Origin of the sequence: Janthinobacterium paucivorans, assembly GCF_051380805.1 — a bacterium.
In the GTDB taxonomy this organism is placed as follows: Bacteria; Pseudomonadota; Gammaproteobacteria; order Burkholderiales; family Burkholderiaceae_D; genus Janthinobacterium; species Janthinobacterium lividum_D.
On sequence record NZ_JBNYXR010000010.1, the window covers coordinates 56,191 to 111,787 of the forward strand.

General features: G+C 62.7%; 52 protein-coding genes. 25 read left to right on the forward strand and 27 right to left on the reverse strand.

Going from position 1 to position 55,597, the window contains the following annotated elements; genetic code table 11:
* Positions 1 to 317: 317 nt before the first annotated feature.
* Genes ACQ4V8_RS13670 through ACQ4V8_RS13680 form a run of 3 tightly spaced genes read right to left on the reverse strand, consistent with a single transcriptional unit; the run spans position 318 to position 3,788 of the window.
* Complete coding sequence (locus ACQ4V8_RS13670; protein WP_010397107.1) at positions 318 to 1,709, reverse strand: LLM class flavin-dependent oxidoreductase; 1,392 nt, start codon at positions 1,707 to 1,709, stop codon at positions 318 to 320.
* Positions 1,710 to 1,712: 3 nt separating this feature from the next.
* On the reverse strand, positions 1,713 to 2,552 hold the full coding sequence (locus tag ACQ4V8_RS13675; RefSeq protein WP_010397108.1) for a MetQ/NlpA family ABC transporter substrate-binding protein: 840 nt from the start codon (positions 2,550 to 2,552) through the stop codon (positions 1,713 to 1,715).
* Between the two features lie 21 nt (positions 2,553 to 2,573).
* Entirely contained in the window at positions 2,574 to 3,788 is a 1,215-nt protein-coding gene (locus tag ACQ4V8_RS13680; protein ID WP_010397111.1) for an acyl-CoA dehydrogenase family protein, read from the reverse strand.
* 254 nt (positions 3,789 to 4,042) lie between these two features.
* On the opposite strand from ACQ4V8_RS13680, the gene ssuE reads away from it, so the two are divergent.
* From ssuE to ACQ4V8_RS13720, 8 genes are all read left to right on the forward strand, one after another.
* Complete coding sequence (gene ssuE, locus ACQ4V8_RS13685; RefSeq protein WP_010397113.1) at positions 4,043 to 4,663, forward strand: NADPH-dependent FMN reductase; 621 nt, start codon at positions 4,043 to 4,045, stop codon at positions 4,661 to 4,663.
* A gap of 24 nt (positions 4,664 to 4,687) precedes the next feature.
* Positions 4,688 to 5,692 (forward strand): sulfonate ABC transporter substrate-binding protein, encoded by a 1,005-nt coding sequence (locus ACQ4V8_RS13690; RefSeq protein WP_070346965.1) that lies wholly within the window; start codon positions 4,688 to 4,690, stop codon positions 5,690 to 5,692.
* A 12-nt stretch (positions 5,693 to 5,704) separates the two neighbouring features.
* Positions 5,705 to 6,865, forward strand: coding sequence for an FMNH2-dependent alkanesulfonate monooxygenase (ssuD, locus tag ACQ4V8_RS13695; RefSeq protein WP_070346964.1), 1,161 nt, complete (start codon positions 5,705 to 5,707; stop codon positions 6,863 to 6,865).
* A gap of 1 nt (position 6,866) precedes the next feature.
* The gene (gene ssuC / locus ACQ4V8_RS13700; RefSeq protein ID WP_010397119.1) at positions 6,867 to 7,667 is read left to right on the forward strand and encodes an aliphatic sulfonate ABC transporter permease SsuC; all 801 of its coding nucleotides are present in this window, start codon (positions 6,867 to 6,869) and stop codon (positions 7,665 to 7,667) included.
* A 107-nt stretch (positions 7,668 to 7,774) separates the two neighbouring features.
* Positions 7,775 to 8,518: an ATP-binding cassette domain-containing protein gene (locus ACQ4V8_RS13705; RefSeq protein WP_436571699.1), complete on the forward strand. Its 744-nt coding sequence runs from the start codon at positions 7,775 to 7,777 to the stop codon at positions 8,516 to 8,518.
* Positions 8,519 to 8,934: 416 nt separating this feature from the next.
* A complete protein-coding gene (locus ACQ4V8_RS13710) occupies positions 8,935 to 10,647 on the forward strand; it encodes an OmpA family protein (RefSeq protein ID WP_157998718.1) in 1,713 nt (570 codons plus the stop codon).
* A gap of 15 nt (positions 10,648 to 10,662) precedes the next feature.
* Positions 10,663 to 12,186 carry a hypothetical protein gene (locus tag ACQ4V8_RS13715; RefSeq protein WP_010397126.1) on the forward strand — a complete coding sequence of 508 codons (1,524 nt, stop codon included), beginning with the start codon at positions 10,663 to 10,665 and terminating at the stop codon, positions 12,184 to 12,186.
* Positions 12,183 to 13,016, forward strand: coding sequence for a hypothetical protein (locus tag ACQ4V8_RS13720; RefSeq protein WP_436571661.1), 834 nt, complete (start codon positions 12,183 to 12,185; stop codon positions 13,014 to 13,016). Before ACQ4V8_RS13715 ends, ACQ4V8_RS13720 begins: the two co-directional genes overlap by 4 nt.
* Before the next feature lie 22 nt (positions 13,017 to 13,038).
* On the opposite strand, the gene ACQ4V8_RS13725 is transcribed toward ACQ4V8_RS13720, so the two are convergent.
* Positions 13,039 to 13,752 (reverse strand): HAD family hydrolase, encoded by a 714-nt coding sequence (locus ACQ4V8_RS13725; protein WP_010397130.1) that lies wholly within the window; start codon positions 13,750 to 13,752, stop codon positions 13,039 to 13,041.
* Positions 13,753 to 13,880: 128 nt separating this feature from the next.
* Between ACQ4V8_RS13725 and ACQ4V8_RS13730 the strand changes: the two genes are divergently transcribed.
* Positions 13,881 to 14,696 (forward strand): hypothetical protein, encoded by an 816-nt coding sequence (locus ACQ4V8_RS13730; protein ID WP_436571662.1) that lies wholly within the window; start codon positions 13,881 to 13,883, stop codon positions 14,694 to 14,696.
* A 116-nt stretch (positions 14,697 to 14,812) separates the two neighbouring features.
* Positions 14,813 to 15,352 carry a gamma carbonic anhydrase family protein gene (locus tag ACQ4V8_RS13735; protein WP_010397133.1) on the forward strand — a complete coding sequence of 180 codons (540 nt, stop codon included), beginning with the start codon at positions 14,813 to 14,815 and terminating at the stop codon, positions 15,350 to 15,352.
* A gap of 43 nt (positions 15,353 to 15,395) precedes the next feature.
* Here ACQ4V8_RS13735 and ACQ4V8_RS13740 read toward each other — a convergent pair whose 3' ends face one another.
* The 6 genes from ACQ4V8_RS13740 to ACQ4V8_RS13765 all read right to left on the reverse strand — a co-directional run bounded on the left by ACQ4V8_RS13740 (position 15,396) and on the right by ACQ4V8_RS13765 (position 20,517).
* On the reverse strand, positions 15,396 to 15,713 hold the full coding sequence (locus tag ACQ4V8_RS13740; RefSeq protein ID WP_196856025.1) for a DUF3144 domain-containing protein: 318 nt from the start codon (positions 15,711 to 15,713) through the stop codon (positions 15,396 to 15,398).
* A 71-nt stretch (positions 15,714 to 15,784) separates the two neighbouring features.
* A complete protein-coding gene (locus ACQ4V8_RS13745) occupies positions 15,785 to 16,255 on the reverse strand; it encodes a gluconokinase (RefSeq protein WP_043461394.1) in 471 nt (156 codons plus the stop codon).
* Positions 16,256 to 16,287: 32 nt separating this feature from the next.
* Entirely contained in the window at positions 16,288 to 16,791 is a 504-nt protein-coding gene (yfiB, locus tag ACQ4V8_RS13750; RefSeq protein ID WP_010397139.1) for an outer membrane lipoprotein YfiB, read from the reverse strand.
* A 17-nt stretch (positions 16,792 to 16,808) separates the two neighbouring features.
* Complete coding sequence (gene dgcN / locus ACQ4V8_RS13755; protein ID WP_010397141.1) at positions 16,809 to 18,080, reverse strand: diguanylate cyclase DgcN/YfiN; 1,272 nt, start codon at positions 18,078 to 18,080, stop codon at positions 16,809 to 16,811.
* Entirely contained in the window at positions 18,077 to 18,670 is a 594-nt protein-coding gene (gene yfiR / locus ACQ4V8_RS13760; protein WP_436571663.1) for a regulatory sequestration protein YfiR, read from the reverse strand. The genes dgcN and yfiR overlap by 4 nt, the downstream gene beginning before the upstream one ends.
* Positions 18,671 to 18,864: 194 nt before the next feature.
* Positions 18,865 to 20,517 carry a Na+/H+ antiporter gene (locus ACQ4V8_RS13765; RefSeq protein ID WP_070346957.1) on the reverse strand — a complete coding sequence of 551 codons (1,653 nt, stop codon included), beginning with the start codon at positions 20,515 to 20,517 and terminating at the stop codon, positions 18,865 to 18,867.
* 273 nt (positions 20,518 to 20,790) lie between these two features.
* Here ACQ4V8_RS13765 and ACQ4V8_RS13770 point away from each other — a divergent pair, with 273 nt between their 5' ends.
* The 3 genes from ACQ4V8_RS13770 (at position 20,791) to ACQ4V8_RS13780 (ending at position 24,921) form a co-directional block, all read left to right on the forward strand.
* On the forward strand, positions 20,791 to 22,074 hold the full coding sequence (locus tag ACQ4V8_RS13770) for a cytochrome c (RefSeq protein WP_436571664.1): 1,284 nt from the start codon (positions 20,791 to 20,793) through the stop codon (positions 22,072 to 22,074).
* Between the two features lie 68 nt (positions 22,075 to 22,142).
* Entirely contained in the window at positions 22,143 to 22,610 is a 468-nt protein-coding gene (locus ACQ4V8_RS13775) for a (2Fe-2S)-binding protein (RefSeq protein WP_010397152.1), read from the forward strand.
* Positions 22,603 to 24,921, forward strand: a complete 2,319-nt coding sequence (locus tag ACQ4V8_RS13780) for a xanthine dehydrogenase family protein molybdopterin-binding subunit (protein WP_436571665.1) — start codon at positions 22,603 to 22,605, stop codon at positions 24,919 to 24,921. The genes ACQ4V8_RS13775 and ACQ4V8_RS13780 overlap by 8 nt, the downstream gene beginning before the upstream one ends.
* Positions 24,922 to 24,998: 77 nt before the next feature.
* Here ACQ4V8_RS13780 and fghA read toward each other — a convergent pair whose 3' ends face one another.
* The 4 genes from fghA to ACQ4V8_RS13800 all read right to left on the reverse strand — a co-directional run bounded on the left by fghA (position 24,999) and on the right by ACQ4V8_RS13800 (position 27,973).
* Entirely contained in the window at positions 24,999 to 25,868 is an 870-nt protein-coding gene (fghA, locus tag ACQ4V8_RS13785) for an S-formylglutathione hydrolase (protein WP_280720857.1), read from the reverse strand.
* A 56-nt stretch (positions 25,869 to 25,924) separates the two neighbouring features.
* Complete coding sequence (locus tag ACQ4V8_RS13790; RefSeq protein ID WP_010397159.1) at positions 25,925 to 26,788, reverse strand: NAD-dependent protein deacetylase; 864 nt, start codon at positions 26,786 to 26,788, stop codon at positions 25,925 to 25,927.
* Entirely contained in the window at positions 26,745 to 27,509 is a 765-nt protein-coding gene (gene lepB / locus ACQ4V8_RS13795) for a signal peptidase I (RefSeq protein ID WP_436571666.1), read from the reverse strand. The genes ACQ4V8_RS13790 and lepB overlap by 44 nt, the downstream gene beginning before the upstream one ends.
* A 107-nt stretch (positions 27,510 to 27,616) precedes the next feature.
* Entirely contained in the window at positions 27,617 to 27,973 is a 357-nt protein-coding gene (locus tag ACQ4V8_RS13800; protein WP_436571667.1) for a hypothetical protein, read from the reverse strand.
* Between the two features lie 188 nt (positions 27,974 to 28,161).
* Between ACQ4V8_RS13800 and ACQ4V8_RS13805 the strand changes: the two genes are divergently transcribed.
* Positions 28,162 to 29,178: an HDOD domain-containing protein gene (locus tag ACQ4V8_RS13805; protein WP_010397162.1), complete on the forward strand. Its 1,017-nt coding sequence runs from the start codon at positions 28,162 to 28,164 to the stop codon at positions 29,176 to 29,178.
* A gap of 43 nt (positions 29,179 to 29,221) precedes the next feature.
* On the opposite strand, the gene ACQ4V8_RS13810 is transcribed toward ACQ4V8_RS13805, so the two are convergent.
* From ACQ4V8_RS13810 to ACQ4V8_RS13850, 9 genes are all read right to left on the reverse strand, one after another.
* Positions 29,222 to 29,923 carry an ABC transporter ATP-binding protein gene (locus ACQ4V8_RS13810; RefSeq protein ID WP_029496327.1) on the reverse strand — a complete coding sequence of 234 codons (702 nt, stop codon included), beginning with the start codon at positions 29,921 to 29,923 and terminating at the stop codon, positions 29,222 to 29,224.
* Between the two features lie 52 nt (positions 29,924 to 29,975).
* Positions 29,976 to 30,689, reverse strand: coding sequence for an ABC transporter ATP-binding protein (locus ACQ4V8_RS13815; protein WP_010397165.1), 714 nt, complete (start codon positions 30,687 to 30,689; stop codon positions 29,976 to 29,978).
* Complete coding sequence (locus tag ACQ4V8_RS13820; protein ID WP_010397167.1) at positions 30,682 to 31,665, reverse strand: branched-chain amino acid ABC transporter permease; 984 nt, start codon at positions 31,663 to 31,665, stop codon at positions 30,682 to 30,684. Before ACQ4V8_RS13820 ends, ACQ4V8_RS13815 begins: the two co-directional genes overlap by 8 nt.
* Positions 31,662 to 32,534: a branched-chain amino acid ABC transporter permease gene (locus ACQ4V8_RS13825; RefSeq protein WP_070346950.1), complete on the reverse strand. Its 873-nt coding sequence runs from the start codon at positions 32,532 to 32,534 to the stop codon at positions 31,662 to 31,664. The genes ACQ4V8_RS13820 and ACQ4V8_RS13825 overlap by 4 nt, the downstream gene beginning before the upstream one ends.
* Before the next feature lie 108 nt (positions 32,535 to 32,642).
* Positions 32,643 to 33,809, reverse strand: a complete 1,167-nt coding sequence (locus tag ACQ4V8_RS13830) for an ABC transporter substrate-binding protein (protein ID WP_010397173.1) — start codon at positions 33,807 to 33,809, stop codon at positions 32,643 to 32,645.
* Positions 33,810 to 33,921: 112 nt separating this feature from the next.
* A complete protein-coding gene (locus tag ACQ4V8_RS13835) occupies positions 33,922 to 35,460 on the reverse strand; it encodes a class I adenylate-forming enzyme family protein (RefSeq protein WP_436571668.1) in 1,539 nt (512 codons plus the stop codon).
* Positions 35,461 to 35,471: 11 nt separating this feature from the next.
* Positions 35,472 to 36,626 carry an acyl-CoA dehydrogenase family protein gene (locus tag ACQ4V8_RS13840; protein WP_436571669.1) on the reverse strand — a complete coding sequence of 385 codons (1,155 nt, stop codon included), beginning with the start codon at positions 36,624 to 36,626 and terminating at the stop codon, positions 35,472 to 35,474.
* Between the two features lie 39 nt (positions 36,627 to 36,665).
* Complete coding sequence (locus tag ACQ4V8_RS13845) at positions 36,666 to 37,490, reverse strand: IclR family transcriptional regulator (RefSeq protein ID WP_010397181.1); 825 nt, start codon at positions 37,488 to 37,490, stop codon at positions 36,666 to 36,668.
* A gap of 352 nt (positions 37,491 to 37,842) precedes the next feature.
* Entirely contained in the window at positions 37,843 to 38,214 is a 372-nt protein-coding gene (locus ACQ4V8_RS13850) for a flagellar basal body protein (RefSeq protein WP_196856013.1), read from the reverse strand.
* Between the two features lie 266 nt (positions 38,215 to 38,480).
* On the opposite strand from ACQ4V8_RS13850, the gene ACQ4V8_RS13855 reads away from it, so the two are divergent.
* From ACQ4V8_RS13855 to ACQ4V8_RS13870, 4 genes are all read left to right on the forward strand, one after another.
* Positions 38,481 to 39,995, forward strand: a complete 1,515-nt coding sequence (locus ACQ4V8_RS13855; protein WP_436571670.1) for an NYN domain-containing protein — start codon at positions 38,481 to 38,483, stop codon at positions 39,993 to 39,995.
* A gap of 135 nt (positions 39,996 to 40,130) precedes the next feature.
* Positions 40,131 to 40,748 (forward strand): PAQR family membrane homeostasis protein TrhA, encoded by a 618-nt coding sequence (gene trhA / locus ACQ4V8_RS13860; RefSeq protein WP_010397187.1) that lies wholly within the window; start codon positions 40,131 to 40,133, stop codon positions 40,746 to 40,748.
* A 92-nt stretch (positions 40,749 to 40,840) separates the two neighbouring features.
* Complete coding sequence (locus ACQ4V8_RS13865; protein ID WP_436571671.1) at positions 40,841 to 41,722, forward strand: LysR family transcriptional regulator; 882 nt, start codon at positions 40,841 to 40,843, stop codon at positions 41,720 to 41,722.
* A gap of 338 nt (positions 41,723 to 42,060) precedes the next feature.
* Positions 42,061 to 43,113, forward strand: coding sequence for a hypothetical protein (locus ACQ4V8_RS13870; protein ID WP_436571672.1), 1,053 nt, complete (start codon positions 42,061 to 42,063; stop codon positions 43,111 to 43,113).
* A 60-nt stretch (positions 43,114 to 43,173) separates the two neighbouring features.
* Here the strand turns inward: ACQ4V8_RS13870 and ACQ4V8_RS13875 are convergent, their stop codons facing one another.
* Positions 43,174 to 46,050 (reverse strand): bifunctional diguanylate cyclase/phosphodiesterase, encoded by a 2,877-nt coding sequence (locus ACQ4V8_RS13875; protein WP_436571673.1) that lies wholly within the window; start codon positions 46,048 to 46,050, stop codon positions 43,174 to 43,176.
* A 247-nt stretch (positions 46,051 to 46,297) separates the two neighbouring features.
* Positions 46,298 to 46,975, reverse strand: a complete 678-nt coding sequence (locus ACQ4V8_RS13880) for a spermine/spermidine synthase domain-containing protein (protein WP_436571674.1) — start codon at positions 46,973 to 46,975, stop codon at positions 46,298 to 46,300.
* Between the two features lie 217 nt (positions 46,976 to 47,192).
* Between ACQ4V8_RS13880 and ACQ4V8_RS13885 the strand changes: the two genes are divergently transcribed.
* Positions 47,193 to 47,468 (forward strand): hypothetical protein, encoded by a 276-nt coding sequence (locus tag ACQ4V8_RS13885; protein ID WP_010397197.1) that lies wholly within the window; start codon positions 47,193 to 47,195, stop codon positions 47,466 to 47,468.
* Between the two features lie 37 nt (positions 47,469 to 47,505).
* Positions 47,506 to 48,657 carry a GGDEF domain-containing protein gene (locus ACQ4V8_RS13890; RefSeq protein WP_436571675.1) on the forward strand — a complete coding sequence of 384 codons (1,152 nt, stop codon included), beginning with the start codon at positions 47,506 to 47,508 and terminating at the stop codon, positions 48,655 to 48,657.
* Between the two features lie 5 nt (positions 48,658 to 48,662).
* On the opposite strand, the gene ACQ4V8_RS13895 is transcribed toward ACQ4V8_RS13890, so the two are convergent.
* Complete coding sequence (locus ACQ4V8_RS13895; RefSeq protein ID WP_142303345.1) at positions 48,663 to 49,052, reverse strand: hypothetical protein; 390 nt, start codon at positions 49,050 to 49,052, stop codon at positions 48,663 to 48,665.
* Between the two features lie 310 nt (positions 49,053 to 49,362).
* Here ACQ4V8_RS13895 and ACQ4V8_RS13900 point away from each other — a divergent pair, with 310 nt between their 5' ends.
* The 5 genes from ACQ4V8_RS13900 (at position 49,363) to ACQ4V8_RS13920 (ending at position 54,689) form a co-directional block, all read left to right on the forward strand.
* The gene (locus ACQ4V8_RS13900; RefSeq protein ID WP_010397204.1) at positions 49,363 to 50,445 is read left to right on the forward strand and encodes a calcium:cation antiporter; all 1,083 of its coding nucleotides are present in this window, start codon (positions 49,363 to 49,365) and stop codon (positions 50,443 to 50,445) included.
* A 164-nt stretch (positions 50,446 to 50,609) separates the two neighbouring features.
* Complete coding sequence (locus ACQ4V8_RS13905; RefSeq protein WP_010397206.1) at positions 50,610 to 52,067, forward strand: Ppx/GppA phosphatase family protein; 1,458 nt, start codon at positions 50,610 to 50,612, stop codon at positions 52,065 to 52,067.
* Between the two features lie 93 nt (positions 52,068 to 52,160).
* Positions 52,161 to 52,802, forward strand: a complete 642-nt coding sequence (locus ACQ4V8_RS13910; protein WP_436571676.1) for a hypothetical protein — start codon at positions 52,161 to 52,163, stop codon at positions 52,800 to 52,802.
* 81 nt (positions 52,803 to 52,883) lie between these two features.
* A complete protein-coding gene (fdhD, locus tag ACQ4V8_RS13915; RefSeq protein ID WP_029496329.1) occupies positions 52,884 to 53,702 on the forward strand; it encodes a formate dehydrogenase accessory sulfurtransferase FdhD in 819 nt (272 codons plus the stop codon).
* A gap of 225 nt (positions 53,703 to 53,927) precedes the next feature.
* Entirely contained in the window at positions 53,928 to 54,689 is a 762-nt protein-coding gene (locus ACQ4V8_RS13920) for a GNAT family N-acetyltransferase (RefSeq protein ID WP_010397212.1), read from the forward strand.
* A 446-nt stretch (positions 54,690 to 55,135) separates the two neighbouring features.
* Here the strand turns inward: ACQ4V8_RS13920 and ACQ4V8_RS13925 are convergent, their stop codons facing one another.
* Complete coding sequence (locus ACQ4V8_RS13925) at positions 55,136 to 55,423, reverse strand: hypothetical protein (RefSeq protein ID WP_010397214.1); 288 nt, start codon at positions 55,421 to 55,423, stop codon at positions 55,136 to 55,138.
* Positions 55,424 to 55,597 lie beyond the last annotated feature (174 nt).

Sequence of the window (55,597 nt, forward strand, 5' to 3'; positions counted from 1 at the left end):
GTCGATCGCGGCGGCGCTGCATCGCTGCGCCTTGGCCTGCCAGCGTACGCTCTGCTGCGCCGTGCAGTGCCTGGCCCGGTACGTTGTTCAGGCACGCTCGCAATACGCGAGTACGCGTTTTACTGCGGCGGCAGCGCTTTTCCTGTTCCAGGCGGGCGTCGAGCCGGGTCTGCGCGGCCGCTACGTAAGCGCGGCACGCCTGCGGCTCGATAAAGGCATCGCTGCCGCGCGTGGCGCTCGCCTCCAGCCGCTGCCAAAGCTGCGACGCTTCCGGATGCGCCGAGATGAGCACGTCGCAGGGCAGTTTATCTGCTACGTCAGGCCGCTGCCAGAGCGGCGCTGTCGGAGGCGATGCTGACCTGGCGTCCCGCATGGCCTTCGGGCAGGCGCGGGCCTTGGCCGAAGACCTTGTGGCGCAAGCTGCCTTGCTTGTAATGGGTGCGATAGCGGCCGCGCCGCTGCAGTTCTGGCACGATGTATTGCACCACGTCGGCCATGCTGTCGTGCGCCACGGCGAAGGCCAGATTGAAGCCGTCGATGCCCGTCTCGGTTATCCAGCTTTCCAGCTGGTCGGCCACCTGACGCGCATCGCCGACGATCACGGGGCCGCGCCCGCCGAGGCCGATGTATTGGGCCGCTTCGCGCACCGTCCAGGTGCGATCCGGGTCGGCCTGGCTGAAGGAGGCCAGCGCCGAGCGGCCCGCCGGGGAATCGATGTAGTCGATGGTGGCGTCGAGCCGATAGCGGCTGAAATCGACGCCGGTCCAGCCCGACAACAGTACCAGCGCCGCCTCGATATTGATGTGCCGCAGATAATCGGCGTGTTTTGCGCGCGCTTCATCTTCGGTGGCGCCGGTGATGATAAGCGCCTGCGCATAGATCAGCAGCGCATCGCCATCGCGTCCCGCTAGCCGCACGGCGGCGCGCAAGTCGTCGGCGTAGTGCTTGACCACTGTTTTGCTGGGGCCACTGACAAAGGTCGCCTCCGCATGGCGCGCCGCGAAGCGCGTGCCGCGCGGCGAGGTACCGGCCTGGTACAGCAGCGGCGTGCGTTGCGGCGATGGTTCGCATAAATGGATGCCTGGCACCTGGTAATGGCGCCCCACGTGATTGATCGGGTGCACGCGGGCAGGGTCGGCGTAGATGCCGCGCACCTTGTCGTTGACGACGGCATCATCGTCCCAGCTCTTTTCCCACAGCTTGTAGACGACCTCCAGGTATTCGTCGGCCAAGTCGTAGCGTTCGTCGTGGCCCAGTTGCTGGTTTAGGCCCAGGTTGCGCGCCGCGCTATCGAGGTAGCCAGTGACGATATTCCAGCCGACGCGCCCGCCAGTGAGATGGTCCAGGGTGGACATGCGCCGCGCGAATGTGTACGGATGTTCATAGGTGAGGGCGCAGGTGACGCCGAAACCCAGGTGCGTGGTGGCTTGCGCCATGATGGGCACGAGGGCCAGCGGGTCGTTCAGCGGCACCTGCACGCCGTGTTCCAAGGCCGCATCAAGGCTGCCCCGATATACGTCATACACACCCAGCACGTCGGCCAGGAACACTGCATCGAACAGGCCCGCCTCCAGCAGCCGCGCCAGTTCCGTCCAGTGCTGCGGATCGGTATAGCGGTGGCTGCGGTCGCTCGCATGCGTCCATAGTCCCGGCGACTGGTGGCCGACGGCGTTCATCTGGAAGGCGTTGAAGCGTATCGTTTTGGCCATGGCTTATTTGCTCGCCGCGTTGGCAGCCGTCTGCACGCCTTGCTGGTAATCAGGTTTAGAGTAGCCGGCAAAGTGCTTGTTGGTGATGTCGAGAAATTCGCGCGAGCGGTAGGCTGCCGCCAGGTCTTTCGCAAACTGCTTGTCCTTGTCGGCCGTGCGCACGGCCACCAGGTTGATGTAGTTGGGCGAGATTTTCTCGGTCAGCAGCGCATCGCTCAGTTTCAGCCCGGAAGCCAATGCGTAATTGCCGTTGATGAAGGAGTAATCGGTATCGCTCAAGGAACGTGGCAGCTGCGCCGCCTCCAGCGGCAGCAGCTTGATTTTCCGCGTGTTGACGGCGATATCTTTTTCCGATGCGCGCACGGGGTCGAAGCTGGCGCGCAGCTTGATCCATCCCAGCTGATCGAGCAGCACCAGTGCGCGCGCCTGGTTGGTCGGATCGTTCGGCAAGCCCACCGTCGTGCCCTCCTTCACCTCGTCCAGGCTCTTGTGCTTCTTGCTGTAGATGGCAATTGGCGCCGTCGGTATCGTGATCAGGTCCGTCAGCGCCAGCTTGTGTTCGAGCGCGAATTTCTTCAGGTAGACGATATGCTGGAATACGTTGGCATCGAGCGACCCCTCGGCCAGTGCGAAATTGGGCTGGATATAGTCATTGAATTCCACCAGCCTGACCTTGTAGCCCTGTTTTTCCAGGATAGGCTTGATGCCCAGCTTGATCTGGTCCGCGTAGGGACCGGCGCTGGTGCCGATGGTGATGTCTTTCGGGTCCTTGGCGCAGACAAGGCTGCTGGCCAGGGCGAGGCTCAGGGTGGCAAGCAATACGTTGCGGCGGGCGATGGTCATGGTGTCTCCTTGGTGGGTAAGTTATGAGTACGCGGTTGGCTCGGGCAGCGTGCCAGTCAAGGCAAAGCGCCCCAGGTCGCGCAGCTTGTAGTCGATGGGGTCGTGCAGGGTATGCACGCGCACGTTGCGCCAGTAGCGGTCGAAGCCATATTGGGCAGAGGTGGAACGGGCGCCCGTCAGTTCGAACATCTGGCTGCTGATTTCCAGCCCAGCCTTGTGCGCCAGGCACTTTGCTTCGGCCACGGAGACGGCCAGCAAGCCCCGTTCGTGCGCCGTGACCAGCGATCCCTTGCGCAACACGGTTTCCAGTGCCTGCGCCGCCGCGTCGGCCAGCACTTGCGCGGGGCGCAGCAGCAGCCAAAGCTGGCCGTAGCGGTGCTGTATCAAAGGGTCGTCCGTGGCTTGTGCCACGCCCGCGGCAAACCAGGCTTTCGCCTGCTCGCGCGTATAGCGGCGTGCCGCCTCGAATGCGCCCTCGGCGATGCCCAGATAGAGATTCGCCATGATCAGTTGCGCGACCTGCGAGCGCACGCTCGCTTGCGGCGTAGCTGCCTGCGCGGGCGCCTGCAGCACCAGTTCCTGCGGCAATGCGACGCGATGAAAATGTACATTGCCGCTATCCGTCTGGCGCTGGCCGAAGGCATCCCAGTCCGCCTGCACGCTCACGCCATCCTGGCGCGTGGGCAGGGCGGCGATCAGCGCCGTTTGCGTGGGCGCGTGCCAGGCCGAAACCGTCAGCCAGTCGGACCCCACGGAGCCGGAAGAAAAGCTCTTGATGCCGTCGAGGAGGTAGCCGTCATCGCTGTCGATGGCCGTGACTCGCTTGTCGAGTGGATTCAAGGCATTGCCCCAGAAAAGGCGTTCATCGACGGTGAGGGCCAGCAAGCGGCGCTGCTGCTGCGCGCTGCCGTACAGCTGCAGGCCGGCCAGTTGCAAATGGTGGAAGCCGAAGATATGGGCCAGTGCGCTGTCGGCGCGCGCCAGGATGCGGATCACCTGGTACACCAGGGGCCAGGATGCGCCCTGGCCGCCGAATTCGACGGGAATCGACAAGGTCAGCAAGCCTGAGTCGCGCAACCACTCGCGTTCCTGGGCCGCATGGCCGCCGGCCTGGTCGCGGGCGTTCGCCGTTTCGGCCAGGCGCGCGGCGAGTGCAGTGGCAATGCTGATGGCGTCCTGCAGCAGCTCCTGTGCGGGGCGCTGGGGGCGGGTAGTGTGGAGGAAAGCGCTAGACATGGATGACATTCCAGAAAGACGATGCAGCCGATAGTGCACCGCCAGGCGTGCGCCGTACACGAAGAAAACCGCGCATGGATATGCGAAAAAAGGCGCACGGCCCCCGGCGCCTTCGCGTGCGGGGCGTCAAGCCCGGATAGTCAAAAAACGCATATCGAAGCGCGAAAGCATTCGTTTTGCCGGGCCGCTGATGGCGATAGGCGGCAAGCATCCGAGTAACTCCATCTTCGACAACCTGCAGGGACGGACATCACATGAGCATCTTGTTATTGGGCGGTAGCCCACAACTACCATCGAGTTCCAGCCGCTTGCTGCTGCATATCGGCGAACAACTGGCGCTACAGGGCCACAGCTACGCCAAGCTGCATGTGCGCGACCTGCCGGCGCGTGCCCTGCTGCTGGCCGAACATGACGACGTGACGATTGCCCGTGCCGTGCGCGCCGTGGCCGACGCCGATGCCATCGTGATCGCCACGCCGATCTACAAGGCGTCTTATACGGGTTTGCTGAAAGCCTTTCTCGACCTGCTGCCGCAGGATGGCCTGGCCGGCAAGCTGGTGCTGCCGCTGGCCACGGGCGGCGGCCACGCCCATACCCTGGCGCTGGATTATGCGCTGCGCCCCGTGCTGCAGGCGCTGGGCGCCAAGCAGGTGTTCACCAGCATTTACGCCCATGCGCAGCAGCTGGCATGGCACGCAGAGCAGGGCCTGAGCCTGGACGCGCAGATTGCCGAGCGCGTGCAAGCCGGCATCGAAGAACTCTCCAATGGCCTGTTCGTGCTGCAGGGGCAGCGCCCGCCAGCGGCGGCTGATGCTTCAATACCCGGCCGCTCGCTGAAAGACCAGCCCTATGCGCCGCAATGTCAAGCCGCCTGATTATTTACTGACCAAGGAACTGCCATGACACATCGCCATGCACAACGACTCTCGCGCCGTACCACTTTGGGCCTGCTGTTTGCCGCCGCTGCCGGCGTGATGGCGGCCGGCATGCCGGCTGCGGCGCTCGCGCAGCCCAAGGGGGAGGTGCAGGTGCGTATTGGTTACCAGAAGTATGGCACCCTGACCCTGCTCAAGGGGCGCGGCACGCTCGATAAACGCCTCGCCGAGCAGGGCGTGGGCGTGAAATGGACCGAGTTTCCGGCCGGCCCGGTGCTGCTCGAAGGGCTCAATGTGGGCAGTATCGACTTCGGCACCGTGGGCGAGGCACCGCCCATCTTTGCGCAGGCAGCCGGCGCCAACCTGGTGTATGTCGGCAATGAGCCGGCGTCGCCGGCCAGCGAAGCCATCGTCGTGCCCAAGGGCTCGGGCCTGCGCACGCTGGCAGACTTGAAGGGCAAGAAGGTTGCTCTGAACAAGGGCTCGAATGTGCATTACCTGCTGTTGAAAGCACTGGAAAAGGCCGGCGTCGCGTATGCCGACATCCAGCCTGTGTTCCTGCCGCCAGCCGATGCGCGCGCCGCCTTCGAGCGCGGTAGCGTGGACGCCTGGGCCATCTGGGACCCGTTCCTGGCGGCCGCCGAAAAGCAGCTGGGCGCGCGCGTGCTGGCCGATGGCAAAGGCCTGGTGGCGAACTATCAGTTTTACCTGGCGTCGCGCACCTATGCGGAAAAAAATCCCGAGATCTTGCGCATCGTGCTCGATGAAGTGGCCAAGGTCGATGAATGGGGTCGCAACAATCGGCACGAAGTGGCGACGATTTTGTCGGCGCAGACGGGCCTGAGCACGGAAGTGGTGGCGCTGGCCGCTTCGCGCTATGCCTACGGCGTCAAACCCGTGTCGGTCGACGTCATGGCTTCGCAGCAAAGGGTGGCCGATGCGTTTGCCAGCCTGAAGCTGATTCCAAAACCGATCAGCGTCAAGGATGCGCTGCTGCCGGCGCGCCAGCTGGCTACCAGCGCAAAATAAGGAATAAATACCATGTCATTCAATATCTTCTGGTTCATCCCGACCCACGGCGACAGCCGTTACCTGGGCACGTCGCAGGGAGCGCGCCCTGTCGATGCCGATTATTTGCGCCAGGTGGCTGTCGCCGCCGATACGCTGGGCTATGACGGCGTGCTGTTGCCCACGGGGCGCTCCTGCGAAGACGCGTGGGTGGTTGCCTCGTCCCTGATCAGCGTGACGCAAAAGCTGAAGTTCCTGGTCGCCGTGCGTCCCGGTCTGTCCACGCCCGGCCTGGCCGTGCGCATGGCGTCAACGTTTGACCGTCTGTCGAACGGGCGCCTCTTGATCAACGTCGTCACGGGCGGCGACCAGGGCGAGCTGGAAGCGGACGGCCTGTTTGCCGACCATGCCAAGCGCTATGAAATCTCCGATGAATTCATCAAGGTGTGGCGCGCCACGCTGGCGGGCGAGGGCGGCGAGGCCGGCTACGATTTCGAGGGCAAGCATATCCAGGTGAAGGGTGCGAAAACCCTGTATCCACCCGTGCAAAAGCCGTATCCGCCGCTGTATTTCGGCGGTTCGTCGGAGCCGGCGCATGCACTGGCCGCCGAGCAGATGGACGTCTACCTGACGTGGGGCGAGCCGCCCGCTGCCGTCGCCGAGAAAATCGCCGACATCCGCTCGCGTGCGGCAAAAATAGGCCGCACAGTCCGGTTTGGCATCCGATTGCATGTGATCGTGCGCGAAACCAACGAGGCGGCCTGGCGCGCGGCCGATGAACTGATCAGCCATCTGGATGACGACATCATCGCCAAGGCGCAGGCGGCTTTCGGCAAAATGGATTCCGTGGGCCAGCAGCGCATGGCGGCCCTGCATGGCGGGCGGCGCGACAAGCTCGAAGTGTCGCCGAATCTGTGGGCCGGCGTGGGCCTGGTGCGTGGTGGTGCCGGCACCGCCCTGGTCGGCGATGCGCCCACGGTGGTGGCGCGCATGCAGCAATACGCGGACCTGGGCATCGATACCTTTATTTTCTCGGGCTACCCGCATCTGGAAGAGTCGTACCGCTTCGCCGAACTGGTGTTCCCGCTGCTGGGCAAGGGCAAGGCTGCAGGTGAGCAGTCCTTGAGCGGCCCTTTCGGCGAAGTCATGGCCAGCAATATCGTGCCGGTCGTGCCGCAAAAAAAGGTGGCCTGAGATGGCTGCCGGCACCATAAAACGGGCCAGTAGCGCGCCGTGGCCTTCGCTACGTCACGCACTGGCGCCGTGGGCCTTGCCCGCGCTGCTGCTGCTGGCGTGGCAACTGGCCGCGCAATGGGGCTGGCTGTCGAGCCGCATCTTGCCCGAGCCATGGGCCGTGGCGAAGGCTTTCTGGCACTTGGCTGCATCGGGCGAACTGTGGCTGCACCTGAAAACGAGCTTGTGGCGCGCCACGCTCGGTTTTGGCATCGGCGCGGGACTCGGTTTGCTGCTGGGCCTAGTCACGGGCAGCTTCCGCCAGGCGGAAACCTTGCTCGACACGACATTGCAAATGGTGCGCAACATCCCGGCGCTGGCCCTGATCCCGCTGGTGATCCTGTGGTTTGGCATCGACGAGACGGCCAAGCTGTTTCTGCTGGCCGTCGGCGTGTTCTTTCCCGTCTATCTGAACACCTTCCATGGTATCCGCTCGGCTGACCAGGACTTGATCGAGATGGCGAAAAGCTACGGCCTGTCGGGCTGGCCGCTATACCGCGACGTGATACTGCCGGCCGCCATGCCTTCCATCCTGGTAGGCGTGCGCTTTTCGCTGGGACTCGTGTGGGTGCTGTTGATCGTCGCCGAAACCATTTCGGCGCAGGCCGGCATCGGCTACATGACCATGAATGCGCGCGAATTTCTGCAAACGGACGTGGTGCTGGTGGGGATCTTGCTGTACGCCTTGCTGGGCAAGCTGGCCGATTTGTTTTCTCGGGCGCTGGAACGCCACTGCCTGCGCTGGAATCGCGCCTACCAATAGTGACCAATAGTGACGCAATCAGGAAAGAAAATATCATGCTGCTCGCCCCTATCCAGATCGAAACAGATTTGTTGTCGCACTTCGTGCAATACGGCCCGGCGAGCCCGATGCCGCAGGCGAAGACGGTGCCGTGCGCTCCCTTGCAGCGCTGCGGCGTACCCTTGGCACTGACGAAGCTGACTAAGTCATATACCAGCCGTCGCGTGCTGGATAACGTCGACCTGCAGCTGGAAGCGGGCGAGTTCGTCGCCATCGTCGGGCGCAGCGGCTGTGGCAAGAGCACCCTGCTGCGCTCGATCGCGGGCCTGGAAAACATCGATGAGGGCAAGATCGCCATCGGCAGCGGCGTGGGCGCACCCGACATCCGCATCATGTTTCAGGAATCGCGCTTGCTGCCGTGGAAGACGGTGCTAGCTAACGTGGCGCTGGGTTTGCCGCGCTGCGTTGGCGCGGCGGCGGCCTCGCTGTGGACCGTGGGCCTGGCCGAGCGTGCCGACGACTGGCCGGCTTCCCTGTCGGGCGGGCAGAAACAGCGCGTGGCGCTGGCGCGCGCCCTCGTGCACGAGCCGCAATTGCTGCTGCTCGACGAGCCCCTGGGGGCGCTCGACGCGCTCACGCGCATCGAAATGCAGCAGTTGATCGAGTCGCTGTGGCTGGCGCGCGGTTTCACGGCCGTGCTGGTGACGCATGATGTGGCTGAAGCGGTGGCGCTGGCCGACCGCGTGCTGCTGATCGAGGATGGCCGCATCACATTCGATGTGCGCGTGGATTTGCCGCGCCCCAGGGCGCGGGGCAGTGCGCGCTTCGCCGCGCTGGAGCAGCAGATATTGGCGCGTGTGTTGTCACTTTAGAAGTGTTGCTGACGGGTAAACAAGAAAGCGGCCAAAATCACACGACGACCCGCTGCGTGAAAAAAGTCACTGCCGGCCCCCGCTCCTGCGCGCCGCTGGAAGGCGCGGCAGGCAAGCGTGGCTGCGCTGCAATGCGCATGGAAGCATGCTTTTGGCAATACCAACGACAATGTGGCAGCTTTTTGGAGGGCGCGAACGAGGCGCGCCGGCAGGAAAATTGCGGGTCTGAATACTTTCTATATAGAACTAAAAATTTCCAAAAAACGGTCGGAATATGAGAACATGCAGATATTGAGTGTTTAGTAAGTATTCATCTTGACGCATTATTGCGCGCCATGGGGGATATTCGTATCTGTTCCTGTCACGAGAAAGAGCCCGTTTTGATTCCATTTTCCTTGCAAGCGGGTGCCAAGCGCATGCCCTTACGTTTTGGGCTGAAAATCCTCACCGCTGCCATTTGCGCAAGCACCGTTTCTGGTTGCGCCACCGATCCCCGTACCGGCCAGCCCTCATTTAAAGAAACCTTTGCCAGCGAAGACCCTTGTTCGAATAATGCACGTAATGTCGGCATTGCCGTCGGTGCAATTGCGGGGTTGGTGATCGGTAATCAATTCAAACACTCGGATAAAAGTCGCTTGATTGGCGCCGTCTTGGGCGGAGCAGTTGGCGGCTTGATCGGCCATGATATGGATGCGCGTCGTTGCGCCCTGGCGAAAATTGCCAAGCAATATGACCTGGATATGAAGATATCGACTGTGGGCGCCAATGGCAGCGTACTTGACGATGCCGCCCTCAATGCGAACGCGAATGGCGCCGATATCCGCAAGAGCGCAGTCGGTTCGGTGGTGGAAGTGCGTGGGCAGGGCGTCAATGGCGGCCATTTTGAATTGAATTCCGATCAGTTGACGGAACGCGCGCAAAACTATTTCTCCGCGATTGCCGATTCCTATAATGCGCGTACCATGACGGCCGATATCCAGGATCCGAAAAAGAAGGCGGAATTCCTGGCGCAGATAGCCGCGCGCAAGATTCTGTTGATTGGCCATACGGACGATACGGGCAATTCGCGCCTGAATGCCGATTTATCCGAGCGCCGCGCGCGGGCTGTTTCGGCGTATATGGAAAAGCGCGGCATTCCGAAGCATTCGCTGTATTTCCAGGGCGCCGGCGAGGCCTATCCTGTGGCCGACAATGCCACCGAGGCGGGCCGCGAACTGAATCGCCGCGTGGAAATCGTGGAATTGGCCAACCAGGCCAGTTTCGACACCTATTTGACGGCGCGCAAGCCCCGTTACGATCTGTACCGTAGTACGCCCATCGCGCCTGCCGCTGTCGTCGACGTGGCCGCACGCGGCACGCCGGCCGTTGCGGCGCGCAAGCCGGCCAAAACGAGCAAGGACAATGCCCGCGTCGCGGCCAATGCGCCGCCTGCAGTGGCGACAGCGGGCGCTGCAGCCAGTGCGGACACGGTGGCCAGCGCCCCTGCCGCTACCGCGCCGCGCGCCAGCAACACCAAGGGCGGCAAGGCGGACAGCGATGCGGGTCAGGCCATCGATTTTGGCGGCGTGCCGTATACCACCTCGGTCAACCTGGCCAATGTGGGCCAGGCTATGCCGAAGCGCCCGTCCTTCTCGCTGATCAGCACCGCCTATGCATCGGAACCGCTGGTCATGACCGATTGCCGCCGCGACCGTCCGCGTGCCTCGAATGCCGTCAAGGCCTTGGCTGATGGTAAGGTCTATTCGACCAGCGAATTCATGCCTGGCCTGTATGGCAAGACTTGGACGGACCAGGTCAATGGACACCAGATCGTCATTAACAAGGTCTCGGTATTGGCCGTCGATGGCGCGCTGGCCAATCCGCCGCAGTTCAAGGTCTATACCAATTACAATCCGGCCAAGCGCAACAGCGGGCAGGCGGAGATAAGCGTATCGCCGGAGGTAAATACCTATCTGGGCGAGAACGGTCTGCTGTATCGCATGTTCCTGAACGGACGTGCGGGCTTGGAATGCGTCGATATCGTGTTTGGCAAGGACGGCGCCAATGCCGCCAAGGCCGGCACGCTGGTCTATACGCGCGCGGAAAAAACCTATGCCGCCGATTTCAAACCAAGAATTTATCAAAAATAATACAGGGAACCTGAAATGAAAGAATTTATTGCAAGCTATCCACTGGCGGCGTGGAGTATTGTCAGCGTCTTGCTGGCGGCAGTGGCGATTACCGTCCTGTGGGAAAAGGTCAAATGGTGGTGGTTCAATACCTGGGTCAGTTTCCCCGTCGTGGGCCGCATTGCCGCCTTGTCGCGCGATGCGAATGAAGACAGCAGTTATCCGGGCTGGTTTTCCGGCGAGCGCACCTTGTGCCAGGAGTACAAGAATTTCGTTCATGTGCAGGACGAACACGATTTCAATGAGAAAGTTACGTACCTGACCAAGGCTGGCGATAATGGCCGCAAAAACACGCCGGGCTGGATTTGGCTGTTGACGGTATCGACGGTGTTTGTCGAGGCACTGGGTTTCTCGTATGTGTTGGCCGGCTATACGATTCCTGGCGCTAGCGAGAATCTCCAGCAAAACGGTGCCTATGGCATCGCCTTCCTCATTTCCGTGATCCTGGTGGCATTTACCCACTTTGCCGGACACGAACTGTATAAATCAGGCCGCATCAAGAATGCGCGCCGTGAATGGATCGAGGACAAGCGCCGCGAAAAGCTGTTTACGGGCACCATTCCGCTGGCGCGCGACCAGTCGCAGGATGATGGCATGCCGTCGTACACGCAGTTGTGCAACCGCGTGGGTGCGCATCCCGGCTATGTCGTCAGTATCGCTACCCTGGTGATCGTGCTGGTGATCGCCGGTTTCGCCACCTATGTGCGCGGCCAGGTGCTGGAAAAGGAATTGGCGCACCGCGTCAGCACCGTCAGCGCCGAGATCGACCACAACAGCCGCGCCGCCAGCGACAGCCTGGACATGCAGCAAGTGGCGCTGCCCGATGCGGATGCGGTTTCGAACAACGACGCCGACAAGAAAGTGGCGGCCGATGAAGCCAAGATCGACGGTCGTGGCGGCTGGGCTACTTTTATCATCCTTGCCGTGGTGTTTGTCTTCCTGCAATTGCTGGGCGTGATCTTTGGCTACCGCTGGGGCTTTGCGGGCGAAAACAGCGCGCAGGCGTTCGCCGCCATGGGTGGTGGCCGTTATGCCACGTATTCGGCCGTGCGCGAGCACTACCGCCGCATCGCCGATACGGCGCAAGCCAAATTGGCGGTCTTGCAGCAGCGCATCATGGCCAACAACAGCAATGTGGGCACCTCGGGCCAGCACCTGAGCAAGACCTTCCGCGACTATGTGCAGGAAGCGCGCACGGCCGACCATCGCGACCGCAACCACGAGCGCGAGCATGCCCGCGAGGAAGCGGCCCGTGCCGCCGCCAAGCCGGCTCCGGCGCCCGTCCCTGCGCCTGAGCCCGTCAAGGCTGTGGTGCAGGCGGACGCGCCGCAACTGGCCGACATCCTGCGCCAGCTCGATGCCCTCGGCGAGGACAAGGAAGCGAAGAAACAGTTGATCGGCGCCTTACCGATGCAGCTGCATGCGCAAGTGCTCGCCACCCTGAAACAGCAAAAGGAAGAGCGCAAATCGCGCGATGCTGAGCTGGAGGACCTGTTATGAAATGGTTGTTGCCTGTAGTTCAGCTGCTGCTGGCCGGTGCCGCCGTGGCCGGTCCCGGCGATGCCTTGCGCAGCTGCTATGACAGCAAGAATCTGCCTGCCGCCGGCAAGCCGACGACGCAGCTGTTCGTCGCCATCGACCAGACGACGCCGCTCGATACCAGCCTCAAGCAACTGGTGGCGGACAATGTCAAGCCATTCCTGGCCCCCGGCAATGCGTTTGCCGTGGTGACGTTTTCCGCCTACACGCAGGGCCGTTATACGGAAGTGATCGCTTCGGGCGCGCTCGACACGCTGCTGCAGCCGGGGCAACGCGACGATATTTCCAAGCCCATGCTGTCGAAGTTCGATCAATGCACGACGCGCCAGGCGCAGCAGGCCGCGCAACTGATGGGCAAGGCGCTGCGCAGTGCCTTTGATAACACCAGCAGCGATATCGCAAAGTCGGACGTGTTGGCCAGCATTAAGGCCATTTCGGCGATGGTGCAGCAATCGCCGACGCAAAACAAGGTCGTGCTGATCGTCTCGGACATGCTGGAAAATTCATCGGTGGCCAATTTCTATGCCGACCAGGGCAGGGCCGTGCGCAAGATCGATTCCATCAAGGAGATGCGCACGATCGAGGAAAACCAGATGCTGGCCGATTTCGGCGGCGCCCGCGTGTACGTGATCGGCGCCGGCCTGCTGGCCGCCGACGGGCAAAAGAGCAAGACCTACCGCGATCCGAAGACCATGCAGGCGCTGGCCGGTTTCTGGGCCAGCTATATGCAGAAATCCAAGGCACAACTGGTGGAGTTTGGACAGCCGGCGCTGCTGAACCGCATCCACTAGACCGCTACGCTACGCCACGCTGTCAGCCGGCGCCGGTCTTCCCCGGCGCCACGTCTTCAAGTACGATAAATCCTTCCTCATCGAGCCTTGCCGCGATGGCGGTATAGCTGGCGATACTGGCGTGCCGCGTAGCGAGCGGGTGTGCATGCGTGGCGGTGACGACGATGACTTTCGCGCCAGCCGCCTCGCCGGCCTCGATGCCGACGCACGCATCTTCGAACACCAGACAGTCGGAGGGCGCCACGCCCAGTTTTTGCGCCGCCAGCAGGTAGCAATCGGGTTGGGGTTTGCCCGCCTTGACGTCTTGCGCCGTCACCATGATGGCAGGAATCGGCATGCCAGCTGCCTTCAGGCGTGCCGTCGCCAGTGCGCGCGGCGCCGACGTGACGATGGCCCATTGCGCCGGCGGCAGCGATTGTAAAAAGCGCAGCGCGCCGGCAATTTCAATAATTCCTTCCACGTCGATGATTTCAGCATCCGTGATGCCTTGCGACTCGCGTTGCGCGTCGACGCCGGGCAGGCACAGCTTGGCGATGGTGTCGACCGAACGCGCGCCGTGGATGGTGGGCAGGAACGCTGCCACGTCGAGGCCCTGGCGCTGCGCCCAGGCGCCCCAGATGCGTTCGGCGGCGGCGATGGAGTTGATGACGGTGCCATCCATGTCAAACAGAAAAGCTCTGTAGCGGCCGGCGGCCGATGGCGGTGGCGCAGACAGCGGCGAGGGCAGTGCGGACATGGCTTCCTTTCAGGTGATGGGCTCGCTGCCATTGTAACCGTACGGTAGCAGCGATTCTTTCCATTTTGCCAGTCTTGGCATTACACTGATGCTTTCTGCTGTTTCAACCTTGATCGGGAGCCGGGCCGATGCTGCAAGCGCAAGTGCTGGATAATCGACTGGTCGCCACCAGTGCCGACGACGTGCTGGTCGACCGTATCGTGCCCGGCGCGCCGTTGGTCATCGCCTTCGGCTTCGTCTCGTGGACCACGCGCCCCGCCTTCGATTTTTATGGACGCTTGCGCAAGCTCGAACAGGCCAGCGGCCAGCCGCTGAACAAAATCCTCGTGCGCGATTCCGGCAATGCATGGTATCACCGCCGCATCGCCGGCCTGGGCAGCCATGTCGATGAAACGGCGCAAGCCCTGCGCGAGCTGGTGCGCCGCATCGCGCCAAGCCAGGTCGCGACCATCGGGCAGTCCATGGGCGCCTACGCGGCCGTGATGTTTGGCTTGCTGCTCGAGGCACAGCAGATCGTCGCCTTTGGCCCCTTGTCCTTTCTCGACGTGCAGCAGGCGCGCTTGTACCATGAGCTGCGCTGGCTGACCGTGATGGAGTCGCTGGCGCACGATGCGCCTGCCTCGGGCTACTACGACTTGGCGGCCCTGTGCCGTGCCAGGGCGACGCAGCAGACGCATTTGCACCTGCTGTTCGGCACGCGGCCGGACGCGGCCCGACCGAACGCGGCCAGCGCCGGAGGCAGTGCCAGCATCAGCGCCAGCGAATCGGTCAACCTCGACGCCATGCACGCGCAGCGCCTGGCAGCCTTCGGCCGCTGCACCCTGTACCCGTTTCCCGATGCAGGCCACACGGTGGTGCAGCACCTGATCGACACGCAGCGCATCAACGGCTTGCTGGCGGCATGCGTACTCGGCCTCACGCTGGCGCCCGAGTCGAGTTCCTAGGTCAGCGCCGTATGGAACAATGGATGCCAGCAGCGTCGCCGCCATGACGCCGCTGGTATCTTGCCGTGCCGGCTTGGTGTGAGATTTGTTGTTTAATGTGATGAAGAGAGAGATCAATGCCTGTCAGTTCCTACCTCAATACCCGCCCCGTACTGGGCGAACGCGTCTACCTGCATGATACGGCGCAAGTGATTGGCGATGTGCAGATCGGCGACGACTGTTCCATCTGGTGCAATAGCGTGCTGCGCGGCGACGTGAACCGCATCGTTATCGGCGAGGGTAGCAATATCCAGGACTTTTCCATGGGCCATGTGTCGCACAAGAATGCGGCCAAGCCCGACGGTTCGCCTTTGACCATAGGCAAGTACGTGACCATCGGCCACTCCGTGATCTTGCATGGCTGCAACATCGGCGATGAATGCCTGATCGGCATGGGCAGCATTGTCATGGATGACGTGGTGGTGGAAAAACACGTGATGCTGGGCGCGGGCAGCCTGGTGTCGCCGGGCAAGGTGCTCGAAAGCGGGCATCTGTACGTGGGCCGGCCCGCCGCCAAGGTACGCCCGTTAACGGAAGCGGAGATCGCCTACCTGCGTTATTCGGCCGAGCATTACGTACGCGTGAAAAATAATTATCTGGCGGGCCCGTCCAGTTGAAGGCGAACACGATGCCGGTGATGGCCCCGGCCGGCTGCTGACATCAACCCTTGGGGGCCGAAGATGGTTGCGTGTACTTGTCGAAATTGTTGATGTAGTCGTTGAAGTTATCGTTCAGCATGCGCTTGTACTGTTCCGTAAAGAAAGCTACGGCGCCTTCCTTCTCTTCCTGCATCTTGGCCACATCCTCGCTCTTGCTGGCGACGAGGAAGGCGTTGAAGCGTGCGGCCGCGTACAACAGCGAGGTGGCTACTTCATTGCCGCCGCTATGCATGCATTGTTCATTGGCCAGGGCGATGACCTGATCGGCGCGTTCCCAGAATTCCGGGCCCGGTGCTGGTTTGGTGGTAGGTGTGGTCATAAAAATTCCTCATGAAAGTACGCGCCAGTCTACACAGCGCTCTACGGGCTGTCCAGCCGCGTGGCTGCCGGTCAGGGCGCTCGCAGGATCTGTGCCAGCAAAACGGCTAGCGGCTGGCAGATATCGAGCACGATGCCGGTCTCGTCCGCTTGCAGTGGTTGCAGGGTGGCCAGCTGGCTATCGAGCAGGCTGGGCGGCATGAAATGGCCGGCTCGCTGCATGCGGCGCGACAGCACGTCGCGCGGGCCGTCCAGGTGGACAAAGCGCAGGGCCGGGTCGCCTACGCGCAGCACGTCGCGGTAGCTGCGTTTCAGGGCCGAGCACGATAGCACCAGGCCGCTGCCTTGCGCGCGGGCCGCGGCGATTTGCTCGCGCAGCGCGGCCAGCCAGCCGGCACGGTCGGCATCGTCGAGTGGCATGCCAGCAGCCATCTTGGCCACGTTTTCCGGCGCATGCAGGTCGTCGCCTTCCACGTAGGGTACGCCCAGCGCGCCGGCCAGCAGGCTGCCGACGGCGCTCTTGCCGCAGCCGGACACGCCCATCACGACCCAGCGCGCGAGGGGCACGCCTACGTTCACGGGGCCGAAATGATGACGGTGACGCGGCGGTTTTCGGCCTTGCCCGCCTTGCTGGCGTTCGAGGCTACCGGTTTGCTCATGCCCAGGCCCTTGACGATGATGTTGTCGCGTGCGATACCCGAAGCGCTCATGTCGTCGGCCACCACGTTGGCGCGCGCCAGCGATAGCTTGTTGTTATACGCTTCCGGGCCTTCGTTATCCGTATGGCCTTCCACGCGCATGTGTGTGATGCCCACTTTCAGCAAGGCGGCGCTGATTTTCTGGATGGCGCTGCGGCTCTGTGGCGTCAGCTTGGCGGCATCGAATTCGAACAGCAGCTTGTCGGTAAAGCTCAGTTCCCAGCCTTCGTCGGTCTGCTTAAAGCCTTGTTCTTGCAAGGTGGCGACTTGCTCGGCGTTGAAGATGGGCTTGCTAGCTGGCGTGCTCTGGCAGGCGGCCAGCAGGCCCAGCATGAACAGCCCGAGCAAGCCGAGGCCTAATTTTTTGTAAATGAATTGCATGGTATTGCTCCTTGTGGTCAGGGTTGAGTATGGGGTTGCGGCGAGCGTGCCACCTGGCGCGTGCCGCGCTGCGCCTGCTTGGCGCGGTACATGGCTGCATCCGCCGCAGCGACCAGCGAGGCAGCGTCGATGGCGTGATCAGGGAAGACGGCCACGCCGATGGTCAGCGAGCTGACGATGCTGTCGCCGGTAGGCAGCTCAATGGCTTGCGTCATGGCGGCGATGATGTTGTCGGCGATGTGCATGGCATCGCTGCTGCTGCGCAGCGGCTTGAGCACGATGGCGAATTCGTCGCCGCCCAGGCGCGCCACCAGGTCGCCCTCGCGCAACTGCTGCTTGATGCGTGTGGCGATCGTCACCAGCACATGGTCGCCCGAGGCATGGCCGAAGCTGTCGTTGATGTACTTGAAGCGGTCGCTGTCGAGGAACAGCACGGCCACTTTGCCAGTGCCGACGCGCGCTTCCAGGATGGCGCATTCCAGCGTCGCTTCCATGAAGGCGCGGTTCGACAGGCCCGTCAGGCTGTCGTGGTTGGCACGGTGCGACAGCGAGGCGTGCTCCTTTTGCAGATGGCTTTGCCACGCTTCCAGTTCGTCGAGCAGGGCGTTGAAGTCGTCATTGATCTGGTTCAGTTCGGCAATATTGGCCGGCGGCACGCGCAGTTCGAAGGAACGGTCGCGCCGTACGCGGTGCGCCGTTTCCGCTAGGTGGCGCAGCGGCGACGTGATTTCGGCTTCCATGCGACGCGACAGGCGTACGGCGACGGCCAGGCTGAGCACGAGGCAAGCTAACAGGCAGGAGAGACCGCTGAGCAAGAAAGGCAGCAGGCTGCGGCTGTGCGGCACCAGCCTGATGCTGCCGATGGCTTGGTCACTACGCACGATGGGAAACGTCAACGAATCGGGCAGAATCCAGCCCGTCAGCACGCGTTCGATGGCGTAGCGCGTGCCGTGCTGACCGCGTTCCCAGCGGGCCAGCACCTTGCCAGTCTTGTCGCTCACTTGCGCCTGGTCAATGTCTTCATTCACGCCGATCAAGGCCAGTGCTTCCCTGGCGGCCATGGAGTCGCCAAAGACGACGGCTCCTTCCACTGTGTAGCTCATCGAGCGGGCCACCAGGCGCAGGTTCTGGTCCGAATACACACGCAGGGCCAGCAGGGCCACGGCCGTCAGTGTCAGGCCCGCTGCCAGCACGGCGATGACCGATACGCTCAGGTGGGCGCGCCGCAGCACGCTGTCGAGCGTGGGGCGGGGCTTGCGTGTCAGCTTGGGAAGCATGCTGGCGCTCATGGCGGCGGTGCTTTGCGACGTGCAATTTGCAAGGCGTTCGGATGCACGCGCAGGCCGCTGCGGGCGATGGCGTCGAGATTGACGTCAAAACCGATCTGCGCCTCGGCCAGGCGCAGGCAGAACATGCAGCCGACGGAGCAGGTCGTGCCGGGTTCGGCGACCGACAAAACCGGTTTGCCGATGATCTGCGCCAGCAGACGCTCGCGCTCGCCCTCGGGCAGGCTGCCCAGGTATACGACGTCGCATTCGCTCGCTGCCGCTACCGTCGGCGCGACTTTCACGCGTATGCGCTGGCCCAGGCTGGAGGCGGGTGTGTCGACGATGGCCGCGCCGTAGCGGGGCGCGCCGAGCATGCAGACGCGTACTTCGGGGCGCGCTACGGGCCAGCGCACGTAACTGATGATGCCAAACAGGACCTGGGCTACTTCGGCCGGACGTTTCATGTCGGCGGCCGCACCCGTTTGCGCCCACGCCGCGCCCGGTGCCAGGGTGCTGCAGACGAACAGCGTGGCCAGCAGCGCGGCGGCCAACAGAGAGGCGAACAGTGCCGGCGGCGCGCTGCGCTGCCGGTGGCAAGGGGAAGAGGGCACGGCGTAGTGTGTCTTTATTCAGGTCCGGTGGCTATTTACAGCGCTACTCATGAGCACAGGCTTGAGAAGTCCATGCCGAAAGTACATCGCGACGCTATGCTATCGAGCCTTCAATTATAAAGACGAATGTCGAAACTTGCATTCTTTACCATGAGCATGCGCTCTCTACAATGCCGTTGCGCGCCAGAGTGTTGCTATTCTTCCAGTGTCGCTTCCAGCAAGTCGATTTCGCGCAGCAGGCGCAGATGAATAGTGTCGTCCAGTTCGCCCGAGATGCGGCGACGGAACAGTTCATCGCGTTCCGCATTGAGTGCTTCGAGGCGCAGCGCGCGCTCGGCCTTGGCCAGTTCCTGCAGCCGCATGGCTTCGTCGTTGCTACTTTCGCCGTACGCGAGCCGGCGCCGGTAGGCTTCGATCAGGCGGTTGGCCGCCTCGTTGACGATTTGCTGCTTGTCATTCTTGTCGATGCCCTCGCAGACTTTTTCCAGCCGCGCGATGGCCGCTTCGGCCGCTGCGGCGCGGGCATTGCGCTCTTCCGTCGAGCGGCGCGCGGGCGGCGCGAATACCAGGCCCTTGGTCAGCAGGGGCAAGGTCACGCTGGCCAGTATCAGCGACAGTAGAATCACGCCCATGGCGAGGAAGATGACCAGGTCGCGCGCGGGGAAGCGATTTCCGTCAGGCAAGAACAAGGGTAGCGTCAGAATGCCGGCCAGCGTCAGTGCGCCGCGCACGCCGGCAAACGACGCCACCAGCAGCAGGCGCAGGCTGGGGCGCGCCAGCAGCGCCGCGTCCTTCGGTTCACCGGCTTGTTTCTTGTGATGCTTGAACAGGGTGAGCTTCATGGAAATGAAGACCCAGATGAAGCGCATGAAGGTCAGCCCCACCGTGATGGCGATGACGAACAGCGGCAGTTTCCAGGCGCTGCCGGCGCCCACTTCCACGGAGGCGGCGGGCAAGCCGGCAACCGTGGTGGGCAGTTGCGCGCCCAGCATGACGAAGATCACGCCATTCAAGAGCAGTTGCACGGTATCCCACACGGCCTTGCGCTGGGTGCGCGTGGCGGCCAGCGGGCGCCCGATCAGGTCGGCATAATGCATGCACACGCCCGCCGTGGCAGCGGCCAGAATGCCCGAGCCGTGGATATGCTCGGCGCCCAGGTAGGCGGCAAACGGGATCAGGATGCTGATGAGGATTTGCAAGCCCGGTTCTTCACCGACTTTGCTCACCAGCCATTTATTTGTCAGGCCCACGCCCCACGCAATGGCCAGGCCGATGATGATGCCACCACCGGCTTCCTGCAGGAAACTCAGCGAGGCGGCGCCGATGGAAAAGCCGCCCGTCAGCATGGCCCCCACGGCAAACGTGAAGCAGACCAGACCCGACGCGTCGTTCAGCAAGGATTCGCCCTCGAGGATATGCATCAGGCGCGGCGGAATCGGGTTGCCAGCGACGATCGCCGACACGGCCACGGGGTCGGTCGGCGAGAGGATGGCCCCGAGCGCGAAGGCGACGGCCAGCGGCACGCTGGGGATCAGCCAGTCGATGAAGAAACCCATGCCCAGCACGGTAAACAGCACCAGGCCGATGGCCAGCATCAGGATCGAGCGCGCATCGGAAAAGAAGGCGCCTTTGGGGATGCGCCAGCCATCGAGAAATAGTAGCGGCGGAATGAAGAGCAAGAAGAAAATGTCGGGATCGAGTGGCACTTGCACGCCAAACAGGGCCAATCCCGTGCCGCCGGCGATCTGGATCAGGGGGAGCGGCAGCTTGACCCAGTGCGAGCGGGCGATGAAGCCGCATAGGACGACGCTCAAGACAAGGATGAGGATGATGGCAACGGTATGCATGGAGGAGCGAGGAGCGGCGGCGTGCTGAAATGCTGATTATATGCTGCAGAGCACGCGCGGCATTGCCTGCGTGTGATTGCGCACATACAAGCAGTCATAAGCGCGGTAAGATCGGGACAATTGGCCATGCCGCCGACACTCGCCGACACTCGCCGACACTCGGCGACATTCGGCGAAATTCACCGACACCCGCCAACACGCGCCAACCCCGTTTTTTCCCGGCTGGCCCGCGGTCTTTGACACTTACCGGTACCTGCTTTGCTGAAAAAAATCTTGACGGGCCTGCTACTGCTGTTGGCGCTGCTTATCATGGCGGCCCTGGCCACCTACCTATATTACTGGCGCCCCGCGCTGGCGCCCGTCAATCCGCCTGCCGCCACGGCCTTTTCGCCGCCAGCGGTCGAGCGCGGCCGCATCTTGGCCGGCATGGGTAATTGTGCCGCCTGCCATACGGCCAAGGGCGGCGCCGATTACGCGGGCGGCCACGGCTTGGCCACGCCGTTCGGTACGATCTACGCGACCAATATCACGCCCGACCCGCAAACGGGCATCGGCCGCTGGTCGCAAGCGGCCTTTCAGCGGGCCATGCGCGAAGGCGTGGGGCGCGATGGTGCGCACCTGTTTCCTGTCTTTCCTTACACCCATTTCAACCTCGTCTCGGACGCCGACCTGACGGCCTTGTACGCCTATTTCATGACGCGCCCACCCGTGTATGCGGTAGTGCCCGCCAATAGCGTGCCTTTCCCCTTGAATCTGCGCCCCTTGCAGGCGGGCTGGAAGCTGCTGTTTTTCAAACCGGCCAGCTATCAGCTCGATCCCGCACAAGGGCCGGACTGGAACCGTGGCCGCTACCTGGCCGAAGGCTTGGCGCACTGCGCCGCCTGCCACACGCCGCGCAATGCGCTGGGCGCCGAGCTGGCCGATTCACCGTATCTGGGGGCGGCCATCGACCATTGGTATGCGCCGGCCCTGAGCAGCGCCAATACTGCAGCGCTGCCGTGGACGCAGGAGGAGCTGTATGCCTTCTTGCGTACGGGAGCGACATCTTTGCATGGCGTCGCTGCCGGGCCCATGTCGGCCGTCGTGCACGAAGGCATGGGCGCATCGCCCGATAGCGATATCGGCGCGCTGGCGACCTATTTTGCCGATGTTTCCGGCGCTGCCGGGCGCAAGGTGGATGCGGATTCAGTGATCAAAACCGGCATCGCCCGTTCGCAGCGCGTCAGCCTGGTCGACAACGACCGTGGCGCCAGCCTGTACGTGGCCGCCTGCGCGTCATGCCACTCGAACAGCGATGGTCGGCCCGTGGCCCTGCGGCCGGAACTGAGCTTGAACAGCGCCGTCAGCGCGCCCGATCCCGCCAACCTGATTCAGGTGATATTGCACGGCATCAGCAAGGACGAAGCCATGCCCGGCGTGCTGATGCCCGGCTTTTCCGCCTTGCTGACGGACAATGACGTGGCCCAGTTGGCCGCCTATCTGCGCCGCAGCCGCAGCCACGAGCCGGCCTGGGCGAACCTGGATGCAGCCGTAGCGCGCACCCGTGCCGGCAAGTAATTCTTGAAACTTTCTTATGTGCAATGCTCATAGATAGCACTTATGGATAACACTCATGGATAACACTTATGTATAACATTTCTGTCAATGGCCAGCACTTCGGCACCGAGGTCGATGCCGAGACTCCCCTGTTGTGGGTGCTGCGCGACGAAGTCAACTTAAAAGGCACGAAGTTTGGCTGCGGCATCGGCATGTGCGGCGCTTGCACCGTGCATGTGGATGGCCGCGCCATGCGCTCCTGCATCACGCCGATCGCCGCCGTCAACGGTTGCGCCATCACCACCATCGAAGGCTTGTCGCCGGACGGCACGCACGCGCTGCAACGGGCCTGGATCGCCACGCAGGCGCCCCAGTGCGGCTATTGCCAGTCGGGCCAGATCATGCAGGCGGCCACCTTGCTGCGCGACTATCCGCAGCCGACGGACGCGAATATCGATGCCGTCATGAGCGGCAATCTGTGCCGCTGCATGGCGTATGTGCGCATCCGCAAAGCCATCAAGCTGGCGGCCGGCATGCAGGAGGCGCCCGGTGTTTAAGTTGCCGAAAGAAAATTCTGCTGCCCGTCCCAGCTCGCTGGGACGGCGCGGTTTCCTGATCGCCGCCGCGGGCACGGGTTTTACGCTGGCGTTCTTGCGCGCCGACAGTTCCTTAGCCGCCGGCAAGGTAGCGCCCGCGCCGCCGGTCAAAGCCAGCGCACCGGCGTTCGATCCCAGCATCTGGTTGCAGATCGAGCGTGACGGCATGGTCACCGTGAATATCGCCAAGGCGGAAATGGGCCAGCATATCGGCACGGCCTTGGCGCGCATCGTGGCCGAGGAGCTCGAAGCGGACTGGAGCAAGGTGCGCCTGCATTACGTCGACACGGACCCGAAATGGGGCTTGATGGTGACGGGCGGCAGCTGGTCTGTCTGGCAGAATTTTGATCCGCTCAGCCGCGCCGGCGCGGCCGGGCGCCTGGCGCTGGTCGAGGAGGGCGCGCGCCTGCTGCGCGTGCCCGTGGCCGCCTGCCATGCCAAACTGGGCATGGTGCATGGCCGTGGGCGCTCGATCAGCTATGGCGAAATTGTGCGCCGTGGCAAGCTGGCGCGCCAGTACACGCCCGAGCAATTGCAAGCCATCGTGCTCAAGACAGCGCAGCAGCGCAGCCTGATCGGTCAGCAGGTGCAAGCGCTCGACATTCCGGCGAAGACGAATGGCACGGCCGTGTACGGCATCGATGCGCAGGTGGAGGGCATGCTGTATGCGCGTCCGAAGATTCCGCCTACGCGCTACGGCGCCAAGGTGGTGTCTATCGATGATACGGCCGCGAAAAAAGTGCAGGGCTACTTGCGCTCGGTCGCCTTGCAAGACCCCAGCGGGACGGTGCCCGGCTGGGTCATGGTGGTGGCCGAGACGTATGCGGCCGCCATTCGAGCGGCCGACCTGGTGCAGGTGACATGGCGCACTGGCGCAGCGGCCCACGTGGCCGAGCACAATATCGTCAACTACGCCATCAAGCAGCTGGCCGATGCCAGCCTGGGTGCCCGCGTGGTCGATGATGATGGTGTGGAGCAAGCGTTCAAGGATGCCAGCCTGCAGCTCGAGCGCCACTACACCACTAGCACCGTGCTGCATTTCCAGCTCGAACCGGTCAATGCGCTGGCACAGGAAATCGACGGCGTCTGGCATATCCATGCAGGCAACCAGTGGCAATCGTTGATACTGCCCGTGCTGGCGCAGGCGTTGCAGGTGCCAGAGAGTCAGGTCGTGCTGCATCCCTATCTGCTCGGTGGCGGCTTTGGGCGGCGCTTGAATGGCGATTATTGCGTGCCGGCCGCTCTCGTGGCGCAAGCCGTGGGACGTCCCGTCAAGATGATCTGCACGCGGCCTGACGACGCCCGTTTCGATTCGCCCCGTTCGCCGTCCGTGCAGCATGTGCGCATGGCCTTCGACGATGCCGGCAAGGTGACGGCGATGGTGCACGAGGCGAGCGCGGGCTGGCCCACGCAAGCGATGATACCGGCCTTCCTGGCCAAGGATAAACAGGGTCATCCGTATGACCCGTTCGCCATCGCCGGTGCCGATCATTGGTACACGGTGGGGGCGCAGCGCGTGCGGGCCGTGTCGAATGACCTGGCCAGCAGCAGTTTTCGCCCCGGCTGGCTGCGTTCCGTGGGGCCGGGCTGGACCAATTGGGCAGTCGAAAGCTTCATGGACGAGGCGGCGCAGGCGGCCAAGGTCGATCCGCTGGCCTTGCGCCTGTCGCTGCTGCAGGCGACGGGGCGCAACGCGGGCAGTGCGCCGAACGCCGTCGGCGGTGCCGCGCGCCTGGCCCACGTGCTGCAGCGGGTGGCGGACAAGGCGGGCTGGGGCAAGCCCATGCCACCCGACACGGGCCTGGGCATCGCCGCCACCTTTGGCCAGGAGCGCGACATGCCCACTTGGACGGCCTGCGTTGCCCGCGTCAAGGTGGACCGCAGCACGTGCATGGTGAAAGTCGAAAAGCTGTTCATGGTGATCGACGCGGGCAGCATCGTCGACCCCGATGGCGCGCTGGCGCAGGCGGAAGGGGGCGCGCTGTGGGGCGTGAGCATGGCCTTGCATGAAGGCACGGCTTTCCTCAATGGCGAAGTGAAGGATACCAACCTCAATACCTACACGCCGCTGCGCATGGCCGACGTGCCCGAGCTCGATATTGAATTTGTTGCCAGCACGGCAACGTCGATGGGCATGGGCGAGCCGCCCACCACAGCCGTGGCGCCCGCCATCGGCAACGCTATCTTTGCCGCCGTGGCCTCGCGCGTGCGCCATTTGCCGATCCGCCCGGAAGCGGTGCTGAAGGGGCTGGACCGGCATGGCGCCGTCTGATGCGGGCGCGTGGCAGTATCACGTGCCAGCGTGCCAACGTGCCAACGGGCATGCCAGTACGCTGCAATAGCGTTTGATCAGGCCACGGCGCGCAGGTTTTTGGCATGGAAGCGCAGATGCTCTTCCATGAAGCTGGCGATGAAGTAGTAGCCGTGGTCATAGCCGGCATGGCGGCGCAGCTGCAATGGCTGGCCGGCGTCGCGGCAGGCCGCTTCAAACACTTCGGGGTACAACTGCTCGGGCAAGAACTTGTCGGCCAGGCCCTGGTCGATCAAGATGCCGTTAGGGAACAGTGCCGGCTGGCCTTGCCTGCTGCGCATCAGCGCGCTGGCGTCGTACTGCTGCCAACTGGCCGCATCGCTGCCCAGGTAGCCCGTGAATGCCTTCTTGCCCCAGGGACACTGGCTCGGTGCGGCGATGGGGGCGAAGGCGGAGACGGAGCGGAACAGTTCCGGGTTGCGCAAGGCCAGCACGAGCGCGCCATGACCGCCCATCGAGTGGCCGAAAATACCCGTGCGCTCGGAGTCGATGTTCAATTCATGTTGCAGCAGCGCGCGCAATTCCAACATGTAGCTATACATGCGGTAGTGGCTGTTCCATGGCGCTTCGGTGGCATCGACGTAAAAGCCGGCGCCCACGCCGACATCCCAGGCCTCCGTTTCACCGGCGATATTCGCGCCACGGGGGCTGGTGTCGGGCGCGATCAGGATCAAGCCTTGTTCGGCCGCCACGCGCTGCGCGCCGCCCTTGATCATGAAGGTTTCTTCCGTGCAGGTCAGGCCCGCCAGGTAAAACAGGGCCGGGCGCTTGGTGCTGAGCGCGCTGCCCGGCGCCGTACCGGGAATGAAGGCTGAAAAACGCATGGGCAAGCCGATGGCGTGCGCGTCATGGCGATAAAAGCGTTGTACGCCGCCAAAACAGGCGTGTTCACTCAACAGTTCCAGCATGAATTCTCCTCGTTAATCGCACAGTATAGCCAGAGTGGCGTACCGCCGAGTCAGTATCAGCCCAGCATGGCCGCTAGTGCTGGCAAGATGTCTTGTGCCGGTGCTTCGGTCTTGAAGGCCAGCAAATGGTCGGCGCGCGTCTTGCCCATGTTGACAGCGGCCACGGGCTTGCCCGTTTCGGCCGCCATGCGACACAGGCGAAAGCTGGAATACACCATGACGGACGAGCCTATCACCAGCAGGGCGCTGGCCTCCATCATCTTACGCTCGGCTTCGGCCGCGCGGGCCGCGGGTACGCCATCGCCAAAGAACACCACGTCCGGCTGCACGGTGCCACCGCAGCGTGGACAGACGGGCAGGTGGAAGGTGGCCAGCTGGGATGGCTCCAGCAAGGCGTCGCCATCGGGCGCCGGCGTGGCCGTGGTGCCCAGCAGGTGAGGATTGTGGTGTTCGAGCTGATCCTGGATCAGGCGGCGCGTGTGATGGGCCCGGCAATCGAGGCACACCACGCCATGCAAGTTGCCGTGCAACTCCGTGACGGCGGCGCTGCCTGCCTGCTGGTGCAAGCCATCGACGTTTTGCGTGACCAGGCCGCCGATCAGCTGGCGCTGTGCCATCTGTGCGATGGCAAGGTGGCCCGGATTTGGCGCGGCGCGCTCCATGGTGGGCCAGCCCACCATGGAGCGCGCCCAGTAGCGACGCCGCACGGCTTCCTGGCGGCGAAAATCGGGGCCTTGCACGGGGGCATTACCGTGCCGCACGCCCTCCGTATCACGGTAAGCGGGAATGCCGGACGCCGTACTGATGCCGGCGCCCGTCAGCAGCAGCACGTCGGGATGGCGCTGCAGGAACTGCGCCAGCGGTTCCAGGGTGCGATCATCGCTGGCGGCTTGCTCGCTGGCTGAGGAAATTTTTTGCATGGTGCCTCATGCTAACCGAAAAACGCGGCGCCGTTGCAAGGGCAGATATTTGCTCCAGCGGCATGCCGAAACGCGATAGCCGCAGCTGCCAATGCTCCTCGATATTGGCCGAAACGAGGATGCGCTCGGCCTTGCCGATCAGCAATTCACGGGGCACGAAGCCGAAATAGCGCGAGTCGGCGCTGTTGTCGCGGTTATCGCCCAGCATCAGAAAATGGTCGACCGGCACCGTCACGGCGGCAAAGCTGCGCGCCGCCCCTGCGATTTGCGGCAAGAGCTGGATGCGGTGCTGCTCGTTCTGGTTGCGCTCGCTGATGCGCTGCGCCGTCAGCAGGCCTACGTTGGCGACGGTTTCGGGCGCCGTGTCGAGCGCCGTGTACTGCGCGGCTTTGCCATTGATGAGCAAGCGCTCGTCGCGCATTTCCACCGTGTCACCGGGCAAGGCGATGATGCGCTTGATTAATCGCGTGCCGTCTTTTGGCGAGGAAAAGGTGACGATATCGCCGCGCTGAGGCTCGCCCAGGCGCTGCAGCACAATGTCGGTCAGCGGCACTTTCAGGTTGAAGGCCAGGCGGTTGACGAAGACGACATCGCCTTCGAGCAGGTTGGGGCGCATGGATGCCGATGGTATCGGATTCCAGTCTGCCACGGCCGTGCGAAATACGCCGAACAGCAGCAGAAACATCAAAAAACCTTTGTTGGCGCGCATCCATGTTTTCATATTGGCTCTTTCGCTGGGCCGTGCCCGTGAGTGTGGGTGTGAGGGGAGTCGCCATGGCTGCTGGCGCCCTATCGACGATGCACGGCGAGGCTGAAGCCAGTCTTAAATCAAACCCATGCACGAGCGTTAGCGCGATCTTTGTTGCGCCAATGATACGGGCGATTGCCGGCGCTTGTCGGCGCTTGTTGCCGCGCCCTCGGCGGCAACAAGCTGTGCGCCTGCTGCCACGGCGGCAATAACTGAGCGCCCTGCCCACACGTGCGCTTCGTTCCAGCCCGGCGCAAGAAAATCGTGTGCCCGCCCGCTTCGCCGGCGCAATAGAACTCGTCGAGCTGCGGCGCTTCGATGCGCGTGCCGGCCAGCATGGCATGCACTTGTCCTCGGTGGTGGGTCTGGCGCTGGAATAAATGCGCCAGCATGCGCTGGCGCGTGTCGACTTGCGGCGTGTCGCGCACGATCGTCACGCGGCGCGCCAGGTCTGCATCGTACAGGCGGGGCCTTGCAAAGCAGGAGAAGCCGAGACGGCACCACTGTAGCACTTTGCCGCAGGTGCACAAGGCCGGTCACATTCGCCGCACCAGCGCGGCTGTCATCAAGTAAAATTGCGGGGCGGATTGCGCGATAATGATGGATAAAGAGTTAGAACGACAAAATGGGTTGGATAGGAAAATTACTCAACGGCGGCGACGAAAAAAACAAGCCTGCGCCAGTGGCAGTAGCTGCATCTGCAGCGGCGCCCGACATCACACGCCAGCCAGCCTCCATCAGCGAAATCGATGCCATCTACTACCGCTGGCTGGCGGCCGTGGGTGCGACGCAGGCGCCGGAGCAGGCCGAACAGCAGATTTTGGATGAATTGATGCGCCTGGCGCGTGAACCGATCGCCGGCGCTGCGCTGATACCGCGCATTCCGGCCATCATTCCGCAGTTGATGCGCACCTTGCAAGAGGAAAACATGAATGCGGCCGAGCTGTCGCGCCAGTTGGCGCAGGACGTGTTGCTGGTCGCCGAGGTCTACCGCGAAGCAAACAGGCCCTGCTACCAGTCGCGCTACAACACCAGCCCGTCGATCAACAATATGGAAGGCGCCATCATGCTGCTCGGGCAAAACGGCATGCGCATGCTGCTCGCCCGCGTCGCCTTTCGTCCCATCGTCAGCATGCAAAGCGGCGGGCTGACCGTGCGCACGGCGCCGCTGATCTGGCGCCAGTCCGAGAAATGCGCGCTGGCGGCCAACCTGCTCGCGCCGGCCATGCAGGCAAACGCCTTCGACGCCTATCTCGCGGGACTGATGGCCAATGTCGGCCTGGTGGTGGCGTTCCGCCTGATCGACCAGATGCACGCGCCCGATGCCTTTCCGCAATCGGACGCCTTCATTGCCCAGGTGTTTGCGCAAGCGCGTATCTTGTCGGTGCGGATCGCCGAATTATGGGAGTTTCCCGCCTCCGTGACCCGCGCGATCGAGCAGGCGGGCGTCGATGTCGACGCCGATGCCCACACCGATGCCGATCCGCAGGCGCAAGCGCTGGCGCTGGGCGAGCGCTTGAGCAAGCTGCGCATGCTGGTCGATACGGGCCGCCTTGCGGCCGACGATCCCTTCGTGACGGCCGGACTTGGCAAAAGTGCGCTGCTGGCGTTTGACAAGCTGGCCGACGACGATGACGACTGACGACTGACGCCAACGGATATCAACTGCGTGCGGCTGTTGTCATTCAGCGTGCAAAATATAGCGCATGTAAATGATCGAGGTTGACCTCGGAAGCTTTTTGCGACAGCGCCACTGTGCCGCTTTGCATCAGGTAGACGTGATCTGCCACGCCCACGGCGCGCGCCGTATTCTGCTCGACGAGGATGATGGTGCGCCGGCCGTCTTTCAGGCGCGCGAGGATGTCGAACAGTTCGTTGACCACCAGCGGCGCCAGTCCCAGCGAAGGCTCGTCGATGATCAGCAGCGACGGGTCCGACATCAATCCTCGCGCCATGGCCAGCATCTGCGCCTCGCCGCCGGACAGTGACCCGGCCAGCTGCCGGCGCCGTTCGTGCAGGCGCGGGAACATGGCATAGGCCTCGGCCAGGCGGGCTGGCATGTGGCTGCGATGCTCCTTCGGGAAGGCGCCCATGATCAGGTTTTCTTCCACGCTCATGTCGCGAAACGTCATGCGCCCCTCAGGGATCATGGTGACTTTCGCGTCGCTCATCTTCCAGGTGGGCGTGCCGTTGATACTACTGCCGTTGAGCGCAATGCTGCCCGCGCTCACCGGCAGTAGGCCCATGATGGCGCGCAGCACGGTGGTCTTGCCGGCGCCATTCGGGCCGATGATGGTAGTGAGCTTGCCCTTCTGGACGGACAGCGACACATCCCACAGCACATTGATGGCGCCATAGCCGGCGCGCAGGTTTGTTATCTTGAGCATCGTCTCGGGCATCGTTTCAGGCATCGTTTCAGGTGTCGCTTCAAGCATTTGTTCAAGCATGCGCGGCTCCCGTGTAGCTTTCGATGACGGCCGCATCGCGGAAGACCGCGTCGGGCGTGCCGTCGGCGATCAACTGACCAAAATTGAGCACAGCGACGCGCTGGCACAGATTGCTGATCGTTTCGATGTCGTGCTCGATCATGACGATGCCCACGCCAAAGGCGGCATGCAAATCCTTCAGCATGCCCATGAAGCGGCGCTTGCCGTTCGTTTCCAGGCCCGCCAGCACTTCATCGAGCAGCAGCAGTTTCGGATTGGTGGCCAAGGCCTTGGCCACTTCCAGTGCTTTGAGCTCCGTCAGCGCCAGTTCGCTGGCCGCGTCGCGCCCGGCCTTGTCCGCCAGGCTGGTGAATTCGAGTATTTCATCGATCTTGCGCATGTCCACCGTGCCGGTGCCGAAGCGCTGTGCCACGATGAGGTTTTCGCGCACTGTCAATTCATGCATCGGTTGCGGAATCTGGAAGGTGCGGCCCAGTCCCAGTCGCGCGCGCTGGTACATGGGGGTGGCCATGATGTCGCGTCCCTCGAAGCGGATGCTGCCGCTGGTGGGGCGCACCAGGCCCGAGATCGCATTGAACAGCGTGGTCTTGCCGGCGCCATTCGCGCCCACCAGGCCGATCACGTCGTGGCTGCCCACTTTCAACGTGACGCAATCGACGGCCGTCAGGCCGCCGAAGCGCACCGAGACATTATCGAGTTCAAGCATGTGCTTTCTCCTTCGCTTTTTCCTTGACCGGCACTTTCTTCAGCCACTTTTTCAGCAGCGGCAGCAGGCCGTTCGGACTGAAAACGATCATCGTCACCAGCAGCACGCCCAGCACCAGTTGGTGGCCCGTGGGGATCAGCGCTTTGAAAATGAGCTGGTCGACCAGGTAGACCACCACGGCGCCCAGCACGGGGCCGAGCAGCGTGCGGTAGCCGCCGAAGATGGCCGCCACGATGGGCAAGGTCACCCACAGGCTGCTGAAGGCGTAGTCCGGTTCCAGGAAGTTGATGTAGTGGGCGTTGAAGGCGCCGAACAGGCCCGCCATGAAGGCTGAGACCAGCAGCATGGCGCCTTTCAGCAAGGTGCTGTTGACGCCGACGACGCGCGTGGCGTCTTCGCTGTCGTGCATGGCGCGCAGGGCGATGCCGTAGTGGCTGGCGCGGATGCGGCTGTAGGCGAAGGCGCAGGCTACCACCAGCGTCAGCACCACCAGGTAGGCACCCGTCTTGCTGGACAAATCGAAGCCGAGAACGGTCGGCAGGGTGGGAATGTTGTTGATGCCGCCGGCGCCGCCCGTGACCGAACTCCATTGCGTGGCCAGGATGCGGAAGATATGCGCGTAGGCGAGGATGGCCAGCGCAAAATACGGTCCGCGCAGGCGCAGCACGGGCAGCATGATGACGGCAGCGATGGCTGCCCCCGCGCCGCCCAGCAGCATGGCCGGTAACACGGGCAAGCCCAGTTTCACGCTAGTGAGGGCGGAGACATACGCGCCCACGCCGAAGAAGGCCGCATGGCCGAAGCTGACCATGCCGCCCAAGTTGCCCAGCAGGGCCCAGGACATGGCCACGCCGCCGATGATCAGGGCCGCCACCACCATGCTCATCACATACTGGTTGCCGCCCAGGGCCAGCGGTACGGCAATATACGCGGCCAGCAGCAAACTGGCTGTTGAAATCAGTGTCGAGCGCTTCATCCGCGCCTCCGTTGTGCGCCGAACAAACCATTGGGCATGATGAACAACACCAGCAGGAACAGCACCATACCGGACAATTCCTGCAGCGCGGAGCTGGCCAGGGTGACGGTCAGCGCTTCTGCCACGCCCAGCAGCACGGCGGCGATCAGCACACCGGGGATCGAGCCGATGCCGGCCAATACCGTGATGATGAACGCTTTTACCGTCAGCGCGCCGCCGTAGGCCGGCTGGATCACGCCATAGCTGAACAGGGCGACACCGGCGAAGGCGGCCAGGATGCCGGCCACGAGGAAGGAGACCAGTTCCGTGCGGCCCGGGTCAATGCCCATCAGCTTGGCTGCGTCGCGGTTGCTGGAAACGGCTCGCACGGCGCGGCCATACCAGCTGGTGGCGAGCCAGCGCCATAGCGCCGCCATCAGCACCAGGCTGACGCCGAAGAAAATCACTTCGCTGCGCATGCTGAAAAACGGGCCGATCTCGATGCCCTCCTGTAGCCAGCTCGATGAGGTCGAGCGGATGTCCGCCTTCCACACCAGCAAGATGCCATTGGTGAGAATGACGCCGATGCCGTAGGTGAGGATCAGCGAATTGATTTCGCGGTCTTTCTGGATGCGGCTCACTATCAGGTAGACGCCCACGGACGCCAGGCTGACGATCACCAGCGCGATGGGAATGGCGAACATGGGGCCGAGCCCCAGGCCAGACTCCACGCTGTAGGCAATGTAAGCGGCCAGCAGCACCAGTTCACCGTGCGCCAGGTTGATCACCTTCATGGTCCCGAAGACCAGCGCCAGTCCCAGTGCGATCAGGGCGTAGGAGCCGCCCTGCAGCAAGCCCGAATACAGGGCTTGCAAGATTAATTCTGTCATGTCGTCGTCCCGTCAGGCATCCCGCTTGCATCGCCACGGATGCATCAGCGATGCCGTTCATCGGTGCACGCCCGGCGGGCGTGCGCGTGTGCAGGGGGAGGCTGCCGCTTACCAGGGCAGGGCTGGATAGGCCAGCTTGCCCGTGGCGTGTTCTTTTGGCCAGACGATGACCACCTTCTTGTCCTGGTGCTGCGCCATGCGATGCACGAAGTTCGGGTTGTCGCCATTGGCGGAAAACTGCACCCGGCCGATCAGCGTTTCGCGGTCTGTCTTGCGCATTTCCTCGGCCACGCCGCCTTTCTTGAGCGTGCCCTTGTCGGCCGCGCGCGCGATCGCCTCGAACAGCAGCATCGATTGCACATAGCCGAACTGGCCCAGGTAATCGGGTTCCTTCTTGTACAGCTGTTTGTAGGCGTCGTTGAAAGTCATGCCGTCGGCTGTCTTGAAGTCGGCGGGGAAGGGCAGCAAGGCCGTGCCGAAGACATTTGGCATCAGCTCAGGGAAGTCGGCCGCCATCTTCGGCGTGGCCAGCGACCACACGCCCACCATGGCCTTGATTTTTGGCTTGAGCACGCGGGCTGCGCGGATGATGCCCACGTAGTCGTTTTCATAGCCGACCATGGCCACCACTTCTGATTTATCCTGCAGCTTGATCTTGTTGATGATGGGCTTGAAGTCGGTAATGGCTGGGTCGAACGAGTGCGTCGTCACCTTCACGCCCCTGGCGGCCAGGGCCTTTTCCACGTCTTTCGCCAGGCCCGTGGTGGCATCCTTGGTCGAATAGACGATGGAGACGGATTTGGCGCCCACGTCCTGTAACAGTCCCAGCATGGCCTTTTCGTAGCCGGCTGTGTTATTGATGCGAAAAAAATTCTTGCGCCCGCTGGTCACCAAGCTGTCGTCCACGCCGCCCGAGGTGATGTAGACCAGGCCCAGTTTGTTCGCCGTATCCGAGGCAGGCGAGATATTGTTTGAGCCATAGCCGCCCGTGATGGCCACCACGCCCTGGCTGGCCAGTTTTTCCACGGCGGCGATGGCCTTGGCGGGCGCCGATTCGTCGTCGATGGTGATGACCTTGATGGTGTGCTTGCCATTGCTCTTGTTAAATACCTCGGCTGCCACCATGATGCCTTCTTGCATGCCGGCGCCGACCCTGGCCAGGTTGCCCGTCAGGGGAATTTCCGCGCCGACCAGGAATTCGTCGGCGCTGGCGTGCGTCATCGAGGCGCTGGCAAGCAGCGCTGCCATGGCGATGCGTGTGTATCTGCGTTTCATCGTGTCTCCTCCGGTGATGTGACTCGGTTTGCCGGCGCCAGGATCGGTGCCGGCAAAGCTACCCGCCTGGGTTTTATTGTCGGGTCTATTGAAAGCAACTGCAATGGAAAATTTACTGCCTGTTCTGTGCCAGTAGCCGCAACTGGCCCTTTAAAATCTTGCCCGTGGCGGCCGCTGGCAGCGCGTCCATGACGATGATGGCCGACGGGCGTTTGTAAGGCGACAGGGTCTGCGCCAGGTAATCGTGCAAAGCCTGCAGCGTCACGGGGTGCTGCGGGTCCAGTTCCACATAGGCGATGACGTCTTCGTTGCCATCGTCCAGGGTGCGTCCCACCACAGCCGACTGCACCACGCAAGCATGCGCGTTGAGAGCGGTTTCCACTTCCAGCGGATACACATTGAAGCCGGAACGGATGATCAGCTCCTTGGTGCGGCCCACGATGAACAGGGCGCCGTCCGGCTCCTGGCGCGCCATGTCGCCCGTGTTGAGCCAGCCGCCATCGCGCATGGTCGCCGCCGTCAAGGCAGGTTCGCGGTAATAGCCGGCCATGACGTTCGGTCCGCGTACCCACAGTTCGCCCGCTTCGCCCGGCGCCACGTCCGCGCCGGCCACGTCCACCACGCGCACTTCCACGCCCGGAATCGGCGTGCCGACGGAACTGTCTTGGCGCGGCGCGTCGAGCCGCGTCTGGCTGATGGTGGGCGCGCTTTCCGTCATGCCGTAGCCGTTGTGCAGCGCGGTGCCCAGCAGTTTTTCGACGTCGTGTTTGAGTGATGGTGCCAGCGGCGAGCCGCCCGCATACGCGAAGCGCAGCCGGGTGGGCAGCGGCGTGTCGGCGCCGCCCAGGGTTTGCAGCAGCTTGGCGTACATCGCGGGCACGCCTTGCACGATGGTCAATGCCTCGCTTTTCAGCGCGCCCAGCAGCGCGTCGACGGAAAAGCGCGGCACCAGATACAGCGCCGCGCCCGCATACAGCGTGCCCAGTGCAACCGAGGCCAGACCGTACACGTGCGAAATCGGCAGCACGCCGTAGGCGCGGTCACTGGGCGTCAAGCCGCGCAATGTGCTTGAGACGGCAGCAATGAACAGCAGATTGCGGTGCGTCAGCATGACGCCCTTCGATTGTCCCGTCGTGCCCGTCGTGTAGATCAGCGCGGCCACCTGTTCATTGCCGGTCACGCAGGCTTCGGCGATGGCTGTGTCGTTCAAGCCACCCGCCAGCAGCTCTCCCATGCCATCGACCCGGCATGGGGTCGCAGCGTGGCGCGCCGCATGCGCGGCCGCTTCCGGCGAGGCGCCGGCCAGGAACAGCACGCGCCGCGCCGAGCAATGCGTGGCGATGGTGTCGATCTCGCGTGCCGACAGGCGCGCATTGACGTTGACGATCCAGGCGTCGATACTGGCGGCCGCGAAGATCAGCGCCACTTGCAGCGCGCCGTTTTCGCCCACCACCATCAGGCGGTCGCCGGCGCGCACGTCGAGCTTGCGCAACAACTGCATTGCATTTTCCACACTGTGCTGTAACTGCGCATAGGTCCAGTGCCGTCCACCCTCGTGCAGCGCGGGCGCGTCCGGCGCGCGCGCCGCCCAGTAGGCGGGGATAGCCGACAGGCGCGCCGGCAAGCGGGCCAGCAAGGCTGGGATATCCATCGCCGCCTGCTTCACTTTTGCGCTGCCTTGATCATGTTGCGGGCGATGACGATTTGCTGGATCTGCGTCGTGCCTTCGTAGATGCGAAACAGGCGCACGTCGCGGTAGAAGCGCTCGGCCGCATATTCGCTGATGTAGCCTGCGCCGCCGTGGATCTGCACGGAGCGGTCCGCCACGCGGCCGCACATTTCGGAGGCGAACAGCTTGCAGCACGACGCTTCTGTCGAAATGTCTTCTTGCCTGTCGCGCCGGCGCGCGCAATCGAGCACCATGCTGCGCGCGGCGTAAATTTCTGCCTTGCTGTCGGCCAGCATGGCCTGGATCAGTTGAAATTGCGCGATAGGCTGACCGAACTGCTGGCGCTCCATGGCATACGCCAGCGCGTCAGCGAGCATGCGCTCGGCCGCGCCCACGCAGACGGCGGCGATGTGCAAACGGCCCTTGTCGAGTACCTTCATGGCCGTCTTGAAGCCCACGCCTTCCTTGCCGCCGATGATGTTTGCTGCCGGTACGCGGCAGTTTTCAAAGATCACGTCGCAGGTATGCGCGCCTTGCTGGCCCATTTTCTTGTCGATTTTTCCCAGGGAAAGACCCGGCGTATCCTTTTCCACGATGAAGGCGGAGATCGCTGAGGCGCCGCGCTTGATGGGGTCCGTGCGCGCCATCACCGTGAAGATGCTGGCCTCGGGCGCGTTGGTGATGTAGCGTTTGCTGCCGTTGAGAATATAAAAATCGCCATCGCGCACGGCACTCGTGCGCAGCGATGCCGCATCGGAGCCGGAATCGGCTTCCGTCAGGGCGAATGAACCGATGATCTCGCCGCTCGCCAGCTTCGGCAGGTAGTGCTGTTTCTGTGCCTGCGTGCCGTCGATGACGATGCCTTGCGAGCCGATGCCGTTGTTCGTACCGATCAGCGAGCGGAAGGCGGGCGAAGTGCGGGCGATTTCAAAGGCGACCCGCACTTCCTCTTCCATGCTCAGCTCCAGGCCGCCATAGGCTTCCGGGATGGACAGGCCGAACAGGCCCAGTTCACGCATCTGCGCCACGATGGCGGGCGGTATCGTATCCGTTTCGGCTACCAGCGCCTCGTTCGGCACCAGCACTTCGCGCACGAAACGGGCGATGCTGTCGAGCAGAATGTTCAGAGTTTCTTCGTCGCGTATCATCGGAGTCCTCGGAGGCAATGTTGAGAGGGGGCGCGCAGTCTAACCGCGACCCAGATTTTTTTCCACTGTCTTGACCAAGGCAACCAGGCGCGGCCCCAGGTCAGATTCGAGTTTTTCACGCGATAGCAGGAAGGCGGGGCCGCCGCAATTGAAGGCCATCACCTGTTCGCCGTCAAGGCCCGGCATGGGCACGCCCACCGCATGCACGTCACTTTGCCATTCGCCGGCAGAGATGCAAAAGCCGCGCTCCTGGTAATCCTTGAAGCCTTGCTCGATGCCGGCCTTGATGCGCGGCCAGCGTTCTGTGTCGTGTGCGCGTGCATGATCCATCAGATAGTCGCACTCGGCCTGCGGCAAGATGCACAGCAGGGCCTTGCCCATGGCCGTTGTCATCAAGGGAATGCGCGAACCGACGTCGAGGCGCAGGGTGACGTTGGCGCTGCTGCGACAGGTCTCCACGTAGACCATGCTGAGACGGTCGCGCGTGCCCAGCGACACGGAGGCCTGCGCATGTTCGGCCAGTTCTTCCATGTGCGGGCGTGCCATCTTGCGCACGTCCAGGTGCGACAGCATGCGGTAGCCGAGGGCCAGCACGCCGGCGCCCAGCTGGTACTTGCCCAAATTGTCCGAATAATTGAGGTAGCCCAGTTTGGTCAGGGTATAGCTGAGGCGCGAAATCGTCGGTTTCGGGATGCCCGTGCGCTTGGCCATGTCTGCGTTCGAGAGGAACACTTCGCCGGGGCAAAAGCAACGCAGCACTTCCAGGCCGCGCGCCAGCGCGTTGACGAACTGGCGGTCCTTGCCTTCCTCATCATCGCTGAAGACCATGATTTCCGGATCTGCTGCGACCTGACGATTTGTCATATGTGCATTCATTTTCCACCTCCCCGAAGTGAGTTTGCCTAGCCGTAGCGTACAAGTCAACCGTTTTGTGAAACGTCCGTTCGCACAGCGAAATGCTGCGCTGCATGAAAAAGGCCTGAGATTGGGCTCGCGCGCGACTTTGCTGATGCCGCACCGGCGCGCATTTGTGCAGCAGTTGGCGCGGGGGAGCAATTGTTGCGCGAAGCCGTGCAGTGATGCGCGGCAGGCGAGGGCGTCCTTGCCCTGCATGCGCGGGCTGGCGTTATGGATGTGCGCGGGGAAAACGCCGGTGTCGCCGACTGGCTGGCGCTGGAGAGGAGAAATTAAACTATTGTGTTGATAGTTGCGCGGTTCAGGTCTTGACGTCGATCAGGCTGCCCAAGGCCTGGTCGGCCGCCTTGACGACATTTGCCGACAGGTTGAAGCCAGCCTTGTAGACAAGGTTATCCGTCAGTTCGGATGCCAGGCCCACACCGTTGGGCTTGCTTTCAGCGGCCTTGGCCGCAGTCGCATTGGCGCCGCTGACGCTCTCGCTGGCGGCCAGTTTGCGCCCTTCGACGGAAAGGGTGACGCCGGTGCCGGCCGGGCTGGTTTCCTGGAAGTTGGCCGATTGTGGCTGGAAGCCCGGCGTATTCGCATTGGCGATATTATTGGCGGCCACGTCCAGCGCGCGCTGGTTGGCGGTCAGCCCCGAGGTACCGGTGGTGAGTGCGGATATGGACATGACGGCTCCTTCAGAATGCCGCTAGTTTACTCTTGTTCCACCTGTTACGCCCTGTTTCCCCGGTTTTCTGCTCAGTTTTCCTTGTCGGCCCCTGAAAGCGTCGCCGGCTTACGCGCCAGCACCAGTGCAAACGCCGCTGACCATGCGCAATAGGCGTACCGCGCACGATAGTTGTCGCCGAAACGGGCGATGGGCGAATATACTAGGCGAAAAGGGAGGCGTTGCGCCTTCCGTCAGCCCTTATTATCGAGCGAGAATTCACCCTTATGGCGTCATCCCCAGAAAACCTCAGCATGGCCGTGTTTTGCGACTTCGAGAACGTCGCGCTCGGCGTGCGAGATGCAAACTACGAAAAATTCGATATCAAGCCCATCCTCGAACGCTTGCTGCTCAAGGGCAGCATCGTGGTCAAGAAGGCCTATTGCGACTGGGACCGTTATAAAAGTTTCAAGGGCACCATGCATGAGGCGAACTTTGAGTTGATCGAAATTCCCCATGTGCGCCAGTCCGGCAAGAATTCTGCCGACATCCGCCTGGTGGTCGACGCCCTGGACCTGTGCTACACCAAGGCGCATGTGAATACCTTCGTCATCATCAGCGGCGATTCCGACTTTTCGCCGCTGGTGTCGAAGCTGCGCGAAAATGCCAAGCAGGTGATCGGCGTGGGCGTCAAGCAGTCAACCTCCGACCTGCTGGTAGCGAACTGCGATGAGTTCATTTTCTACGATGACCTGGTGCGCGAGAGCCGCCGCACTGCCGCCAAGCGCGATGCGCGCGAAAGCCCGGCTGCAGCCGTCAAGCGTTCGCCCGACGAAGAAGTACGCCGCAAGGAAAAATACGAGTCGCGCAAGACCGAAGCGATCGACATGGCCGTCGAAACCTTCGACGCGCTGGTGTCCGAGCGCGGCGACAGCGGCAAGATCTGGGCTTCGATGCTGAAAGAAGCAATCAAGCGCCGCAAACCGGACTTCAGCGAGTCTTACTATGGTTTCCGTACCTTCGGCAACTTGCTGGAAGAAGCGCAGACGCGCGGCTTGCTCGAATTTGGCCGCGACGAGAAATCGGGTGCCTATGTCTACCGCAGCAGCGCCCTGGTAGCCGCGCCGGCTGCCGCGAACACGCAGACAGTCAGCGAGTCCACTGCCAGTGGCGACACTGGCGTGACGGCGGAAGAGGGCAACCATCGCGAAGGCGGTAGCCGCCGCGATGCGCGCCGCAATAGCCGTGGTGGCCGCAAGCAGAATGAACATCGCCGCGGCGAAGCGCCACAGGCCTTCGTGCCGGTGGCCGAGGCCGAAGCGGCTGTCACCGAGCAGTTTGTGCCGGCATCACAGCCGAAAGTGCAGCCGGAAGCGTCGCAGGAAGCGCCGCAGGAAGTAGTCGAAGCGGTAACCGAGGTGGTGGCAGAAGAAGGCAGCGCCAAGCGCGGTTCGCGCCGTAATGGCCGTGGTGGCCGCAAGAATGGCGATGGCGCCCGCGAAGCGCGTGCCGAGGCAGTCGAGGTGGCAGCAGCGCCCGAGCCAGTAGCCGAGGTGGTCGTGGAAACGGTCGCCGAAACTGTTGCCGAAGCGAAGACCAAGGCCAAGCCGCGCACGCCGGCGCGCAAGGCGGCAGCATCGAAAAAGCCGGTCAAGAAGGCGCTTGACGCCGTACTTGAAGCGGCGCCTGTCGTCGAAATGGCGCCGCTGGAAGTGGCGCTCGTGGCGGAAGCCAAGCCGGCCAAGGCGCCGCGCAAGACCCCGGCACGCCGTCCCGCGCGCAAGAAGGCGGAAGCGGCTTGATAGGCTGAGCCGCAATAAACGGGGCGGCAACTGCATGCGCCCCGGTTTTTAGCGGTACTGCCTTGCGCAAACCGCGCACCGAGATCTCCCCAAGCGTGTACGATGAGCGTTTTTTAACGCAGCGGGCGGTCAAGCATGTACCACGGTGAGCGGTTCAATAGTATTTCCCATATGCTGGGCGCCGCGCTGGCGGCCATCGGCGGCGTCATCTTGGTCGCCGCCGCAGCTCGCGCGGGCGACCCCTGGAAAATCGTCAGCTGCAGCGTGTATGCGGCGATGCTGCTGACTCTGTACCTCACTTCCACCCTGTACCACAGCGTGCGCGGCAAGGCCAAGGCTGTGCTGCAGCGGCTCGACCACTGTGCCATCTACCTGCTCATCGCGGGAACCTATACGCCGTTCATGCTGGTGACCCTGCGCGGGCCATGGGGGTGGTCGCTGTTCGGCGTCGTCTGGGCGCTGGCCCTGTTTGGCATCGTGCAAGAATATGTGTACGCGAAAGGCGCGCGCATCCTGTCGCTGGTGATTTACGTGGCCATGGGCTGGCTGATCGTCATCGGCATCAAGCCGCTGCTGGCGGCGCTCGAGTGGAACGGTTTCCTGTGGCTGGTGGCCGGCGGGCTGTGCTACACGGGCGGTATCGTTTTCTATGCCACCGACCACAAGCTGCGCCATGGTCACGGCATCTGGCACCTATGCGTGCTGGCTGGCAGTAGCTGTCATTTTATCGCCATTTTGTTCTACGTTGCCTGATCTTGCCTATCGCCCTGATTGTTGCCGTGATTCTATTATAATGCCGGGATCTGTGAAATTCCGGCAATAATGTGTGTAATAAGAAGGCAGCAATGGATATCAATTCGGACGACCTGAAAATCTTCGTCACCGTCATCGACAGCGGCACCCTGAGCGCGGCCGCCGTGCATCTGGGGCAAACCACCTCGGGCGTCAGCCGCGCGCTGTCGCGCCTGGAAGACAAGCTGGCTACCTCGCTGCTGACGCGCACCACGCGGCGCATGGAGCTGACGGAAGAGGGGCAGCTATTTCTGGACAAGGCGCGCGCCATCCTTGCCTCGATGGAAGACGTCGAGGAATCGATCCGCATCCGCCGCCAGAAGCCTGCTGGGCGCCTGTGCGTGGATGCCGCCTCGCCCTTCATGTTCCATTGCGTGGTGCCCCACGTGGCCGAGTTTCGCGCCATGTACCCTGAGATCCGTCTGGAGCTGAGCAGCAACGAGCAGATCGCCGACCTGCTCGCACAGCGCACCGATATCGCTATTCGCATCGGCGCGCCCGTCGATTCGAGCCTGCATGCGCGAGCGCTCAGTGCCAGTCCCCTGCACGTGCTGGCCACGCCCGCCTACCTGGCGCGCCACGGCGTACCAGGCACGCCGGAAGCGCTGTCCGGCCATGCCCTGCTGGGTTTTGCGCAAGATGAACGGGGCAATCACTGGCCGCTGCGCCACGCTGCCGGCAACAGCCTGCAGACCGTGCCTGCGCTGGCCGCGACCAGTGCAGAAACGCTGCGCCAGCTGGCGCTGCACGACCAGGGCATCGTCTGCTTGCCCGACTTCATGGCGCAGGCTGACATCGCGGCCGGCCGCCTGGTCAAGGTGCTGCAGCCGTTTTACACCGGCTATCGCCAGCAGATCGACGCCGTGTATGAGCGCAATACGCAGCAGGCGCTGCGCATCCGCTGTTTCCTCGAATTCCTCCGGCAGAAGCTGTAGCCATGGACAGCGGCATGCAGTGTCCGACTTGCGGCCAATATGGCGACCTGCTGCACGCAACCATCCGCAAAACGGGGCAGCAGGTGATGGTCTGCTAGGAGTGCGACGCGCTGTGGGAGCAAGCAGAGGCGCAGACCGACGTTGCCAGTAAGCTCGATGTCGACGCGTTCCTGGCCGGCTGGGGTCCGCACGGAAGCTGGGAGGAACTTGAGGTCCTGGTGAGGCTGCCTGCGCTATAGCGTGCGGCGGCAGCTGCAGTGCGCTGCGTGAGAAAACGCGTATTTTCCATCAAATCTGGCATGTTAGCCTATGGCAATCAAAAACATTCCAAGGATGAAATGAAAAGGCTATTTTTCCTGATTGTCTTGCTGTGTGCGTCCAGTGCCGGCGCCGCTGAGATCAATTACGCCGGCAAGGCCGATTGTCGTGTTGCCGAGCATGCGCGGGTTGCCGGTCAAGCGGCGTACTGGAGTGGCGCCTGCAAGGAAGGCTATGCCAGCGGACCCGGTGCCTTGCAATGGAGCAAGGACGGCAAGGCAACGGAACGCTATGAAGGGACGCTGAGCGAGGGCCAGCCGCAGGGTGAAGGTATCGCGCAGTGGGCGGATGGCAGCCTGCACCAAGGCAGCTATCGGAACGGCATGCTTGAAGGTCCTGGCCTGATCGTCTTTGCGGACAAGGCAAAGATGACCGCCACGTTCGAGCGCGATGCGCCAGCCGGTGCAGTGACGGTGATAGCGCGAAATGGCGACCGCTATGAGGGCGGCTGGCAGAATGGTCCGGAAGGCAGCGGCAGCATGACATTTGCGTTGGGCGGCGTCTATCGGGGCGCATGGCACGAAGGGAATCCTCTGGGGGACGGCGAAATACTATATCCGAACGGACAAGTGCTGAAGGCACGCTTCAATGGCAGCTTTCAGCTGACGCAGCAGCCGGAGGCTTCTGCGACACCGAGGCTGTATGACATCAAGCAGAAAGACGCATATATCGGCTCGAATATTGCGCCCGTTGTCAGTAGCGGCCATGCCGTACCGCCGGAAAAATCGTATGCCGAATTGACACTCGAGCAGCAAATGCTCGTCAAACGCCGCTACCCCTTGTTGCAGGATGATGATGTGCCGGCCTATCCGGAAAAGGGCTTGTCGTTCGTGTCGCGCGCCATGCGCCATATGATTTCGTATGCGGGCATCACCGGCGTATTGCGCGCCAATGTCAGTGTCAACGAAAATGGCGTGCCACAGAGTGTCGTCGTGCTGGAAAGTCCCGACAGCGAGGCTGGCAAGCTGGCGGCATCTGTCTTCATGCTCGCCAAATATTCGCCGGGCCGATGCGCGGGCCATCCCTGCGCGATGGTGGTGCCTTTCAGTTTCTCGCTGGAATTCAAGCAGTAGCGTCGCTGGCACGCCGCAACTGCTGCCATGCCTGTGAGTTTGCTTGAGCGAGATGCCCGCTCAGGCGGCCACGTTGATGTCGCTGCGCAGCAGCAGTTCCACCTCGTGTGCGGGCAGCGGGTGGCTGAAATAATAGCCTTGCGCTTCATCGCAGCCGTGCTGGCGCAGGTAGTCCAGTTGTTCCGCCGTTTCCACGCCTTCGGCTACCACGCGCAGTTTCAAATTGTGCGCCAGGGCGATGATGGAGACGACGATGGCCGCATCGTCGGCATCGCGCGCCACGTCGCCGACGAAACTACGGTCGATCTTCAGCACGTCGATGGGGAAGGTGCGCAGGTAGGCGAAGCTCGAATAGCCGGTGCCGAAGTCGTCGATCGACAGTTGCACCCCCAGTGCCTTCATGTCGTGCAGCTGGCTGACCGCCAGCGCCACGTCGTGCATGAACAGGCTTTCCGTCAATTCCAGTTCCAGGCAGGCGGGCGGCAGGTCCGTTTCGAGCAGCACTTCGGCGATCGAGGCGACCAGGTTCGGTTCATTGAACTGGCGCGCCGACAGGTTCACGGCCAGGCGCAGCTTGTCCAGCCCCGCCGCATGCCAGCTTTTCACCTGCGCGCACGCCTGGCGCATGACCCAGGCACCGATCGGCACGATCAGGCCCGTATCTTCTGCCAGCGCGATGAAGCGCTGCGGCGCCACCATGCCCAGCTCCGGGTGCTGCCAGCGCAGCAGCGCTTCCACGCCGACGATGCGCCCGCTGGCCAGGTCCACCTGCGGCTGGTAATGCAGCACGAACTGCTCGCGCTCGAGCGCGTTGCGTAGCGCCGTCTCGATGCGCAGGCGCTCCAGCGTGGCCTGGTTCATGGCTGTGGTATAGAACTTGATGTTGTTGCGGCCCTGTTTCTTGGCGCAGTACATGGCGATGTCGGCTTGCTCGATCAGGTTCTGCGTCTCGCCATGCAAGGTCACGTCGCCGGGAGCGTCGTAGCGCGACATGTCGTAGACGGCCACGCCGATGCTGCAAGTGACGAAAAATTCTTTGCCGTCGAGCAATACCGGCTGGGCCACGGCATGCATCAGGCGCTGCACGATGGCGTCGCTGAGCACTTCGTCGGCCTGTTCACTGAGGATGGCGACGAATTCATCGCCCGACAGGCGCGCCACAGTATCACTTTCGCGCAGGCTGGTCTGCAGGCGTGCGGCGATGGTTTTCAGGAGCAGGTCGCCGGCCTTGTGGCCCAGGCTGTCATTCACAAATTTAAAACGGTCGAGATCGATCAACAGCACCCACAGCGCGCGGTTCTTGCGCCGCGACAGGGCCATCGCCTGCGCCAGGCGGTCGCGCAGCAGGGCACGGTTAGGCAGGCCCGTCAGCACGTCGTGGTGGGCGATGTGCTGGATTTTTTGCTCGACTAGCTTGCGTTCCGTGATTTCGGACCCCGTGCCCCGGTAACCGCGAAATTCGCCCAGCTCGTTGAACAGCGGTTCGCCATTGACGCTGAACCAGCGCAGCTGGCCATTGCGGTCTTTCATTGCATATTCGAGGTTGGAGAAGGCCAGGTGCGATTCCAGATAGGCGATATGCTGCTTGCCCCAGCGCGAATTGCGCATCTCCGGGTTGTTGTCCCAGCGCGTCATGCCGATGAAGCGTTCCAGCGGCATGTTCGACTTGTCCGAGAAACCGCTGGTGATGTGGGTGAAGCAGAAGTTGGCATCCTGTTCCCAGTACCAGTCCGAGGACAGTGCCAGCAGCCGGCGGAAGCGTTTTTCGCTTTCCCGCAAGGCGCGCTCCGTTTGCTTGCGCGCCCGCACGTCGGCGCTGAGCAGCTCATTGCTGCGCTTGAGGTCGGTCGTGCGCTGTTCCACCAGCAGTTGCACGCGGCGCGAGCGCTGCGTCAGCGATTGCACGAACGCTGCCGTCAGCACGCTGAACAGCAAGCCCGTGATCAGGGTGAGCAGGGAGCCCAGGTGGTCGGCCAGGAAGGGGCGTGGATGGGCCTCCACGCGCACATGCCAGGAGCGACCGGCGCAAGCAAAGCTTCGCTCATAATGACTGTGATAGGGAAATTGCAGCCAGCGCGGCAGCGACTGCCAGGTTCCGGACGTTGCATCGGCGGGCGCCTGACCATGGCCGAAGATTAATTGGCGCGGGTCTGCGCTAGCGTCGGCATAGACGCTCAGCGCGAGCTGCGGCTCGCCCAGCAAGTCGGCTCCGGCGAGGATTTTCTGTACCAGTTCGTCTGCGCGCACGACGACGGCCGTATCGCCGATCAGCGCCGCGCGCCGCTGCTGCAGCGTCTGCAGGGGCGCGCCGTGGCGGTACACGGGACGCAGGATGAGGAAGCCCCGTTGCGGCCCCTGCGCCAGAGTCAGCAGGCCGCTGGCGGTGGTCTGGCCGCTGATGATGGCCTGCTCCAACGCTTGCGCCAGCAAGCTGTTCTGGCTGACGTCCAGGCCAAAGGCGGCGCGGTTGCTGTGCAAGGGGACGAGGTAGTCCACCACCAGGTAGCTGGCGCGTGTCGTGACGGGCACGACGATGCCATCGCGCATTTCCGTCATGGCATAATCGGGCACAATCTGGCGCAGCTCGGCCTCGAAGGCGGCGCGCTGTGCGTGCGGCAAGAAGCGGTGGAAATTGAAGGCCTGAATGAAAGGATGGCGCTGTAGCAGCGGCGTGGCGAAGTCTTGGAATTGTGCGCGCGTGACCTGTGGCACTGCGGCAAACAGCTGGTTCGTCGTGGTCAGCAGCTCGACCGCGTCGTCGAGTCCCTGCTCGATGGCGGCCACGCGCGCGCCGGCGCGTTGCTGCAGGCTCAGGCTCATTTTGTCGTATTCGAGTTCGCTGATGGCGGCGAACAGCGCTGCGGTGATGCTGATACCGCAGGCAAAGGTCAGCGCTGCAGCGGCAGAAATCTTCAATGGCAGGCGGCCACGCAGCATGGTTTTTCCTATCTCACTTCATGGACACTTCGATGGTGCGACGCCTGCCGGCCCCGCGCAGGCCGTAGTCTGTCATAAACTACATGCATGATACTGATTTTGCACCAAATTGCTGTGAATTAGCAACAGCATCGACGCTGCTGGAAGGCCGCTGTCAGTCGCCGCCCGCGCCCGACTGCCTGCGCACACGCCACAATTGCCATGCGGGCAGCAAGCGGTTCAGGAAAGCCAGGCCGCACACCCGCCGTTAGCGCACCAAGCGCACCATGCGCAAGGCACGGTCCGCCCCGAGCTGGTCGGGCCTGGCGGCGAAGATAATGCGATTATTGCCGGCGATGCCGTCGAAGTGGCACACGGCGCCGCTGAAGGTGAGGTTCAGGCGCGCGAGCATGGCGCGGTAGTGCTCGTCATAGCTGAACAGGTTAGCCACCAGCACCCCGCCGGGCAGCAGGGCGCGCAGGCAGTCCGCATAGAAGCGTGCGCTGCCGAGTGCGGGCGGCAGGCCCGTTTCGTCGTAGCCATCGAGCAGCAGTACGTCGGCGCAGCCTGGATGCTTGGCGATATAGTTGACGGCGTCCGTTTCGATGATGCGCAGGCGTGCATCGTCGGGCGGCAGCATGAACTGCTCGCGCAGGGCGATCACGTCGGCGCGCAATTCCAGCACCGTGATGCGTGCCTCGGGCAGGTAGCGGTGGCAGAACTTCAGCAGCGAGCCGCCGCCCAGTCCCACCATCACAATGTGCCTGGGACGCGGCACGAACAGGGTGAAGCACATCATGGCGCGCGCATAGCGCAGCAGCAGGTGGTTGGGGCGCGACAGCAGCATTTCGCTTTGGATCATGCCGGGCTGGAATTCCAGGCGGCGCCGGTCACCGCAGGTATGCACCTGAGGCGCGCTTACGGCAGGTAATTTGCTATGCGACATAGGACGGGTTCGCTGAGTGGGCTGGGGGAGATGCTTTGTTGCATTCAGAGAAATCTGATAAGCTCCCCATGAGCATACCCGATTAATTCGCACCGAGCGTCCGTAGACGGCATAGGCGAGCTTGCCGCCTGCCGTCCGACTCGCCTTCAGGCGCAGCGCAAGGCGCTCTACGGCACGCGGCGGTTCGGCCGCGCAGTCGGGCACCATGGAGACAAGCATGTTTTTAGACCACCCCATCATTACCGCGACGAACAGTTTGACCGAGCCTGACCGCATCGAGCGGCTGACGCGCGTGTATGGTTACGCGGCGGCGCTGGCCGACGTGGCCGCCAATGTCGGATTGATTGAAAAAGTGGCGCAGATCCACGATCACAAGGGCACCCTCATCGTGTTCTGGCACGAGGCGCCCAGCGACATGGAAAAGCAGTATTTCGTGCAGGCGTGGTCCAGCAAGGTCGGCGACGGCAGCACGAATGTCGAACACGAAATCTGAGCTGGCGCGCTGCGCCTGCGCATCGATAGCGTAGCCCATGGATATCAAGACCCTGGTACTGGCCCTGGCGCTGGGCAATCTCAGCCTGTGCGCGGCCCTGTTCTTCTTTGAATACGAGCGCAAGAAGTCGCTCAGCATGTCCACCTGGGCGGTGGCCAAGCAATGCCAGGCCGTAGCCTGGTGTTTGCTGTATTTCCGCGGCGTGCTGCCCGATGTGCTGTCCATCTTGCTGGGCAACAGCCTGCTGTTTGCCGGCATGGCGCTCGACGCGGGCGCGCTGTGGCAGGCGGCCGGACGCAGTGGCTGGCGCCGCACCATGCTGCCGGCACTGGGCCTGTCGCTAGCGCTGTTTGCCGCCGGCTACCTGTTTGACGTCGCGCCGCTGTTGCGCAGCGCCGGCGGCTCGCTGATCGTGGCGGGCTTTTTCCTCTCTGGCGTGGCCGCGCTGAGCCTCCAATGGCGCGAGGCGAGCATGCTGCGCCGCTTCCTCGTTGTCAGCATGGGCCTGCTGTCGCTGCTGATCGCCGCGCGCGGCATGCTCGCCGCTGCCGTGCCGGATGTCGACGCCGGGTTGCTGCAACTGGCCGGTTTCGGCGCCCTGTACCTGATGATGCTGACGAATGCCTTCGGCTATCTGTTGCTGTCGCGTGAAAAACTGGGCGGCGAACTGGCGCGCCTGGAAGTGCTCGACGCGGCCACGGGCGTGCCGAACCGGCGCGGCTTTTACCAGGCGCTGGCGCCGTGGATGGCGCTGGCGCGCCGGCCAGGTTTGCCGACGGCGCTGGTGGTGCTCAATATCGACCATTTCAAGCGCGTCAACGACAGCTACGGCCATCCGGTCGGCGACGCGGTGCTGAAAGCGATCGTCGATATTTGTCGCCAGCAACTGCGCGACAGTGACTTGATGGGTCGCCTGGGTGGCGCCGAATTTGCTATCCAGCTGCCGCGCACGACCCTGGCCGATGCGCTGATGGTGGCCGAGCGCATCCGCGCTGCCATCGAAGCGCTGCCCGTCAAGACGGAGCGCGCCGTGCTGCAGCTGACAGCCAGCCTGGGCGTGACGACCATCCGCGCCGAGGACAGCAGCGTCAGCCTGTTCAAGCGCGCCGACGAGGCGCTGCAAGCGGCCAAGCAGGCGGGCCGCAACGCGGTGGTCGAGGCGCAGGGTAGCAGCACGCTGGACGTGTAGTGCGGCTATTTTCTGGGCGACCCCAGCCAGCTGGGCTCCTTGCCGCATTCCTTGCTCAAGAACAAGGCGTCGAGGCCGGGATCGCAGCGCCTGTCTGGTGCCTTCATCGGTGTCACGTGAAACCATGCGCTTCTGGGTAAGATTTTTTCCTCGCGTGGCGTCACCGGCGGTGCGGGCGGCAGGCTGTCTTGCCACCTTGACTCGGTGGCCGGCTCAGGCGGGTTGGCCCAGTCTGCATCAAGCTCCATCAGCTCTATCAGCTCCACAGCGTGCGCCTGTGCTTCGCCAGCGTCCTCGGGGGGCGATTGCGTGCCTGCCTGTGCGCCAGCGCACAGGATGCTGCTGGCGAAGAAAAATAATGCGCTGCGTATAGCTGCGCTGCTTGCTCGATTCATGGCCTGTCCTTGTTTATTCCGGTTCATGCCTTGTCTTTGCTCATTGCCGCGAGAGCGTGCCCTGCAATAGCATCGCTTGTGCAAGCAAAAAGACAAGCAAATTACACGCTTATGTTACCAAAGGTACTATAGTTATGGCTAGCGGGTAGCTGCACTGCAGCACGGTGAGCGAGGCGCAAGGCGTGGGCACCGCGAGGTAGGCATTGCCTAACTGTTATTTAAGCCAAGCAAGTTATGCTACGCCATGCACGCCAGGGTCTCTCTGCTCGTCCGCACTGCAGTTCCCTTTTTTACTCTTGCCAGGCCTATCATGAAAATGCTCAAATCCCTGCCTGTATGGCCGCTTGCCGCGCCCCTTGTCGGCTGGCTGTTACTGTTCGGTGCCACATTCAATGTCGCTGGCGCTTACCAGATCTTGCTGGTCGCTGGCCTGATCGGCAGCGTGCTGGCCGCCGTCTACCACGCAGAAGTGGTGGCGCACCGCATCGGCGAACCCTATGGCACGCTGGTGCTGGCGCTCGCCGTGACCTTGATCGAGGTGGCGCTGATCGTCTCGCTGATGCTGGCCGGCGGGCCGGAAACGACGGGACTGGCACGCGACACGGTGTTTGCCGCCATCATGATCATTTTGAACGGCATCGTCGGCATTTGCCTGCTGCTGGGTGCTGGACGCCACCGCGAGCAGAGCTTCGGCCTGCTCGGCGTGAGCGCGTCGCTGGCCACCTTGGCCGCCATCGCTATCCTGACGCTGGTGCTGCCCAATTACACCTCCAGCGCCGCCGGCCCGTACTATAACTCCAGCCAGCTCATTTTTATCGCCGTCATCTCGCTGGTTTTGTACGGCACGTTCGTGCTGGTGCAGACGGTGCGCCACCGCGATTACTTCCTGCCCGAGGAAGCGGTCGGCGATGAAGAGGTGCATGCGGCACCGCCCACGCCCACTGTCGCCTGGGTCAGCGCCGGCGCGCTGCTGGTATGCCTGGGCGCCGTGGTATTGCTGGCCAAGTCGCTGGCACCCGCGCTGGAGACGGCCATTGCCGCCATGGGCGCGCCCAAGACCCTGGTCGGCATCGTCATCGCCGCCATCGTGCTGTTGCCCGAAGGCCTGGCCGCCGTGCGCGCGGCGCGCGCCAACCGTTTGCAAACGAGCTTGAACCTGGCGCTCGGCTCCGCCCTGGCCAGCATCGGCCTGACGATTCCCGCCGTGGTCGTGGTGTCGCTGGCCACGGGCCTGACGATCACCCTGGGACTCGATATCAAATCGACGGTGCTGTTGCTGTTGTCGCTGATGGTGGCCACCCTGTCCCTGGGCACGGGGCGCACCACGGTGATGCAGGGCACGGTGCACCTGGTGATTTTTGCCGTGTATCTATTTACCACTATCGTGCCATAAGTACGGCAGTGGGCCGCTGTTTTGTCACCATCCTGTCACGCCGCTGTCATACGATGGGGGTAGTGTGGTAGGATTTTTAAATCGTTTAAATGATTTATATAGTTTAGCAACTGAGTTTGCCAACTTTTTCAGTTGGCACGGCAATGACAAGACAAGAGGCAAGTATGTATGCAGCGGTGGACCTGGGGTCCAACAGTTTTCGTTTACACGTCGGCAAGCATGATGGCGACACCATACGCGTGGTCAAGAGCGTGCGCGACCCGATACGCCTGGCCGCCGGCCTGGACGCCAATGGCGACTTGACCGAGACCGCCATGCAGGGCGCGTTGGCCTGCTTGCAGCGCTTTCGCGCCATCCTCGCCGGCTATGAACTCGATGCCGTGCGCGTGGTGGCCACCTCGGCCATGCGCGTGGCGCGCAACGGTGCGGTCTTCCTGCCACTGGCCGAGCAAGCCATCGGCTACCCGATCGAGATTATTTCTGGCGAGGAAGAGGGACGCTTGATCTACATGGGCGTGGCCAATGCGCTGGCCATTCCTGGCGAACGCCGACTGGTGATGGATATCGGCGGCGGCTCGACCGAACTGATACTCGGGCGTGGCAACGATATCGAGCGCGTCGAATCGTTCAGCCTCGGTACTGTCAAGCAAAGCCTGTCGTTCTTCATTGGCGGGCGCATCGACGCGCCCTCGTTCGAGGCGGCCATCCTGTCTGCGCGCAGCCATTTCGAGGATGCCGCTCCGCCGTATCATCCGCAGCACTGGAAGACGGCCTATGGTTCTTCTGGCACCATCCGCACCATCGCCGACATTATCGCCCGCAATAAACTGGGCGATGGCTTGCTGTCCGGCGCCAGCCTCGATGCGCTGGTGCGCCGCTTCATCGAAATCGGCCATACCAGCCGCATTGACATGCCTGGCTTGCGCCCCGATCGCGCCAGCACCATCGTCGGTGGCCTGGCCATCTTGATCGGCTTGTTCCGCGAACTGGCCATTCCCGTCATGACGCCGATCGAGGCGGGTCTGCGCATGGGCGTGATGTGGGACCTGTACCTGCGCTCGACCAAGCGCGACCGCCGGGAACAGTCGGTGCAGTCCTGCATGGAGAAATTTCATATCGATCAGCAGCGCGCCGGCCGCGTGGCCGAGCAGGCGCTGGCCATGTATGCGCAGCTCAAGCCCACCTCCGAGGCCCTGGTGAAATGCCTGCGCTGGAGCAGTCTGCTGCACGAAGTGGGTCTGGCCGTGTCGCAGACGGGCTACCACAAGCACGCATCCTACATCGTGGAAAACGCGGACTTGCCCGGTTTTACCACGCGCGAACAGAAGACCATGAGCCGCTTGATCCTGGCGCAGAAGGGCAATTTGCGCAAGATCGGCGAAGTGTTGTCCGACCCTGATTTCGCCAAGGCCGTGCTGGCGCTGCGTCTGTCGATTCTGCTGATGCATGCGCGTATCGAAGCCGATTTTAGCGAACTGCGCCTGCGTATGAAAAGCCGAATCGAGCTTGACATCAAGCGCGACTGGGTAGCGCACCATCCCACCGTGTCGTTCTGGATTGAAAAGGAACAGGAATTCTGGGATGAAGTCGGGGTTGATTTTACCATCCGCGCCAGCACCTAGGCAGCGATGCCATAGGCATGGCTTGATGTTTGGCAAGCAAGATTTTAGAAAAAAGTATATATTGTTTATATTATTTATTAGATTGGAAAAACCATGACGAAAACTGTTCCAGTGCAAAAAACCGACAGCGCGCCCGTATCGATGTTCCCCACCAGCGCCTCGATCAATGCGGCAGCAGCCAAGGCCGCACCGGCTGCCAAGCCTGCCGCGAAACCGCTCGCCAAGCCGGTGGCAAAAGCTGCCGCCAAGCCAGTAGTGGCCAAGCCCGCCGCAGCCAAGCCTGCCGTTGCCAAGGCCTCCGTCGTCAAGCCAGTGGCCAAGGCGGTTGTTGCCAAGCCGGTCGCCAAGCCGGTCGCCAAAGCCGCTGCCAAGCCTGCCACCAAGCCTGCCACCAAGGCGGCGGCCAAACCGGTCACCAAGGCTGTCGCCAAGCCGGTAGTGCAAGCCGCTGTCAAGCCGGCGGCCGCGAAAAAAGCACCGCTTGCCAAGGTCGTCGCCGTGAAGGAAAAGGCCCGCAAGCCGAAACTGGTGCGCGATAGCTTTACCATGCCGGAAGCGGAATACGAAGTGTTGGGTCAGGTTAAGAAAGTTTGCCTGAAGGCTGGTTTCGAGATCAAGAAAAGCGAATTGCTGCGCATCGGCGTTGCCCTGATCAGCCAGATCGACCTGGCGACCCTGCAAAGCGTGCTGGCCAGTTTGCCGCAGCTGAAAACGGGCCGTCCGAAGAAGGATTGATGACGCGCGCGGAGGGCTTCGCGCCCCCGCTTGCCGATTCTGGTTTACCATGAGGGCTGTGATAGTTCCCCCATGGTTGCCATGTCAGAAGAAACCAGTAGTGAACGCGCCGGCTTCGTCGAGCGCGCTATCGTCCGCCACCGCGCGGGCCAGTCCACCGATGCCATCGACCATGTCGCCGAGGAAATTCCCGTCGCGCTGGTCTTCAATGGCATATCTCATGTTGTCATGATGGCTACGCCGCGCGACCTCGAAGCGTTCGCGTACGGCTTCGCGCTGACCGAAGGCGTGGTCGCTTCTGCCAGTGCCATCTTCGACTGCGAAGTGTTCCTGCGCCCTGATTCCGCCGAAGTGGCGCTGACCATTGCACAGGAAGATTTCGTGCGCCTGAAAGACAGGCGCCGCGCGCTGACGGGCCGCAGCGGCTGCGGCGTGTGTGGCATCGACAGCATCGACATGCTCGACTTGCAGCCCGAAGCGCTGCCGCCGGCGCTGATCAAGGTCAACCTGCCCGTCGCGTTGGCGCGCGCATCGAATGGCTTGCGCGAGCACCAGGTACTGATGTTGGCCACCGGCGGCGTGCATGCTGCCGCGTGGTGCACGCCGGATGGCGATATCGTGCACCTGTTCGAGGATATCGGCAGGCATAACGGCCTCGATAAACTGATAGGCCATCTGGCATTGAGCGGCACCGATATGCGGCGCGGCTTCGTGTTCCTGTCGAGTCGCGGCAGTTATGAGCTGGCGCGCAAAGCGGCGCGCATGCAGATCCCTTTGCTGGCGACCATTTCCGCGCCCAGTTCGCTGGCTATTTCCATTGCCACGCAGGCGCGCATGAAGCTCGTTGGCTTCTGCCGCCAGGATGCTTTCGTCGACTACACCCCCGGTATCACGCTGTAAGTTCACTACGCTGGCGCCGCACTGGCACGCTCCCCGCTTCCCGTGCAGGGCGTAATGTGCGGTGCTTCCCTTGCGTTCAGCATGGCTTCCTGCGCGGCGACTGTGGTAATGATGCACGCTTCCCGCATGGCATTTACTTGCGTCATAGAAATGACATTTGGCTGTCATTTTCCTGACATATTAAGCAAGTACGCTGGAGTTGTCTTGTTCACAGGGGATGAAACCATGCAAAATATTAGCGCGTCAAAGGAAGCCAAGGCCCGGCCGGTCCAACTGGTGCTAAGCCAAGCCACAACAGCGGCGGAATTGCGTGAAGTACAGCGTTTGCGTTACAAGGTATTTATCGAGACGATGGGCTTGACGTCGCTGGCCAATGCCGATGGCCTCGATAGCGATGAATTCGATGCGCATTGCGATCATCTGATCGTGCGCGATGCCGATACCCTGAAAGTGGTGGGTACCTATCGCGTGCTGAGCGCGGCCAAGGCGGCCAAGATCGGCCGGCTGTATTCGGAAAACGAGTTCGACCTGAGTCGCCTGAAGAATCTGCGCGGCCGCATGGTCGAGGCAGGCCGCGCCTGCATCCATCCCAAGTACCGGGGCGGCAGTGTCATCATGCTGCTGTGGTCGGGCCTGGCCGAGTACATGCGCCGCGAGCGCTGCGACTACCTCGTCGGTTGCGCCAGCATCAGCCTGGCTGACGGTGGGCATAACGCCGTTGCCGTGTACCAGGCGCTGGCCGAAAAACACATGGCCCCAAGCGAATACCGCGTCACGCCACACCTGCCTTTCCCTATCCATCAGGTGGAAGCGGCGCACAAGCCGCAGGTGCCGCCGCTGATCAAGGGTTATTTGCGTTCGGGTGCCTGGATTTGCGGCGAACCGGCGTGGGATCCTGATTTCGAAAGCGCCGACATGTTCATGATGATGCCGCTGGCGAACCTGGACGAGCGCTATGCGCGCCATTACGGCGTGGTGCCTGGCTGATACTCGACAGTGAGGCCTGCAGTGGCTGGTCAGCGCCTGCACGGCGCTGCGCCAGCTGGTGTCCGTACTGTAGGGTAGCGGCAGTTCGCGCAGTCAGCGCGGCGCGCGCGTGAGCGTCGGGCGCTGCACTGGCGGTGCGGGAGCGGTGCTCGCTATGCGGCGCAGATCACTGCTGACAAGCTGGCCGTGACAGGTGCAGCGAGTATGCGGCTTGTATCAGATTAAGTTTGGCTCGACATGCTGGCAAGCAGGGAGGCCATGCGCAGTGAAAGGAGAGGGGGGATGCTGGAGCGGGTGGGCAGAGAAACGGTCAGCATGGTTTGGGCTGGGTCTCTTCGCTATCGTGCTCGGATGTTGTACGTTGAGCCAACTACGCGAATTTCATGGCAAAAGTTCATGGCGCCGGGGACCTGGGTGCCTGGCATGGCATGACAACAGCAGGTGTATCAGTGGATAGGCGTGGCCGATAGTTCCTTCAGTTCGCGGATGGTGATTTCCGATTTTTCATGCATGCGCAATAAAATCGTTGCACCGACCGACAGTTTGCCGTGACGAATCTTGCTGATGATGGGAGGCTGGACTTCCAGAACACGGCACAGTTCCGCATCATTTTTCAGGTTCATCTTCTCGATGAGGGTATCGAGCAGCTTGTTGGGCACAAAACTCGATGGTTCGAGCGCGCGCGCCCGGTTCATCGCTTCAATCATTTCCAGCTTCTTTTGCCGAACGTTCATTTACTCCTCCTTCAGGTTATGCAAGGGACGAAACCACTGTATGCGGTCCCGGCTGTCGTTTGTCATCGCAGTATGGCTGTCTGCCTGAGGTGACAGCGTTTGCGTTGCAAAATTAATAACAATGCAGGTTTTTTCAATAATACTACGATAACAAAACTTGTGAAAGATGGTCAG

What these genes read in the sequence shown, in the direction of transcription:
- ACQ4V8_RS13670 (WP_010397107.1), bottom strand. Translation starts at nt 1,709, where the DNA reads ATGGCCAAAACGATACGCTTCAACGCCTTCCAGATGAACGCCGTCGGC.
- ACQ4V8_RS13675 (WP_010397108.1), bottom strand. Translation starts at nt 2,552, where the DNA reads ATGACCATCGCCCGCCGCAACGTATTGCTTGCCACCCTGAGCCTCGCC.
- ACQ4V8_RS13680 (WP_010397111.1), bottom strand. Translation starts at nt 3,788, where the DNA reads ATGTCTAGCGCTTTCCTCCACACTACCCGCCCCCAGCGCCCCGCACAG.
- ssuE (WP_010397113.1), top strand. Translation starts at nt 4,043, where the DNA reads ATGAGCATCTTGTTATTGGGCGGTAGCCCACAACTACCATCGAGTTCC.
- ACQ4V8_RS13690 (WP_070346965.1), top strand. Translation starts at nt 4,688, where the DNA reads ATGACACATCGCCATGCACAACGACTCTCGCGCCGTACCACTTTGGGC.
- ssuD (WP_070346964.1), top strand. Translation starts at nt 5,705, where the DNA reads ATGTCATTCAATATCTTCTGGTTCATCCCGACCCACGGCGACAGCCGT.
- ssuC (WP_010397119.1), top strand. Translation starts at nt 6,867, where the DNA reads ATGGCTGCCGGCACCATAAAACGGGCCAGTAGCGCGCCGTGGCCTTCG.
- ACQ4V8_RS13705 (WP_436571699.1), top strand. Translation starts at nt 7,775, where the DNA reads ATGCCGCAGGCGAAGACGGTGCCGTGCGCTCCCTTGCAGCGCTGCGGC.
- ACQ4V8_RS13710 (WP_157998718.1), top strand. Translation starts at nt 8,935, where the DNA reads ATGCCCTTACGTTTTGGGCTGAAAATCCTCACCGCTGCCATTTGCGCA.
- ACQ4V8_RS13715 (WP_010397126.1), top strand. Translation starts at nt 10,663, where the DNA reads ATGAAAGAATTTATTGCAAGCTATCCACTGGCGGCGTGGAGTATTGTC.
- ACQ4V8_RS13720 (WP_436571661.1), top strand. Translation starts at nt 12,183, where the DNA reads ATGAAATGGTTGTTGCCTGTAGTTCAGCTGCTGCTGGCCGGTGCCGCC.
- ACQ4V8_RS13725 (WP_010397130.1), bottom strand. Translation starts at nt 13,752, where the DNA reads ATGTCCGCACTGCCCTCGCCGCTGTCTGCGCCACCGCCATCGGCCGCC.
- ACQ4V8_RS13730 (WP_436571662.1), top strand. Translation starts at nt 13,881, where the DNA reads ATGCTGCAAGCGCAAGTGCTGGATAATCGACTGGTCGCCACCAGTGCC.
- ACQ4V8_RS13735 (WP_010397133.1), top strand. Translation starts at nt 14,813, where the DNA reads ATGCCTGTCAGTTCCTACCTCAATACCCGCCCCGTACTGGGCGAACGC.
- ACQ4V8_RS13740 (WP_196856025.1), bottom strand. Translation starts at nt 15,713, where the DNA reads ATGACCACACCTACCACCAAACCAGCACCGGGCCCGGAATTCTGGGAA.
- ACQ4V8_RS13745 (WP_043461394.1), bottom strand. Translation starts at nt 16,255, where the DNA reads ATGGGCGTGTCCGGCTGCGGCAAGAGCGCCGTCGGCAGCCTGCTGGCC.
- yfiB (WP_010397139.1), bottom strand. Translation starts at nt 16,791, where the DNA reads ATGCAATTCATTTACAAAAAATTAGGCCTCGGCTTGCTCGGGCTGTTC.
- dgcN (WP_010397141.1), bottom strand. Translation starts at nt 18,080, where the DNA reads ATGAGCGCCAGCATGCTTCCCAAGCTGACACGCAAGCCCCGCCCCACG.
- ACQ4V8_RS13765 (WP_070346957.1), bottom strand. Translation starts at nt 20,517, where the DNA reads ATGCATACCGTTGCCATCATCCTCATCCTTGTCTTGAGCGTCGTCCTA.
- ACQ4V8_RS13775 (WP_010397152.1), top strand. Translation starts at nt 22,143, where the DNA reads ATGTATAACATTTCTGTCAATGGCCAGCACTTCGGCACCGAGGTCGAT.
- fghA (WP_280720857.1), bottom strand. Translation starts at nt 25,868, where the DNA reads ATGCTGGAACTGTTGAGTGAACACGCCTGTTTTGGCGGCGTACAACGC.
- ACQ4V8_RS13790 (WP_010397159.1), bottom strand. Translation starts at nt 26,788, where the DNA reads ATGCAAAAAATTTCCTCAGCCAGCGAGCAAGCCGCCAGCGATGATCGC.
- lepB (WP_436571666.1), bottom strand. Translation starts at nt 27,509, where the DNA reads ATGAAAACATGGATGCGCGCCAACAAAGGTTTTTTGATGTTTCTGCTG.
- ACQ4V8_RS13805 (WP_010397162.1), top strand. Translation starts at nt 28,162, where the DNA reads ATGGGTTGGATAGGAAAATTACTCAACGGCGGCGACGAAAAAAACAAG.
- ACQ4V8_RS13810 (WP_029496327.1), bottom strand. Translation starts at nt 29,923, where the DNA reads ATGCTCAAGATAACAAACCTGCGCGCCGGCTATGGCGCCATCAATGTG.
- ACQ4V8_RS13815 (WP_010397165.1), bottom strand. Translation starts at nt 30,689, where the DNA reads ATGCTTGAACTCGATAATGTCTCGGTGCGCTTCGGCGGCCTGACGGCC.
- ACQ4V8_RS13820 (WP_010397167.1), bottom strand. Translation starts at nt 31,665, where the DNA reads ATGAAGCGCTCGACACTGATTTCAACAGCCAGTTTGCTGCTGGCCGCG.
- ACQ4V8_RS13825 (WP_070346950.1), bottom strand. Translation starts at nt 32,534, where the DNA reads ATGACAGAATTAATCTTGCAAGCCCTGTATTCGGGCTTGCTGCAGGGC.
- ACQ4V8_RS13830 (WP_010397173.1), bottom strand. Translation starts at nt 33,809, where the DNA reads ATGAAACGCAGATACACACGCATCGCCATGGCAGCGCTGCTTGCCAGC.
- ACQ4V8_RS13835 (WP_436571668.1), bottom strand. Translation starts at nt 35,460, where the DNA reads ATGGATATCCCAGCCTTGCTGGCCCGCTTGCCGGCGCGCCTGTCGGCT.
- ACQ4V8_RS13840 (WP_436571669.1), bottom strand. Translation starts at nt 36,626, where the DNA reads ATGATACGCGACGAAGAAACTCTGAACATTCTGCTCGACAGCATCGCC.
- ACQ4V8_RS13845 (WP_010397181.1), bottom strand. Translation starts at nt 37,490, where the DNA reads ATGACAAATCGTCAGGTCGCAGCAGATCCGGAAATCATGGTCTTCAGC.
- ACQ4V8_RS13850 (WP_196856013.1), bottom strand. Translation starts at nt 38,214, where the DNA reads ATGTCCATATCCGCACTCACCACCGGTACCTCGGGGCTGACCGCCAAC.
- ACQ4V8_RS13855 (WP_436571670.1), top strand. Translation starts at nt 38,481, where the DNA reads ATGGCGTCATCCCCAGAAAACCTCAGCATGGCCGTGTTTTGCGACTTC.
- trhA (WP_010397187.1), top strand. Translation starts at nt 40,131, where the DNA reads ATGTACCACGGTGAGCGGTTCAATAGTATTTCCCATATGCTGGGCGCC.
- ACQ4V8_RS13865 (WP_436571671.1), top strand. Translation starts at nt 40,841, where the DNA reads ATGGATATCAATTCGGACGACCTGAAAATCTTCGTCACCGTCATCGAC.
- ACQ4V8_RS13870 (WP_436571672.1), top strand. Translation starts at nt 42,061, where the DNA reads ATGAAAAGGCTATTTTTCCTGATTGTCTTGCTGTGTGCGTCCAGTGCC.
- ACQ4V8_RS13875 (WP_436571673.1), bottom strand. Translation starts at nt 46,050, where the DNA reads ATGCTGCGTGGCCGCCTGCCATTGAAGATTTCTGCCGCTGCAGCGCTG.
- ACQ4V8_RS13880 (WP_436571674.1), bottom strand. Translation starts at nt 46,975, where the DNA reads ATGTCGCATAGCAAATTACCTGCCGTAAGCGCGCCTCAGGTGCATACC.
- ACQ4V8_RS13885 (WP_010397197.1), top strand. Translation starts at nt 47,193, where the DNA reads ATGTTTTTAGACCACCCCATCATTACCGCGACGAACAGTTTGACCGAG.
- ACQ4V8_RS13890 (WP_436571675.1), top strand. Translation starts at nt 47,506, where the DNA reads ATGGATATCAAGACCCTGGTACTGGCCCTGGCGCTGGGCAATCTCAGC.
- ACQ4V8_RS13895 (WP_142303345.1), bottom strand. Translation starts at nt 49,052, where the DNA reads ATGAATCGAGCAAGCAGCGCAGCTATACGCAGCGCATTATTTTTCTTC.
- ACQ4V8_RS13900 (WP_010397204.1), top strand. Translation starts at nt 49,363, where the DNA reads ATGAAAATGCTCAAATCCCTGCCTGTATGGCCGCTTGCCGCGCCCCTT.
- ACQ4V8_RS13905 (WP_010397206.1), top strand. Translation starts at nt 50,610, where the DNA reads ATGTATGCAGCGGTGGACCTGGGGTCCAACAGTTTTCGTTTACACGTC.
- ACQ4V8_RS13910 (WP_436571676.1), top strand. Translation starts at nt 52,161, where the DNA reads ATGACGAAAACTGTTCCAGTGCAAAAAACCGACAGCGCGCCCGTATCG.
- fdhD (WP_029496329.1), top strand. Translation starts at nt 52,884, where the DNA reads ATGTCAGAAGAAACCAGTAGTGAACGCGCCGGCTTCGTCGAGCGCGCT.
- ACQ4V8_RS13920 (WP_010397212.1), top strand. Translation starts at nt 53,928, where the DNA reads ATGCAAAATATTAGCGCGTCAAAGGAAGCCAAGGCCCGGCCGGTCCAA.
- ACQ4V8_RS13925 (WP_010397214.1), bottom strand. Translation starts at nt 55,423, where the DNA reads ATGAACGTTCGGCAAAAGAAGCTGGAAATGATTGAAGCGATGAACCGG.